The sequence below is a fragment of the Hafnia psychrotolerans genome (genome assembly GCF_014639435.1).
In the GTDB taxonomy this organism is placed as follows: Bacteria; Pseudomonadota; Gammaproteobacteria; order Enterobacterales; family Enterobacteriaceae; genus Ewingella; species Ewingella psychrotolerans.
The window spans coordinates 288,356-338,039 of sequence record NZ_BMFZ01000005.1 but is presented as its reverse complement, the minus strand read 5'-3'; the positions used below and the strand labels follow the sequence as shown (position 1 = coordinate 338,039).

At 45.5% G+C, this 49,684-nt stretch carries 37 protein-coding genes and 4 pseudogenes (1 of these 41 only partly in view); 9 read left to right on the top strand and 32 right to left on the bottom strand.

Annotated features, from left to right (window positions below; genetic code table 11):
* On the top strand, positions 1–107 hold a 107-nt coding region (locus IEV89_RS21760; RefSeq protein WP_229746458.1), incomplete at its 5' end, for an integrase core domain-containing protein.
* 73 nt (positions 108–180) lie between these two features.
* Here IEV89_RS21760 and IEV89_RS11875 read toward each other — a convergent pair.
* Positions 181–405: pseudogene (locus IEV89_RS11875) on the bottom strand (type I restriction-modification system subunit M N-terminal domain-containing protein); the annotation flags it as partial.
* Between the two features lie 320 nt (positions 406–725).
* On the opposite strand from IEV89_RS11875, the pseudogene IEV89_RS21755 reads away from it, so the two are divergent.
* Positions 726–794: pseudogene (locus IEV89_RS21755) on the top strand (metal-dependent hydrolase); the annotation flags it as partial.
* Positions 795–1,001: 207 nt separating this feature from the next.
* Entirely contained in the window at positions 1,002–1,916 is a 915-nt protein-coding gene (locus IEV89_RS11870) for a restriction endonuclease (RefSeq protein WP_188473714.1), read from the top strand.
* 27 nt (positions 1,917–1,943) lie between these two features.
* On the opposite strand, the pseudogene IEV89_RS11865 reads toward IEV89_RS11870, so the two are convergent.
* The 3 genes and pseudogenes from IEV89_RS11865 to IEV89_RS21960 form a co-directional block, all read right to left on the bottom strand.
* Positions 1,944–2,261, bottom strand: a pseudogene (locus tag IEV89_RS11865) (transposase); the annotation flags it as partial.
* A gap of 110 nt (positions 2,262–2,371) precedes the next feature.
* Positions 2,372–2,845 carry an Imm42 family immunity protein gene (locus IEV89_RS11860; RefSeq protein WP_188473713.1) on the bottom strand — a complete coding sequence of 158 codons (474 nt, stop codon included), beginning with the start codon at positions 2,843–2,845 and terminating at the stop codon, positions 2,372–2,374.
* Entirely contained in the window at positions 2,842–4,725 is a 1,884-nt protein-coding gene (locus IEV89_RS21960) for a VENN motif pre-toxin domain-containing protein (protein WP_188473735.1), read from the bottom strand. Before IEV89_RS21960 ends, IEV89_RS11860 begins: the two co-directional genes overlap by 4 nt.
* A 152-nt stretch (positions 4,726–4,877) precedes the next feature.
* On the opposite strand from IEV89_RS21960, the gene IEV89_RS11850 reads away from it, so the two are divergent.
* Positions 4,878–5,003 carry a SymE family type I addiction module toxin gene (locus IEV89_RS11850; protein WP_373283374.1) on the top strand — a complete coding sequence of 42 codons (126 nt, stop codon included), beginning with the start codon at positions 4,878–4,880 and terminating at the stop codon, positions 5,001–5,003.
* 90 nt (positions 5,004–5,093) lie between these two features.
* On the opposite strand, the gene IEV89_RS11845 is transcribed toward IEV89_RS11850, so the two are convergent.
* The 3 genes and pseudogenes from IEV89_RS11845 to IEV89_RS11840 form a co-directional block, all read right to left on the bottom strand.
* On the bottom strand, positions 5,094–5,405 hold the full coding sequence (locus tag IEV89_RS11845) for a MafI2 family immunity protein (protein WP_188473712.1): 312 nt from the start codon (positions 5,403–5,405) through the stop codon (positions 5,094–5,096).
* 10 nt (positions 5,406–5,415) lie between these two features.
* On the bottom strand, positions 5,416–6,015 hold the full coding sequence (locus tag IEV89_RS22035; RefSeq protein WP_373283375.1) for a polymorphic toxin type 50 domain-containing protein: 600 nt from the start codon (positions 6,013–6,015) through the stop codon (positions 5,416–5,418).
* Positions 5,992–7,983: pseudogene (locus IEV89_RS11840) on the bottom strand (hemagglutinin repeat-containing protein); the annotation flags it as partial. The gene IEV89_RS22035 and the pseudogene IEV89_RS11840, both read right to left, overlap by 24 nt.
* Before the next feature lie 131 nt (positions 7,984–8,114).
* Here IEV89_RS11840 and IEV89_RS21740 point away from each other — a divergent pair.
* A complete protein-coding gene (locus IEV89_RS21740) occupies positions 8,115–8,267 on the top strand; it encodes a SymE family type I addiction module toxin (protein WP_373283373.1) in 153 nt (50 codons plus the stop codon).
* Complete coding sequence (locus tag IEV89_RS22030; protein WP_373283376.1) at positions 8,201–8,413, top strand: SymE family type I addiction module toxin; 213 nt, start codon at positions 8,201–8,203, stop codon at positions 8,411–8,413. The genes IEV89_RS21740 and IEV89_RS22030 overlap by 67 nt, the downstream gene beginning before the upstream one ends.
* 45 nt (positions 8,414–8,458) lie before the next feature.
* Here IEV89_RS22030 and IEV89_RS11830 read toward each other — a convergent pair whose 3' ends face one another.
* From IEV89_RS11830 to IEV89_RS11805, 6 genes are read right to left on the bottom strand one after another with little or no spacing between them, the layout of a single operon-like run.
* A complete protein-coding gene (locus tag IEV89_RS11830) occupies positions 8,459–8,716 on the bottom strand; it encodes a hypothetical protein (protein WP_188473710.1) in 258 nt (85 codons plus the stop codon).
* A complete protein-coding gene (locus IEV89_RS11825) occupies positions 8,713–9,441 on the bottom strand; it encodes a hypothetical protein (protein ID WP_229746453.1) in 729 nt (242 codons plus the stop codon). The genes IEV89_RS11830 and IEV89_RS11825 overlap by 4 nt, the downstream gene beginning before the upstream one ends.
* Positions 9,442–9,468: 27 nt before the next feature.
* Positions 9,469–9,738: a hypothetical protein gene (locus IEV89_RS11820; protein WP_188473709.1), complete on the bottom strand. Its 270-nt coding sequence runs from the start codon at positions 9,736–9,738 to the stop codon at positions 9,469–9,471.
* The gene (locus IEV89_RS11815) at positions 9,725–18,904 is read right to left on the bottom strand and encodes a hemagglutinin repeat-containing protein (RefSeq protein ID WP_188473708.1); all 9,180 of its coding nucleotides are present in this window, start codon (positions 18,902–18,904) and stop codon (positions 9,725–9,727) included. Before IEV89_RS11815 ends, IEV89_RS11820 begins: the two co-directional genes overlap by 14 nt.
* Positions 18,901–19,446 (bottom strand): toxin-activating lysine-acyltransferase, encoded by a 546-nt coding sequence (locus IEV89_RS11810; protein ID WP_188473707.1) that lies wholly within the window; start codon positions 19,444–19,446, stop codon positions 18,901–18,903. Before IEV89_RS11810 ends, IEV89_RS11815 begins: the two co-directional genes overlap by 4 nt.
* A gap of 9 nt (positions 19,447–19,455) precedes the next feature.
* Positions 19,456–21,099: a ShlB/FhaC/HecB family hemolysin secretion/activation protein gene (locus tag IEV89_RS11805; RefSeq protein WP_229746456.1), complete on the bottom strand. Its 1,644-nt coding sequence runs from the start codon at positions 21,097–21,099 to the stop codon at positions 19,456–19,458.
* Positions 21,100–21,809: 710 nt separating this feature from the next.
* Between IEV89_RS11805 and IEV89_RS11800 the strand changes: the two genes are divergently transcribed.
* Both IEV89_RS11800 and IEV89_RS11795 read left to right on the top strand, forming a co-directional pair.
* Positions 21,810–22,550 carry a carbonic anhydrase gene (locus IEV89_RS11800; RefSeq protein WP_188473706.1) on the top strand — a complete coding sequence of 247 codons (741 nt, stop codon included), beginning with the start codon at positions 21,810–21,812 and terminating at the stop codon, positions 22,548–22,550.
* Between the two features lie 634 nt (positions 22,551–23,184).
* A complete protein-coding gene (locus tag IEV89_RS11795; protein WP_188473705.1) occupies positions 23,185–24,105 on the top strand; it encodes an alpha/beta hydrolase in 921 nt (306 codons plus the stop codon).
* A 92-nt stretch (positions 24,106–24,197) separates the two neighbouring features.
* Here IEV89_RS11795 and IEV89_RS11790 read toward each other — a convergent pair whose 3' ends face one another.
* The 18 genes from IEV89_RS11790 to IEV89_RS11705 all read right to left on the bottom strand — a co-directional run bounded on the left by IEV89_RS11790 (position 24,198) and on the right by IEV89_RS11705 (position 47,251).
* Positions 24,198–25,292, bottom strand: coding sequence for a GDP-mannose 4,6-dehydratase (locus tag IEV89_RS11790; protein WP_188473704.1), 1,095 nt, complete (start codon positions 25,290–25,292; stop codon positions 24,198–24,200).
* A gap of 138 nt (positions 25,293–25,430) precedes the next feature.
* Complete coding sequence (locus IEV89_RS11785; protein WP_188473703.1) at positions 25,431–26,585, bottom strand: glycosyltransferase family 4 protein; 1,155 nt, start codon at positions 26,583–26,585, stop codon at positions 25,431–25,433.
* Positions 26,586–26,607: 22 nt separating this feature from the next.
* Positions 26,608–27,987 carry a phosphomannomutase CpsG gene (gene cpsG, locus IEV89_RS11780; protein WP_188473702.1) on the bottom strand — a complete coding sequence of 460 codons (1,380 nt, stop codon included), beginning with the start codon at positions 27,985–27,987 and terminating at the stop codon, positions 26,608–26,610.
* A gap of 172 nt (positions 27,988–28,159) precedes the next feature.
* A complete protein-coding gene (locus tag IEV89_RS11775; RefSeq protein WP_188473701.1) occupies positions 28,160–29,251 on the bottom strand; it encodes an acyltransferase family protein in 1,092 nt (363 codons plus the stop codon).
* 356 nt (positions 29,252–29,607) lie between these two features.
* A complete protein-coding gene (locus IEV89_RS11770) occupies positions 29,608–31,023 on the bottom strand; it encodes a mannose-1-phosphate guanylyltransferase/mannose-6-phosphate isomerase (RefSeq protein ID WP_188473700.1) in 1,416 nt (471 codons plus the stop codon).
* A gap of 61 nt (positions 31,024–31,084) precedes the next feature.
* Positions 31,085–32,062 (bottom strand): polysaccharide pyruvyl transferase family protein, encoded by a 978-nt coding sequence (locus tag IEV89_RS11765; protein ID WP_188473699.1) that lies wholly within the window; start codon positions 32,060–32,062, stop codon positions 31,085–31,087.
* A gap of 16 nt (positions 32,063–32,078) precedes the next feature.
* Positions 32,079–33,611 carry an MATE family efflux transporter gene (locus tag IEV89_RS11760; RefSeq protein ID WP_188473698.1) on the bottom strand — a complete coding sequence of 511 codons (1,533 nt, stop codon included), beginning with the start codon at positions 33,609–33,611 and terminating at the stop codon, positions 32,079–32,081.
* Between the two features lie 45 nt (positions 33,612–33,656).
* Positions 33,657–34,814, bottom strand: a complete 1,158-nt coding sequence (locus IEV89_RS11755; RefSeq protein WP_188473697.1) for a glycosyltransferase — start codon at positions 34,812–34,814, stop codon at positions 33,657–33,659.
* Between the two features lie 37 nt (positions 34,815–34,851).
* On the bottom strand, positions 34,852–35,928 hold the full coding sequence (locus IEV89_RS11750; RefSeq protein WP_188473696.1) for a glycosyltransferase: 1,077 nt from the start codon (positions 35,926–35,928) through the stop codon (positions 34,852–34,854).
* A gap of 41 nt (positions 35,929–35,969) precedes the next feature.
* Positions 35,970–37,139: a glycosyltransferase family 4 protein gene (locus IEV89_RS11745; protein ID WP_188473695.1), complete on the bottom strand. Its 1,170-nt coding sequence runs from the start codon at positions 37,137–37,139 to the stop codon at positions 35,970–35,972.
* 19 nt (positions 37,140–37,158) lie between these two features.
* Positions 37,159–38,424 carry a cellulase family glycosylhydrolase gene (locus IEV89_RS11740; protein ID WP_188473694.1) on the bottom strand — a complete coding sequence of 422 codons (1,266 nt, stop codon included), beginning with the start codon at positions 38,422–38,424 and terminating at the stop codon, positions 37,159–37,161.
* 54 nt (positions 38,425–38,478) lie between these two features.
* Positions 38,479–39,672 (bottom strand): hypothetical protein, encoded by a 1,194-nt coding sequence (locus IEV89_RS11735; protein ID WP_188473693.1) that lies wholly within the window; start codon positions 39,670–39,672, stop codon positions 38,479–38,481.
* A gap of 50 nt (positions 39,673–39,722) precedes the next feature.
* The gene (locus tag IEV89_RS11730; protein ID WP_188473692.1) at positions 39,723–41,894 is read right to left on the bottom strand and encodes a polysaccharide biosynthesis tyrosine autokinase; all 2,172 of its coding nucleotides are present in this window, start codon (positions 41,892–41,894) and stop codon (positions 39,723–39,725) included.
* Positions 41,895–41,910: 16 nt separating this feature from the next.
* On the bottom strand, positions 41,911–42,345 hold the full coding sequence (locus IEV89_RS11725; RefSeq protein ID WP_188473691.1) for an arsenate reductase/protein-tyrosine-phosphatase family protein: 435 nt from the start codon (positions 42,343–42,345) through the stop codon (positions 41,911–41,913).
* 4 nt (positions 42,346–42,349) lie between these two features.
* Positions 42,350–43,483 carry a polysaccharide export protein gene (locus IEV89_RS11720; protein WP_188473690.1) on the bottom strand — a complete coding sequence of 378 codons (1,134 nt, stop codon included), beginning with the start codon at positions 43,481–43,483 and terminating at the stop codon, positions 42,350–42,352.
* Between the two features lie 475 nt (positions 43,484–43,958).
* Positions 43,959–45,356 carry an undecaprenyl-phosphate glucose phosphotransferase gene (gene wcaJ, locus IEV89_RS11715; RefSeq protein WP_188473689.1) on the bottom strand — a complete coding sequence of 466 codons (1,398 nt, stop codon included), beginning with the start codon at positions 45,354–45,356 and terminating at the stop codon, positions 43,959–43,961.
* 489 nt (positions 45,357–45,845) lie between these two features.
* Positions 45,846–46,532 carry an EAL domain-containing protein gene (locus IEV89_RS11710; RefSeq protein ID WP_188473688.1) on the bottom strand — a complete coding sequence of 229 codons (687 nt, stop codon included), beginning with the start codon at positions 46,530–46,532 and terminating at the stop codon, positions 45,846–45,848.
* Positions 46,533–46,606: 74 nt separating this feature from the next.
* On the bottom strand, positions 46,607–47,251 hold the full coding sequence (locus IEV89_RS11705) for a helix-turn-helix domain-containing protein (protein ID WP_229746452.1): 645 nt from the start codon (positions 47,249–47,251) through the stop codon (positions 46,607–46,609).
* Between the two features lie 1,448 nt (positions 47,252–48,699).
* Here IEV89_RS11705 and IEV89_RS11700 point away from each other — a divergent pair.
* The gene (locus tag IEV89_RS11700; RefSeq protein ID WP_188473687.1) at positions 48,700–49,461 is read left to right on the top strand and encodes an HNH endonuclease; all 762 of its coding nucleotides are present in this window, start codon (positions 48,700–48,702) and stop codon (positions 49,459–49,461) included.
* Positions 49,462–49,515: 54 nt separating this feature from the next.
* Here the strand turns inward: IEV89_RS11700 and alsS are convergent, their stop codons facing one another.
* A protein-coding gene (alsS, locus tag IEV89_RS11695) for an acetolactate synthase AlsS (RefSeq protein WP_188473686.1) crosses the window boundary here: on the bottom strand, positions 49,516–49,684 show its 3' end. The gene runs 1,508 nt beyond the window's last position; the window shows 169 of its 1,677 coding nt (coding positions 1,509–1,677); its start codon lies off the right edge, out of view; the stop codon is at positions 49,516–49,518.

Genomic DNA, 49,684 nt, shown 5'->3' with positions numbered 1-49,684 from the left:
GCGCAGAATATAACGAAGAACGTCCGCATAGCTCACTCGGTGATATGCCACCCGTTATCTATGCGAGGCAAAAACTGGCCGGAGATCCTCATTGGCGGTGGTACTAAAAACCGGAGGGACTACAAGACGGCTAAAGGCCGAGAGCGCATCTCGCACGTTAGATTCATCAAATTCGGATGTTGGATCAATCCATGTAGAAAACAGATTGTTGTAGGCAATAAAGTAGCCCAAGTTGTCTTGCACGTATTTAACGGTGTCGGCGTCTTCTTCATTGAGGGCTTTGATGCCTTCGGGGGTCATACCCTGTTTGGTGACAAACTGCACCAACTGGTCGCTTAGATACTTGTAGAAGATAAAGCCGAGTATGTAATCTTTGTATTCGTTGGCTTCAATTTTAGAACGCATCTGGTTGGCGGATTCCCAGATTTTTGCTGCAAGCTGCTGTTTATTCACTATCAGTCCTGTTAAAAGCAATTTTTTTCGAAAAGGGCTATTTTAGGGTTTTGATTGTACGTTTGATAAGAGCTCCTTGCTAGCGGCAAGGCCCTACGAGTCTGTATCAGTGAGTAGTCTGAGTTTCGATTCCTACCAAGACGGCTATCTTCATCTGAGACAGCTTCGATGTTGCTTCCCATAACGCGAGTATTTATCCATTGCGCTGGGATGTTGATTGATGTTTTGAATTAGGGGTCAAGCGGCTTGCATACATCAATTATTGGGATTCGATGGCTGAGCATAACCATAGTGAAAGCTTCTACCGGCTCAAAGGAGTGGTTATGCTGGACTGGGAGTAGACCAAGAAGCGATTGGACGGGATGGTGGGGTAATACTTTCCGATTTATGATGTGGAGATGAAGTTTTACCTTAATCAGTTAAATTGGTAAAAGTTGTGTACATGCTCATCGCGAGTTGGAAGTACACTTGGTTGCTAACCAACCCACTAATCTATAGCGGATTGGGTTAACAACCAATCTAATAAAAACATTATCAGGGATGTTTCTATGGCCGTTCCTACCTACGATAAATTCATTGAGCCAGTATTGCGCTTCCTGGCGGATAAAACTGATGGTGTGCCAGCTCGAGATGCACACGAAGCTGCCGCTGACGCACTTAATCTTGATGATAATCAGCGAACAGAAGTTATAGCCAGTGGTCAGTTAGTTTATAAAAATCGGGCGGGTTGGGCACATGACCGCCTGAAGCGAGCCGGTTTATCGCAAAGCTTATCCAGAGGAAAGTGGTGCTTGACTCAAGAAGGGGTTAATTGGGTACATGCCCATACCCTGCCACCCACAGACGAGGAAGTGAACCATCTGGCGTTTGATTTCATGAACGTGAAGCTAAAACAGCAGCCGGATGCTGTCGATCTTGATCCAAAACCAGCGGTACTGAACCAGGAGGAGCTGGCAAAAAGCAGCCCGGATGATCGTCTTGATCAGGCGTTAAAAGAGCTACGGGACGCGGTTGCTGGTGAGTTGTTGGAAAATCTGTTGCAAGTTTCCCCTGCACGTTTTGAGGTTATCGTCTTGGATGTTTTACATCGTCTGGGATATGGCGGGCACCGGGATGATCTTCAGCGCGTAGGTGGCACTGGAGATGGTGGTATCGACGGGATCATCTCGCTTGATAAATTGGGACTAGAAAAGGTTTACGTACAGGCTAAACGCTGGCAGAACACGGTTGGCCGCCCGGAGCTTCAGGCGTTTTATGGTGCGCTGGCGGGACAAAAGGCCAAACGTGGCGTGTTTATCACCACCTCTGGTTTTACTTCTCAGGCGCGAGATTTTTCCCATTCCGTTGAGGGCATGGTTTTGGTTGATGGCAAACGCCTGGTTCATTTGATGATTGAGAACGAAGTCGGTGTTTCCTCCCGTTTGGTTAAAGTTCCCAAGTTGGATATGGATTACTTTGAGTAATGAGCGCATCCGGTAATCCCCCCATTTTTAACAGCGCTGATAAGTAGGATAAGTTAAGCGCTGAATGTGTTGTATCGGGGTAAAGCCATTCAACGTCATATTGGGACGTTCATGATTATAAAACCACACCCACCAGGTGGCATATTCCCGTAACTCACTTAGTGAAGAAAATAAATGCTGCCCCAGCCAGTCATAGCGCACTGTCCGGTTATAACGTTCAATATAAGCATTCTGCTGAGGTTTCCCCGGTTGAATAAAATTAAGCCGGATATTTTGCTGTTGTGCCCAGGTTATCAACTTGCTGCCTGCGTATTCCGGTCCGTTGTCACAACGAATTGACACGGGTTATCACCAACGCCTAACCTGATCATCGTCAGGCGCAGAACGGCGGGGCTGAGTGCTTAAAAGTAAAATCCCTGCGACTTAGCCGGGATTCCTATTGCTAAACTCAAAAACTAATTTAGTCTTGTGATTATAATATCATCACTTTTATCCATAATTAAGTTATCAGCTAAAGGCAATTTTCTAATTAATTTCTCAACCGTACCTCGTGGAAAACGGTTCTCAGAAAAACTGTTTTCAAAATCTAATGAATAAATTAGACGCTCTTCGTTACCATCGAACCCTAGCCAAAAATTACAACCGTAATCATATAATTCCGCAACATCTAACGATATTAAATTTTCAGGCTCCCCCTCTGAAAAGTCCATTTTTTCGATAGGAATACTGCCAATATCGGCATTGTATTTTTTAAGTCCTGAATCCAGACTTTCTTTCAAAGACGATATTACAATATAAAGATCTATGGTAACCCCTTTACCAGGAATAAACAGGTCATTGATAATAAAATTAAAAACACCACTCGGGGAGCATAAAACATCTAGCTGCTCCAGCTGTATAGCAATTCGATAAGGATCACCAATGATCATTTAATTTTCCACCCTTCTTGCTTGCGTAACTGAGCTCTGGTCTTATTATCTAACTGCATTGGGTTTTTTGAGTCACTAGTACTTCCAGACCAATGGTAGATTCCTGTATTGTCAGGAAAGTAACGATGGATAGAACCGTCAGTACCAATACTATAACGAGCTTTATTTCCATCAATTGATACTGAATTACCAAATAACTCTAAAGAATTTTTTGGCTCAATACCTGCACTAGGCCTGAATCCTTGTGCACCAGGCGTATGTTTGGTATTTGATTCAACTGTTAACCCGTTACTCGCTACAGTAGGCTCCGGAATTGGTAATCTATTATCCCTTCCCTCAGCCAAATAAGCCAGATCATCCGGATTCTGCTCTGCAATTGGCGTTGTCGTGGTATTCCCACCCACATCCGGCGCACCATCAGTATTACCGGTATTGCTCGCGCCCTGTTCACCTGACTGATCCGGCGTAACCAGCGTGGTTCCCTTATTCTGCTCCTGAGCCGGGTTTTCAAGCTTATCACCCGTCAGATCTTTTTCTCCCGCAGGGAAGACTGTGATCAAACCTTGGTTGCCCTTCCACTCCTCATAAGCCGTTCTCTCTGATGGGGAAAGGTTGTCGATGAGAGCCTTATCACCCGACATTGCTGCCAACATAACATTGGTTTTTTGAGGTTCGGAAAGCTGCTCCATCGCAGAAGTGGCTACACCAGCCCCAACTAAAGCGCCCAGCCCTATTTTAATGACGTTATCACGGCAAACAGAGATTTCTGCACAAGCCGCCGCGCCGGTACGAACAATAGCAAGGTTATTATTTGTCGCCGCATTTTTCCCAGCCTGCGCTCCCGCAACAGCATCCGCCGTGCTGTCACCAACCAAACCGCCTGCAAGACCTGCCGCCAGTGTCGACAGCGCACTGAGGGTCTGGCGCTGATCTTCGCTCAGTTTATCCCGCTCAACTCCCGGATACATCTGCTGGGCAATATACTCGCCCATCACTGCACCCGATGCACCGGCCAGCGCGCCATTGCCGTTCACCTGCGCAACCACCGCACCCAATACCGCGTGGGCCATCAGATTGGCTTCGCTGTTAACCTTGCCCGTCACCGGGTCGGTGGTCATATTGTGGATCACTTCAGCCAGATACGGTGCACTGGCTCCCGCCAATGCTTTCGCCATGTCGCCACCCGCCAGCCCCTGAACCGCTGCCGTCGCGGCCTGCAATCCCTGCTGAATGGCGCTCCCCGTACCCCATTTCTGCTGCGCGGTTTTATAGCCTGCCGTTTCCGTCAGGGCTTTATTATAGGCCGCTCGCTCTTCCTTCGTCGCATCTTTACCCGGCTGCTGAACGCCATGTTTCTCAAGCTCTGCCTTGCCAGCTTTCGTCGCCTCAATTTTCCCCTGCGTCCTGGCGATATCCATCGCCTGACTGCCAATTTCCCCAATCAGCTGTGCCTCTTTCAGCCGGTTCTGCTCCTTCTCTTTATCAAAAATAGGGGAGAGGGTCTGGTTAGCGTGTTCGACGTCGCGGCTGAGGTCTGCAACATCCTGTTTCTGATTATCTTTATCGCGGATTGTTATCGTGCCTTCCGACACGGCGGCTTTGGTCGTGGAACTGTCACTTCCGCTGCCGTTGATACCTACCAGCAGACTGCTCGCCATGTTGCCCGCAAACTGATCGCCGATGTTGCCACCCGAGCTAATCCCCACGCTCTGGTGCTCAACTTCATATTCGGCGCTGTTTTTGATATTGCTGAACCCTAACGTGCCGGTGTCGAGCTTGTTCAGGCTGGCATCCGCCGTCGAGCCGATGCCGTAGAAAAGGCTAATGCCGATGGCATTTTGGTCGCTGGCGTTTTCATTCGCCAGCGTATTAGCCTGCATTGCCTGCACGACACTCAGGGAAAATACTGAGTTTTTATCTCAATGTTAAAGAGCAATGCTCACAAAATCAGCAGTATAAAGGGATCTTAAAACGTTGGTAAATCGTTGTTTTATCATTGTGATATCCGTCGTGGCACGTTCGATTAAATGCTTTGACTAGTTCAGAAGTAGCTCACGTCGGTTACCGCTTCAACGGTGGCAAGCCCAACCCCAGCCCGCAACTGACCATTAAAGGGAAGTGGCTGGAACAGTTGGGTTTAGTACCGGCCAGCCGGTGAGTATTACGGCTGAGAATGGCTGTCTGGTAATCAGGGCTGAGGTTTGCTGAGGCTATAAAGTAATAATCCCGGCCTTGGCCGGGGTTATTACTAGCTTTCTTTTCTCAGATAGATGAACCCACTCAATGGTTCTAGATCTTTGAATGGCCTTAAGTCAAAAAATATTTCTTCTTTCACATCTTTAATATCATCATTAGATGATGTATTAGCTAAGATATTAGTAATTACCTCATCTAAACTTTCATAGTCAGATTCGTCTGGTTCCTTATCAAGATAATACCTTAGTGTTAACAGGCGCTCTTCATTAAACCCGACTGCGATTGCTCTAATTGATTGATATACTTCACCAAGTAAAGCCTTCGTTGTCCATATGTATAGCCACTCTGGTATGTTTTTCATCATTTTATTTACCTTAATGTTGAACAGGATTAGCTGGAACAACATGCGCGCCATTTTTCCCGGAATGGATTATTCCATAACTCGTTGGCTGCCCCTCATAAGTGCCTATTGGTTTACCAAAATTAACTACCGGCTGATTTCGTGGAGTCATTCTTATTATTTGATATTCACCTGTATGTACCCCATTCAATAGCCCCTGAGGATCAACACCGTCCACTAATGGGGAACGGCCTGGTGTATAATTATTATGCTCAGGAATATGTTTTCCCTGCTGGCCTGGATGGATCTCCTTAGAAAGACCATCAGGCACTGGTAATCCTTTGGGTAGCATATTTCCTTTAGCAAAATTAGTCGTCTTCATCCCATATACCGCACCACCAATCGCCGCTGTGGTGTGAACGCCCGCCATAGTCGTATACAGCGTTGAAGCCGTTTCAAGACTGACGCCCCAGTTTGTAGCTATAGTCTGGATGTCTTTCGCTTTCTGCGCCTGTGCATCTGCGTTCGCATACTGCCACATCAGGCTATCAACTTTATCAGCGCCTTCTTTGTAAACGCTGGCCATTGTGCCGATGTACTGACCATCCAGAGTGGCGTCGTAGCTTTTACCCATTGCCGCCAGCTCCTGGCGCATACCCCGACAGTCCTCTGATGACAGATTCTTACATGCTGCATCAATGGCGGCATCGAAGGCTTTATCTTTCTCATTCAGGTCAGTGACCAGCTTCTCTGCCTGTGCTTTCTTATCGCCTTCCAGATACGGCAGCGCCCACTTCGCATCCTGACGTTGCTTATCATCCGGGGCGCTCAGGGCATTGTTCTCAACCGCATTCTTACCCGCCTGCGCCCCCGCAACAGCATCCGCCGAGCTGTCACTAACCATACCGCCCGCAAGACCTGCCGCCAGCGTCGACAGCGCACTGAGGGTCTGGCGCTGCTCTTCGCTCAGTTTATCCCGGTCAACTCCCGGATACATCTGCTGGGCAATAAATTCACCCATCGCCGCACCGGACGCACCTGCTAATGCACTGTTGCCGTTCACCTGCGCAACCACCGCACCCAATACCGCGTGCGCCATCAGATTGGCTTCGCTGTTAACCTTGCCCGTCACCGGGTCGGTGGTCATGTTGTGGATCACTTCAGCCAGATACGGCGCACTGGCTCCCGCCAATGCTTTCGCCATGTCGCCGCCCGCTAAGCCCTGAACCGCTGCCGTCGCGGCCTGTAATCCCTGCTGAATGGCGCTCCCCGTACCCCATTTCTGCTGCGCTGTTTTATAGCCTGCCGTTTCCGTCAGGGCTTTATCATAGGCCGCTCGCTCTTCCTTCGTCGCATCTTTACCCGGCTGCTGAACGCCGTGTTTCTCAAGCTCTGCCTTGCCAGCCTTCGTCGCCTCGATTTTCCCCTGCGTCCTGGCGATATCCATTGCCTGACTGCCAATTTCCCCTATCAGCTGCGCCTCTTTCAGCCGGTTCTGCTCTTTCTCTTTATCAAAAATAGGGGAGAGGGTCTGGTTGGCGTGCTCGACATCGCGGCTCAGCTCACCCACGTCTTGCTTCTGATTGTCCTTATCGCGGATAGTTATCGTGCCTTCACTCACCGCCGATTGGGTGGTCGAGCTGTCACTGCCGTTACCGTTGATCCCGACCAGCAGGCTACTCGCCATGTTGCCCGCAAACTGATCGCCGATGTTGCCCCCCGAGCTAATCCCCACGCTCTGGTGCTCAACTTCATATTCGGCGCTGTTTTTGATATTGCTGAACCCTAATGTACCGGTGTCGAGCTTGTTCAGGCTGGCATCCGCCGTCGAGCCGATAACCGCACCGTTTAGCTGGGTGTGCTCACCGACGGTGATATCAAAGCCGCCCTTACCCGCGAAGATACCCGTCTGTTCCTGCACGCTCTCGTACGTGCTGTGCATTTTGTCCCGGCTCAGATTCACCGAACCGCTGCCGCCGCTCATGCTCACACTGCCGCCTGCGCTGGCATTCTGCTGCTTCGAGTCGTAGTTGTCGGTATCCTGCTCGCTGGTCAGGGTCAGGTTACGCCCCACGTCCAGCGTGACTTTTTCGCCATTGACCTGTGCACCGGTCAGCGCCGTGTCGCGACCGCTGCTGATGGTCAGGTGATTTCCGGCATTGACGGTGGTCTCAACATGGCTGGTGCCGTTGCCGGTCTCAGAGCCTTTGCCTTTATTGATGCTGGCGTTCAGGGATAATCCATTGGCACCCTGGCCGAAGTTGATGCCCACGCCTACCGACGCACCGTGGCTTTCATTTTTGCCTTCAAGCGTCTGGCTGTTCAGCCCGGAGAAAAGATTCACGTCCCGCGCTGCACTCAGGCCCACATCTTTCCCGGCCTGCAACTGGCTGCCCTGAACGTTGAGGTCGGTGCCGGTGGCGTTTATCGTCAGGTTGTGACCTGCGGTCAACGTACTTCCCTGGCTCTGGTTTGCTGTCGACGTCTGGGTGGATTTGGAGGACTGACTGCCGTAGGAAAGGCTAATGCCGATGGCGTTTTGGTCGCTGGCGTTTTCATTCACCAGCATATTAGCCTGCGTTGCCTGCACGACACTCAGGGAAAATACTGAGTTTTTATCTCAATGTTAAAGAGCAATGCTCACAAAATCAGCAGTATAAAAGGATCTTGAAAAACTCGTAACTTCTTGTTTTATAATTGTGATATCCGTCGTGGCAGGTTCGATTAAGTGCTTTGACTAGTTCAGAAGTAGCTCACGTCGGTTACCGCCTCAACGGTGGCAAGCAGAACCCCAGCCCGCAACTGACCATTAAAGGGAAGTGGCTGGAACAGTTGGGTTTGAGACCGGCACACCAGTTGATGTCCGGGTGCTGCCGGACTGCCTGATACTGACGGTTAAACCGCCCTCAGCGGAGCCGGAGGTGATACAGGCCCTGCGCCAGCTCTGCCCTAAGCTCTCGGCCCGTAAGCAGCGTGAGCTGATGGACGTGATTCAGGTTATGGCGAAGCCGAAGAAGCGCGGCGCTGGCTGACTACGTAATCAGCAAAATCCCAGCCGATTGGCTGGGATTGTTGTGCTATCTGCTTCGGCTCTTTCTATAGCGCTGGTAATAAATCCACCAACAGCCTATTCCTGCAACGATACCACCGCCTAAACCACCTTTTAAACACTTCCAAATATCAATGTTTGATATTTGGAATGGCAGACCATAAAAAATTAGAAAAAATAGTTCTACACCTATTTGAAGCAGCAAAAAGCTTAAAAATATGGCTACTACAGAAGCTACGATGAGATAAGCCATTAAAGATAACCAATTACGTTTTTTGATCATCATTTTTTGCCACCTAGCTCATCTATTTTTTTACCTACTTGATCATTAGTAAATTCTGTTGCTCCTGAACCTATAACGTTACCAGTGATCCCTGGCAGCGGATCTAATGGCATAGGTTTCGATATTCCCATCCCCAGATCAACCCACTCCCAATTTTTCCATTTCGGATTCAACACTTTATCAAGCTGTCCCTGAGCCACTTTACCAACCCCATAACCCAGCCCAGATGCCAGACCACTCATTGTGCCACCTTTCAATGGATCATCACCTTTAAGATAACTGGATGTGGCACCACTGCCGGCATTCACTGCAATTGTGCCCCATAGCCCGGTTCCTGCCGTAAATGCCCCCGTCCAGTACCACAGAATGACATCATTAGGATTCACTTCGCCATTGATCATATAACCCACCCCGGCATTAGCTCCCGCGCCTATCAGACTTGTCGTTGCAGCAGCTTCCGGCAACAGCGGCCAAGCCATCGCGCTACCCGCCGCAACAACCATTGTCTGACATGATACTGGCGTACCTCCACTACAAGCTTCCTTAATGGTAGCCTGTTGTTCAGCCTGCCATTTCTCAATAGTTCCGGCCTTGTTTGCCTCCGCTGCTGCCAGTACATGTGCAAGGCTGTTATTCTCAACCGCAAACTGATTCCACGATCCTGCGGCACTAATATAACCGGTCATACCAGATGGCAGATTAAAGTGGTTGTTTTCAACAAACTCCAAATCTCACCCCCAATTGGGGTGAGGTTATCACTCAGGATCTGAAGGCGGGAGTTTTTTACGATTGCTCCTTTCACAAAGCTTCATTTTTAGCCACAACCCTATACCTAAAATAACACCAGGTACAGGTGCTCGTTCTATCGCATTAAATAACAAATAATACCAAGAGAAAATAAATCTATCTATTTTAAAAAAAACAATCACCACAGCTAAGACATCTGAAACCACAGAAATAAAAGCACAAAAAAGAATGCTAATAACGACTAAAAAAAACAAATAATAATCTTTAGTTAGTTTCATTTTCGGCCTTTTTTATAGTTTCTTTTACTTGACTTCCAACATATTCACTTGATAGTGAACCACCAACGGCTTCCATCACATTCTTGGTGCTTTCTTTTATTACTGGTTCAAGCATCCCTATTCCTTTGGATACCGAACTACCGGCTAAAGAACCCGCAGTAGCTCCCAACACTTCATTCACAGTATCTTTACCTTGGATACTGCTTCCTATTAAAGCTCCTCCTGCGTTAATAACTGCGGATGTACCAATCCCTTTCCCTGTAGTCAACGCTGATGTAATTCCCGCCATAACTGCGTCTACATAGCTGAAGGGATCTTTGCTACTAAGTTGAGAACCAGTATTTACCGTCGTGCCTATTGCAGCATTGACTGCCATACCTTCTTTTATTGTCAGGCCAAGAACATTGCCACTAAAGAGCAATATTGGATCACCGATACTTGCGTTGGACTTATGGTAGCCCCACGTTTTCATGATGGTCTGGGCTTTCTGCTGCGCCTCTGTCTGTGGCGCTGACTTCATATAATCCTGCCCAGTCAGCATTCCTGCGATCAGCTCTTTAGTCACTGCCTCACCATATTTAGCCTGCATGTCAGATGCATATATCTTCAAATAACTTACCAACTCGGTTCGCTCTGCTGTGGTCAACTTAGCTGGTTCTTTGTTGAACTTAGCAACCAGTGCATCGCTACGTTTATCGGCATTCTCAAGTTGTAAAAACTCTTTCGCAGTTTGCAGGGATTTATCGCCTTTTAAGACTTTCTCTGCCAAAGCATCACGTTTTTCCGTGGATGTACTGCTCAAGAAATTATTCTCAACCGCATTTTTCCCCGCCTGCGCCCCCGCAACAGCATCCGCCGAGCTGTCACCAACCACATCGCCCGCAAGACCTGCCGCCAGCATCGACAGCGCACTGAGGGTCTGGCGCTGATCTTCGCTCAGTTTATCCCGGTCAACTCCCGGATACATCTGCTGGGCAATAAATTCACCCATCGCCGCACCGGACGCACCTGCTAATGCACTGTTGCCGTTCACCTTCGCAACCACCGCACCCAATACCGCGTGCGCCATCAGATTGGCTTCGCTGTTAACCTTGCCCGTCACCGGGTCGGTGGTCATATTGTGGATCACTTCAGCCAGATACGGCGCACTGGCTCCCGCCAATGCTTTCGCCATGTCGCCGCCCGCTAAGCCCTGAACCGCTGCCGTCGCGGCCTGTAATCCCTGCTGGATGGCGCTCCCCGTACCCCATTTCTGCTGCGCTGTTTTATAGCCTGCCGTTTCCGTCAGGGCTTTATCATAGGCCGCTCGCTCTTCCTTCGTCGCATCCTTACCGGGCTGCTGAACGCCGTGTTTCTCAAGCTCTGCCTTGCCAGCTTTCGTCGCCTCGATTTTCCCCTGCGTCCTGGCGATATCCATCGCCTGACTGCCAATTTCCCCTATCAACTGCGCCTCTTTCAGCCGGTTCTGCTCCTTCTCTTTATCAAAAATAGGAGAGAGGGTCTGGTTGGCGTGTTCGACGTCGCGGCTCAGCTCACCCACGTCTTGCTTCTGATTGTCCTTATCGCGGATTGTTATCGTGCCTTCCGACACCGCCGATTGGGTGGTCGAGCTGTCACTGCCGTTACCGTTGATCCCGACCAGCAGACTGCTCGCCATGTTGCCCGCAAACTGATCGCCGATGTTGCCGCCCGAACTAACGCCCACGCTCTGGTGTTCAACTTCATATTCGGCGCTGTTTTTGATATTGCTGAACCCTAACGTGCCGGTGTCGAGCTTGTTCAGGCTGGCATCCGCCGTCGAGCCGATAACCGCACCGTTGAGCTGGGTGTGCTCACCGACGGTGATATCAAAGCCGCCCTTACCCGCGAAGATACCCGTCTGCTCCTGCACGCTCTCGTACGTGCTGTGCATTTTGTCCCGGCTCAGGTTAAGCGAACCGCTGCCGCCGCTCATGCTCACACTGCCACCCGCGCTGGCATTCTGCTGCTTCGAGTCGTAGTTGTCGGTATCCTGCTCGCTGGTCAGGGTCAGGTTGCGCCCCACGTCCAGCGTGACTTTTTCGCCATTGACCTGTGCACCGGTCAGCGTCGTGTCGCGGCCACTGCTGATGGTCAGGTGATTCCCGGCGTTGACGGTGGTCTCAACATGGCTGGTGCCGTTGCCGGTCTCAGAGCCTTTGCCTTTATTGACGCTGGCGTTGAGCGACAGGCCATTGGCACCCTGACCGAAGTTGATGCCCACGCCTACTGACGCACCGTGGCTTTCATTTTTGCCTTCAAGCGTCTGGCTGTTCAGCGCAGAGGAAAGTTTCACGTCCCGCGCTGCACCCAGGCCCACATTTTTCCCGGCCTGCAGCTGGCTGCCCTGAACGTTGAGGTCGGTGCCGGTGGCGTTTATCGTCAGGTTGTGACCTGCGGTCAACGTACTTCCCTGGCTCTGGTTCTGCGTGCTGGTCTGGGTGGATTTGGACGACTGGCTGCCGTAAGAGAGGTTGACACCTATCATGCTGCCTTCACTGCCGCCCGCTTCAGCCAGAGACGCCGCCTGCGCGGCCTGCACGCCGCTGAGCGCCGATTTCATTCCCTGCAGGGCGGCCAGACGACCACTGCTTTCCGTACTGGCATCGTTGGCGCTCGACACCGCCGTATTAATCGCACTGCCTACTGTACCGGACAGGGCCAGCGTCAGCCCGCTGGTCTTCTGTTCCACCGTATGCGTCTGGCTGCTCTGATTATCCGCCGCCAGAATGTTCACTTCTTTGCCGGTCAGGTTGATATTTTTCCCCGCCAGCACGTCGGAACCTTTCACGATCAGCCCGTTACCGGCCGTCAGGTTAACATTGCTCTGCGTACTGCCGACGGTGCTGCCGGTGCTGCTCAGGGTTTTGCCATCGTCGGTGGTTTTCAGGCTGTTGGTGCCGATACTGAAGCCAATGCCACCGGTGCCGGAAAGGCCCGATTTTTTCTCGCTGTAGAGGTGTGATTCTTGCTGCTCAGTGGTCGCGGCCTGAATGTTCAGGTTGTTGCCTGCGGCAAGGTTGACGTCTTGCGTACCGACCACGTTGCTGCCGGTGACGGTCAGGTCATGCCCGGCCTTCACGTTTACGCGGTCTCCACTCAGTTGGCTGCCGCTGGCGGTCTGGTTATTGAAGCTGTCTCGCACTTCGGTGGTGGTTTTCGAGCCCAGGCTGCTGCTGCCCGTGGCTTTATAATGCTGGTCGAAGGTCTCAGTATCGGTGCCGTGCTGAAGGTTGATGTCATTGCCTGCGGTCACGCTGAGCTGCTGGCTGGCAGAGATATTACCTGCCGTTACATTCACATTATTTCCGGCGACCATTTGTACGTCACCCGCGCCAATCACCTCACTGCCAACCTGTTGGCTGGTGGACTGGTGCAGCCAGTTATCGCCCCAGTTGAGGTTATTCGTGCTGCCGGTGGTGACCGTGTTTAGATTGAGGTCACGGGCTGCCACAACGGAAGTTATGCCTCCATCGCCGCTATTGATAACCTGCGCGCCCGTCAGGTTGACATCGCGACCGGCCTGCAAGGCGAGGGTGCCATCCGGTTGCTGAACGTAGAAACCGGCCACGCGGTCAATGGTGTTGCGGGCGAAGTCGCCACCGGCATTTTCTGCGCTGCGCGTGGTGGTGAGGGCGTTAATGTCACGACCAGCAAGCACGGACAGACTATCGTTGCCCGAGAATATGCCGCCCACGTTGTTGATGTCCGTGCGTGCCTGCACGGCCACATCATTACCCTGGATAAGCCCGCCCAGGTTATTGATATTGTTCGCCAGGATTTGGGTGTTTTGCTGTCCGGTGATCCGGCCGCTGTTGGTCAGATCGCCGCTCAGGTTCAGACTGACATTTTTACCGGCCAGCAGTGCGCCGCTGCCATCCACATCGCCCGCCTGAACCATGGCGTACACCTGCGGCACCAGCACCCGTTGCGTGCTGCCATCAGCAAGACGGACGGTTTGCGCGACCATCCAGATCATGTCGCCGGTCATATGACTCATCTGTTCGGCGGTAAGCGCCACGCCCAACGTCAGGTTATATTTTTGACCCAAGGTGATGCCTTCATTCATCAACGCTTTGTACTGTTCTTCATCACTCTGCACGTCATTAAGATAGCGCTGTCCCGTCAGGGCAATGACTTGTTCGCGGATAAGCCGCTGTTCGTAATAACCATCGCCCAGGCGTTTAAGCACGTTGTCAGCATTGTTGGTAAAGGCATCCATCATGTAATCGGAGCCCAGCCATTTTTTCTGGTCAGTAAAGCGCGGATCGGTTTCCACCAGATAGGGGCTGGTGCTTTCCGGATGTGTGCGGAACAGGCTGTTATCCGGCAGGCGGGTGTTTGGCCCAATGGCGCGAACGACGCTGCCCGAATTATCTGCTTTCACTTCGAACGTTTTACCGGCGGGCAGGGTCACCGCGCCTGGCATGACCGTGATTAAACTGCCTGCATTGGGCCCCGAATTGGGCAGAATATTCAGGCTGTCTGCTTTTTGAATACTGCCGCTGATGTCGCTGCTCTGGTAGTCAGAAACGGTCAGACCGCTGCCTTGCCTCTGGGTGTACTCTTGCACCGTGCTGGGTTTAAGGGTGATGGCCTGGATCACCGTGGGCGGTACGTAATCTCTGGTATCAACGTTTGAAGAGTCACCGCGTTTGTTTTGATGACGAGAATAGAATACCGCTTTACCGACATCATTCGTTTGACGGTTGGCATCCACTTCCACGTTATTGACGGTGGTCCCCTGAAGTGCCAGTGCGCCACCGGCAACAATCTGGCTCTTGTCGTTGAGAACATCATTGGCATTGATGCTGAGGTTGCCACCGGCAATGATCTTCGCCGGGTCTGTTTCTTTGACCCGGTCTTCCGTGATGGTCCGGGTGTAGGCGTAGTGGGTGAAGCGGTCACCGTCAGTGGTGTGACAGATAACCCCTTCAATACAAAGAGTATTGACCTCATCCTGATAGATGTAGATGGTGTAATCTTTGTCGTTATAGCGCACGCCATTGTTAAGGCGTGAGACCTCATACTCAGAAATATCTTCCTGAGAAACCCGTACATTCTCCAGTGAGAAGGAGTCATTGATATTGTTGATACTGGCAATGTTCAGCGCCATATCCCCCGCAGATTCGAGGGTCGCGCTGTGGTTGTTCAGCGTCGCGGCCTGACCGCTGGCCTGATAGTCATCATTAAGCGCGCCGCCAACGGCCATCAGACCGTCGCTGTAGATCAGTGCGTGATCGCGGTTATTGATGGTCGTCGCGCCGATATCCAGCCGCTGCCGTGCCGCAAGAGTAGCTGCCTGCCCATTCTCCGCCAGATTGTTCAGCGTGCCGGTGCCAATGGCCAGCGCGTCACCGTAGATGCGCCCGCTGCCGATATTACTGACGGTCTGTCCGTTGATGCGGGTGTAAAAACCGTCAATAAGTCCGTAGTTGGTGACCGTCTGCGCCGCATTCACCTGCGTGGTGCCTGCGTTAATTTCCGCCGCTGCACCATTGAAGAGGTTGTTTGCCGACAAGGTGAGGGCGCTGCCTGCCTGAATCAACGACGAGTTCGTCAGGTCGCCCTGTGTTGTCAGACTCAGATTGTTGTTGGCCTGAACGGTGCCGGTATTGAGGAAGTCCTGCGTCAGATTAAGCGTCAGGTCGCCCAGCGATAAGAGTTTACCGTCGCCGCTCATTGCGTCGCCAGACAGGCGGATAAGTTTGCCCGCCTCAATATCACCGGCGCTGTTAATAATTTGCTGAGCCTGTGCGTCCAGATTGTTTTGCGAACTGAACAGGCCGGTGCTGTTATTGAGTACGCCGCCGAGGTTCAGGTTCAGGCCGTCATCGGCCAGCATTTGACCGTTACTGTTGTCCAGAACGGTGGCATTGAGGGTCAGCGTGTTGCCCTGGATCCCCAGACCGGCGGCGCGGGTATTTTGATTGAGCACTTGTACTGCGTTGAGGGTGACATTGGCTGCACCGTGGATAAGCCCTGCACCGTTATCAATCACCGATTGCGCCGCGCTGAGGACCATATCCCCCAGTGACTGGATTTGCCCCTGACGGTTATTAATGTCGCTAGCCGTAAGACTCAGCGCACCTTTGCTGGCAACTTGCCCAAGCTGGCTGTTATCGAATACGCCTGTATTAATTAACATCGTATCGCCTGATGCCAGCAATCCCTGCTGGTTATTCAGGCTGGCACTGTCGAGGGTCAGTGTGTCCTGCGCGCTCAGCGTGCCGCCCAGATTGGTCAGCGCAAAATCCTGTGTATTCCACTGTAATTTTTGCCCGGACTGCAAGCTGCCCCATTGATTATCCAGCGCGTGGCTCATAGCAACGATATCGCCCAGTGCCATAATCTGCCCTTGCTGATTATTCACATTCTCTGCACTGAGGGTCATTTGCCCGTTGCCCATCATCGCGCCTTGCTGATTGTCCAGCGCACCAGCTTTTACGGTCAGATTGCCCTGGCTGGTGATGCCGCCCGTGCTGCCGCTGTGGTTGTTACTCAGGGTTGCCCCCTGCGTATCCATCAGCAGATTTTTGGCGCTCTGGATAAGCCCGCCATCGTTATTTTGCAGGCCCCGGTTGGTCAGCGTAAGGTTACCCAGCGTGGAGAGTTGACCGCCATTATTATTGAGCAAAGAGGTTTGCAGCGAGGTATCGCCGCCAGCCACAACTTTGCCACTTTGATTGTCGAATTCGCCGCTGTCTGCCGACAACGTCCTCGTGGCAATAATTTGCCCTGATGAGGTGTTATTGATGCGCTGGCCGTGGGTATTCAGCGTCAATGCTTCGCCGGACTGTAGCAAGCCGCCCTGATTGTTCAACGCACCGCTGCTGAGGGACAGTGCCTGACTGGCCAGCCATTTTCCCGCCTGATTATTGATATCACCGGTGGTAGCGGTCAGCGATTGCGCCGCGATTTGCCCGTTGTGGTTATCGACATCCCCGGTCGCGAGGTTCATGCTGCCCGCGCTGATAATGCCGCCCTGATCGCCGCTGTCAGCATTGAGCAGGGCCTTGCCCCGGCTGTTAAGATCTAACGCTGAGCCTGACTGAATCAGGCCGCCGCTGTTATCAACCGCGCCGCTCAGTGAGGTTAAATTCCCACCTGCAGCGATAATGCCTGCGCTGTTGTTCAGTGCACCGCCGAGTGTCAACTGCAGGTTATTTTGGTCAGATGCAATCAGCCGTCCTTGCTGGTTATTCAGCTGCGCGGCACTAAGTGACAATGCGCCTTTTGAGGTGACAGCACCGCCCAGATTATCGAACAGGCCGGTGACCTTCAGGCTCATTGGCCCGTTACCGGTTTGCGTCATCTGACCTGAGTGGTGTGAAACCGTAGCGGCATTCAGCGTAATCCCCGCAGCCTGTGTCACCGCATTATCAAGATTGAGCGCCGAACCACTCAGGCTTAATGCACCGTTGCTGACCACTGTGCCTTGTGTGCCATCCATCTGACCCGTGGTAATCGTAAGCTGCCCGTCTCCGGCATGTAAAATGGTCCCCTGCTGGTTATCCAGCGTGGCGCTGTTGAGGGTCAGATTTTTGCTGTTACTGGCGAGTGTGCCTTCGCGGTTATTAATGCCTACGGCATGTGTGAGCTGCAGGTCTTGTTGCCCGAGTTGCTGCGCCGTGCCTTTTTGGTTCGAAAGTCGGTTCGCAGTCAGGTTAAGTTGGTCGGCGGCGATCTTGCCGCCGTCGTTGTTGAGCGTTCCCCGTGTGCTGGCCGTCAGTTGATGCGTGGCGGAAAGACTGGCGTTTGCGGTACTGATATCACCGTCGCTGGCCTGCAACGACAGGTTGTCGGCATAAGTCTGGCTGCCGCTGACATCGAGGGTCGTGGCACTGGCGGTCAGCTTGTCGCCTGCCATATTCTGCCCGTTGGCCTTTAATTCGCCGCGGCTGGTCAGCGTTAAATTCCCTGCGGATGTCAGCTTACCGTCGCCGGTGATACCGGCCGCGAGTACGCTCTGCGCGCCGCTGTTAATACCGGCAGCCGCAATGCGGGTGTCAATCCCTGCGGCAATAATGCCGGTGTTACTGAGGCTGGCCTGACTCGTGATATCCGTATTGTTTGCCGCATAAACTTTCCCCTGGTTATTCATCGCCGCCGATGACGCCAGTTGAACATTTTGCGACGCATTAATGGTGCCGCTGTTGGTCAGCGTACCGTCGGCATTGACGACAACGTCACCGGCCGACGCGCCCAGCGCCCCGGCGTTATGCACACCGACGCCGGATTCCGTCCCCATCAGGCGAATTTTGTTGGCGTACATGCCGCCAAGCTGAGAAACGTCAACGGCCAGCTGTGGGCGGACGCTGCCGTCATCCGCTTTTTTATCAATGCGCTGGTGCGTAGCATCGACCTGATTACGCCCGGTCGTCACGTTCAGTTCCTTCGCCCAGATACCGGCGTTCACTTTGACGGCGCGTGAAATCAGGTCAGTACTGTCCTGCTGGCTACTGTCGAGCCCGTTGCCCTGAATAACAATTTCGCCACGGTCAACGTTGTATCCCGTCAGCTGACCATTACTCATCTGCACCTGACCGGTGGTCAGCGTGGCGCGGTTCGCGTTAATAAAGCCGCAGCCGTTACAGGTGATACCCGAGGGGTTGGCAATCACCACCTGCGCCTTTCGCCCGGCGACTTCAATAAAGCCGTTCAGTTGGCTGGGGTCGCGTGCATTCACCTCATTGAGAATGACCTTTGCTTCGCCCTTTGCCAGCCACGGGTTGCCGTTAACCATTCCGGCAATTTGCGTTTGGGCGTTGGCGTGTGAGTTATTGAGCACCACGCCTTTTTTATCCACATCGAACTGGCTGTAGACATTGCGCGACACACCGGCCGCGCTGGGGGTCTGGATATTGACCTGCGGCGTGCCGTTGGCGCTGTTAATAATGGTAGGTTGCTGGCCGCCCGGCGCACTGCCATCGGCGACGACACCCGCCTGCACCGGCTGGACCGCACCCAGTGCCAGCAGTAAGGCAAAACTCACGCCATGAACCTTACCAATCAGTTGGCTGAGGGTATGACCTGTCCCGGATGAAGACGACGACGCGCCAGCCCGGCCTGCACCGGCAATATCCGCCACGACCATCAGCAGGCCGCGCGCTTTGTTGAAAACAATACGGTAGAGATTCTTATTCATGACAGCGTCCTTACTGGCATTTCGATAACTGGGACAGACAGCGGATGTGCAGCACGCCAGGCTCTGGCCTGTTGATGACTGACACGGTCGCCTTTGAAATTGATGACCCGCTGGCCTTTTTCAGCACCACGGTGATAGAGCGCCCGGAAGCAGCGTTCGGGAAAAAGGGTACTGCAAACCAGGCGACGCATGGCCATCGTGTCGCCAAAAGGCGCGATCCAGTCACGGATCCACATACGTTCGCCGCTGGCCCAGTCACGATCCTGCACGCTGATCGCCGGTTGTGTCAGGTAGCTCTGCTCGGCGATGTCGTCCAGCCACATCCAGCTGAGGAAAAACAGTGGCGTCGCGTCGCGGCTGACTAAGGCATATTGCTGCCTTTTAATAATGGGCAGAAGCACCGTCGGCAGCGCATGCAGAGGCAAGTCGCGATGTTGAGCCGAGTGCATCCATAACCAGACGGCTGCACCGAAAACTTCAGCTTCACTCATCTCCCCACCAATGATCATGGGTGAATGAACGTCATAAGGCCCTATTTGCATCCCTGCCTCTCAATACTGCCAGTTAAGGTTAAAGCCCAGCGAAACCGGATTGGTTTTGAAACCCTCAGGTTTGGAGAATGGCACGGCGGCAAACAGGTCATAGCCTGTTTTAAATGCTGAACCACGAATGCCGATAGCGCCCCCGGCCAGATGGTTACCCACCAGATATTGCGTGCCATTGCCGCCGACTTCGCCGTAGTCAACGCCCAGATAGAGTTCCTGCGCCGGAATCGGCGTGGCCCAGGCGATATCATTGCGCACGAACCAGCCGCGGTCGGCATTCAGCGTGCGTTCGCCATCAAAACCGCGCACCGTCCAGCGGTTGCCGATAGCAAACTGATCCTGCGGCGTCAGCGGTGTATTACTGAACTGACGCTGGTATTGCACGTTGTAATGGAATTTTTGATTAGCCAGCGTGAAGGGGATATTGAGCTGAGACGAAATTTGTACGATTTTGCTCAGTGCCGTGGCGTCGCCGAAATTTTCTTCAGGCGCAGGCATCGCACCGAACCAGCGGGTGCCGCGCTGGTAACTGATGCCCGCATCCAACGTGGCCTGAGCAATATAGTGGCGATGCTGCAGACCCACGCGCCATGCCGAGGTGCGGCGACGCTGTACCTCGACTTCCGTATCATCGATGTAGTTTTTCGACTCGCGGGCCAGCACATCGTAACTCAGGGTGGTTTTCTGGCTGCCGCTGCGATGCAGAACGCGGCTGACCTGGAAATTGACGCTGCTGCTTTTACCGCTGTAGCGGTAATCACTGTTCAGACCAGCCACTGTTTGGTGGTAGTTATAGCTGTTGGCCGTGAGGCCAAACATCCAGTATTCGAAAGGTACGGAATAGTGACCCGTGATGTTATCCGAGCCTTTTCCGCCTTTACTCTCCAGGCTGCTGCTGCCGGAGAGATAGAACAAGTCGCTGAGCGAGAAGGGATTATCCAGTGACAGCGTCAGGCCGCCCTGATAGCGCCCGGTGCTGCGGGTGCCGGAATCATCCAGCGAAGCGCCCACCCGCCACATGCGTTGCTGTTGCCAGTGCAAGGCAATATGACTTTCCCCCGGCTGGCTGCCGGGCAAGATTTCCATGTTGGCTTGCACCGTTGGCAACCGCTGTAAATTCTCCAACCCCTGTTCGATGTCGCGCAGATCTAACAGCTTGCCTTCATGGGCGGGAAACGCGCTGTACAACGTGATGTAGTGACCGCTGTCCGGCGTCAGTTTTACCTGCCGGACATGACCCGGCACCACGACCAGTTTAAGTTCGCCACTGTTGAGATCCTGCTGCGGAGCCAGCACGCGGGTAGTGATGTAGCCGTGATCCACCAGGCGGTTTTGCAACGTGCTCATCAGCAGGTTAATGCCTTTCCCGCCCAGACAGTGGCCCAGCGCCTGATTGCTGATCCGCTGCAATGGCAACCAGTACGGCAAAGTGTCAGTGCCGGAAAGTGTGACCTGAGAAATAGTAAAGCACGGGGTTTCCTGCGGGAAAATGATGCGGCCAAAACTATCAGAAGGCGGTGAAAGGCGAACGTCAGGTGCGTTGGGGGTCAAGCGTTGCTCTAATGCCCGCTGTTGCTCCTGCTGATGAATAAGCTGCCGGTCACCGGCGGTCAGGGCTCGTTCAGGGTTATTCCCCGCAACATTCGGCACCGCTGAGTTAATCAGCGGGGGCGGAACCTCCGGGGCGGCAAACAAAGGCAATGACCATAATGCCAGCAGGGCAAAACATGGGCGGAAACGCGCTAGATTAGCATGGTAAATCACTACATATCCTTATGTATGGAAAGCAAAAACATCCCTTTTATGTCTTAATTATTTTCATAAACTTACATTTTCCGTACAAAATTTCAATGAAATGGTCAGGGACTATACAAAAAATTTTAGAATTGAGATGGGTCGGTAATCCCCCTTCGTGTGGATTGCTCTACAGCTTAGTTTGTAACCTAATCAGAGGTGGGGTCTCCTTCCGATCGGGGGGCCATGAGTCGGCCAATTAAAGAAGCGTAATAGTTAATTTCAACAGGAAAAAACCATCGCTGATACTGCTTATCCCGCGAGCCAGACTGACCTTAGATATCCTGTGCCTGAACGACACTTTAAGCCCAGACCGGTCATACGCATTATTCCGGTACCACCCAAAAAAATGCCGGGTCTGCCGGGCACTGATAGCGCCTGTATGACCATAATCCGTACATTAAACAAAATGGCTGACAGCAAGATCGGTTATCTACATCAGATATATTCAACAACGCCTCGCGGTGATGGGGAGTCAACACTATTATTAGGTTGAAGCTGTGATTTCTCTAACTGTAGTATTGAAATAACATCTTTTAAATCAATTTCATATAACGGAGAATGTTATGAATGATAACCAACCAACTCAACCCTCACGTCGGACAATCTTGAAACAAACACTTGCTGTTTCGGCCCTTTCGGTCACCGGACTGGCGGCCTTATCGGTGCCGTCCATCTCTTTTGCCGCATCACTTAGCAAAGAAGAACGTGATGCTATGACACCGGATGCGGTCATTGAACATTTTAAACAAGGTAACCTGCGTTTCCGAGAAAATCGCCCGGTGAAACATGATTATCTGGCGCAGAAACGCAACAGCCTCGTGGGCCAGTATCCTGCTGCGGTGATCCTAAGCTGCATCGACTCACGTGCGCCTGCGGAAATTGTGCTGGATACCGGGATCGGTGAAACCTTTAATTCCCGTATTGCGGGTAATATCAGTAATCGCGATATTTTAGGCAGCATGGAATTCGCCTGTGCTCTTGCCGGCGCAAAAGTGGTGCTGGTTATGGGGCATACCCGCTGTGGTGCGGTACGTGGCGCTATTGATAATGCTGAGCTGGGTAACCTGACGGGCTTGCTGGATGAAATTAAACCTGCGGTTGGAAAAACTGAGTACAGCGGGGAGCGTAAAGGGAGCAATTACGATTTTGTTGATGCAGTGGCCAGGACAAATGTCGAACTGACCATCGAAAATATCCGTAAAAACAGTCCAGTACTAAAGCAGCTGGAAGACCAGAAGAAAATTAAAATAGTGGGCAGTATGTATCACCTTGCTGGCGGAACGGTTGAGTTTTTCGAGGCATAACGGCAAGGGGCCGGATTCGAAAACAAGGCGTTTCGCATTCCATTAAGCGACCATTAAATTTTTTCTCGGATGCTAATCTCTGTTTTGGGTGCACTCAAGGAAGACACGGCAATGAAACACTCTCCCTGTCTTATTTATAAGTGTTGAAACCAAACTTACGAGACAGCAATAAACAAGTATATAGAGTCAAAAAAGATATTTTTTCATTTGTAGTGATTGTGAGCTGGCGATAATGAAATGCGAGCCACTACACATAGTATGGCGCGTTAAGACGAAAGGGGTCACTTCGCCTGGTGAACGGGCTTCCTCTTGATTGAGGGGAAGCCCGTTAGAGCGAGGGTTCCTAGGTGGACCCTGCGCAGATCGGTGAGGCTATGGCCATGAACCGGGCATTAAACAAAATAACGCATCCAGGCATGCCAGAAGGGATACGGATTGTCTGAGAAAATGACTAACAGGACGATCTGTTATCTACATCCCATGTATTCAACCACGCCCAATATGACCTATTGAGGTGTCTTTTTTATGCCTGCTCTCTGAGTTTTCTGCTATTTCCGTACCTGGCGCATTTTGCTAATCTCAACACTCGATAGTCTTCACGCCTCTAAAAACATTCGCTGAAGGAAACGATCTTATGGCATTGGAATCCGCCATCGCCGAACTTGTTAACGCGTTTATCGCCGCAGGTCGTCCGTCATCGCGCAGTCAGACCTATGAAGCGCGCCGTGCCGGATATATTGCCAGCACCGTGCTGGCGGGCGATATCGAGCGACGGGTGAACGTTGAAGATATTGTCATCGAGGGTATTTCATTGCGGGTCGTCTCGCCTTTGAATGCGGAAGGGATATTGCCTGCGGTGATCTATTATCATGGTGGCTGCTTTGTCAGCGGTGGTTTTGCGACGCATGATAATCAGCTTCGGCAGCTCGCTTTTTTGAGTGGTTGCAGGGTCATTGCGGTGCAATACCGTTTAGCTCCGGAACAGACTTATCCGGCTGCTCATGACGACGCTGAGCTTGCCGCAAAACTTATCGGGTCACATGCCGAAGCGCTTGGCGTTGACCGTCGCCGTATCACATTAGCGGGCGATAGCGCCGGTGGACATATTGCTCTGATAACGGCTCTGCGCTTACGTGATGCCAGGCAATGGTTGCCTCAGCAGCTGGTCCTGATTTATCCGATGCTTGATGCCACGGCCTCATTCGACAGCCATAGACATAACGGTGCGGATTACGTGCTGACCAGCGATACGCTGCTCAGCGGTTTCGACGCCTATTTTCCTCAGACTGACTTCAGGCACCCAGAAGCCAGCCCGCTATGGCGAGATGACTTCTCAGGATTGCCGCCGGTTCATATTATCACCGCCGAATACGATCCATTGTGTGACGAAGGTGAAGCGCTGTTTGCCCGCCTGACGGAGCAGGGCGTCAATTGCAGCGCTCAGCGTTATCTCGGTGTGATCCACGGTTTCTTCCAACTGGGGGGGATCAGCCAGACGGCGCGTAATGCGATGCGTGATATCGCCGGACGTGTCAGTGGATTGGGCATGCCATGATGATGTTCACTTGTTCGAGGCTGTTATTGGCCTGAACGCACGGTTCAGGCCGTACATGAACCCAATCGGCAAAAGCCTTAAGATCAGCCCTCTTATCCATACACTTTTTGTCGCGCGAGTTCCTTCGCGGAGGCTAAATCAGCTTGCACCATCTCGATCACCAGGTCTTGTAACGATGTTTCTGGTACCCAGCCCAATTTATTGCGTGCTTTGGTTGGGTTCGCAGGCACTTTGCATTTTTCCGTAGGGCGCATATAGCGAGGATCAACGGCCACCACCACATCCCCGACTTTTAACGCTGCGGCAATCGGACTGATGATCGCGGCAATCACCCCTTTTTCATCCACGCCCTTGCCGACAAAACGAAGCTTTATTCCCAACTCCAGTGCGGCAAACGTCACAAACTGCCGCACGGTATACTGTACGCCAGTGGCAATAACGTAATCCTCAGGTTTATGCTGTTGCAACATGGACCACTGCATTTTGACGTAATCTCGGGCATGCCCCCAATCGCGCTGCGCATTCAGGTTACCTAAAAGAAGGCATTGCTCTAGGCCCTGAGTAATATTCGCCAATCCCATAGAGATTTTTCGGGTCACAAAATGTTCGCTGCGGCGCGGCGATTCATGGTTAAAAAGGATGCCGTTGCAGGCATACATACCAAAAGTGTTACGGTAATTAACGACCGTCCAAAAATCGGAGACCAGCGCAACGTTTTCCAGCGGACAGAGGTTAGACATCACCATTTCACTGATGGTCATACCGTTAACCAAGCTGCAAAGTTTTGAAGGGGAAGCATGGTAGTAACGGGTTTTATGTTCTAAACCCTGAGAACGGATGGCGTCCAGCATTCTCAGGGCGCTGATGCCGTCCGCCGCTAAAGAATGATGCGAGCGTATACACTCAGCATTGGCATGACTAACCCTTCCCAGATTATAAATTTCGTCTGGGCGAAGCATCGCTAATAAATCATTCAGGCTAGAAGCATCAGACAAGTTTTCATCATGAATATGCAAATTGGGGGATTTTATACAGAACTCATTATAGAAGAATTCCTCCTGCCCATTCGCGACTAAAGGAATATGTCGATTAATACCGTGGACTGTATAGCCTTTCTTTAATAATAGTTCAGACAAATAAGAACCATCTTGTCCAGCCATACTGATAATAAGTGCAACTTTAGACATATATGACCCTTAATTACAATTGATAAACGCATCGCAACAGATGCACGATTAGAATTGTAAGGTTATTCAGAATAACTAAGTACAACCCAGAGGTAAGATGTGAAATAGAACAATGCCATCATGTTTTCGAGTGGTAGCTTAATAAGCTATTTTTTTACTTTCAGTAAAATCATTCCATTTTACTTTGATATATTCGTCCAACTCACGATGAAAACGTTCAGCAGAAAATCTCAACGCGTTATCGCGACAGTCATTCGGATCAATAGACTCTCTAACCAGCTCAAATTGTTGGACAGCCTCTAATAGTGATGCAACGCTCTGTTCCTGGAAGAATATTCCCGTAGAGTGAGACTCACCGTAGGGCCTTATCGTTTCGAGCGCGCCGCCTTTACCAAAAGCAATCACTGGCGTACCACAAGCCTGTGCTTCTACCGGCGTAATGCCAAAGTCCTCTTCAGCGGCAAAGACAAAGGCCTTGGCGCGCTGCATGTGACTCTGCATGACGTCATCAGGTTGATACCCAAGGATCTCAATATTACTGCCTGCTTTCGCTTTGATTTTGGCCATGTCAGAACCATCGCCGATCACAATCAGTTTTTTATCCGGCATCTGACTAAAAGCTTCAACGATCAGGTCGATACGTTTGTAAGGCACCATACGAGAAGCGGTGAAATAAAAATCCTCTTTCTCTTCTTGCAAGGTAAACCGTTCGACATCCACAGGCGGGTAAATAACATCAGCATCTCGCCCATAAACTTTTTTTATTCTGCGGGCAATGAATTGTGAATTTGCAATGAAATGGTCGACCCCGTTAGCCGTCCGGTAATCCCACATTCTGATTTTGTGTAAGAACCATCTTGCCAGTTTACCTTTTAAACCTTTATTTAAGCCTGATTCGCGAAGATACTGATGCTGAAAATCCCATGCGTAACGTATAGGAGAGTGAACATAGCTGATATGAAGCTGATCCGGACCGGTCAGCACACCTTTAGCCACGGCATGACTGCTGGAAAGTACGATGTCATGCTTTATCACATCAAGTTGTTCAATCGCCAGCGGCATTAACGGCAGATAACTTTGGTATTTTGTTTTTGCAAAAGGTAACCGCTGAATAAAAGAGGTGGTTGATTTTTTTCCATTGAATGATTTTCTTGAATCATCGGATAAAAAATCCACCACAGAATAAATCTCAGATTCTGGGTATATATTGATAAATTCGGCGATAACTTTCTCAGCACCTGCAAACGTCACTAACCAGTCAGCGACAATCCCAACACTCACACCGTGTGACATAATGAACACCCCATGATTTTTATTATTCCTGGCACAGAATCGACAGGATTCTTTGAGTTTGCTCTTGCATTAATTTTACATCAGCTCGAGACTCTACATTCAAGCGTACAACAGGTTCGGTATTTGAACTGCGCAGGTTGAAACGCCACTCTTTGAACTCAAGGCTAATGCCGTCGGTATGATCAACGTGCAGCGCATCGGTTTCATATCTCGATAATACCCGGCCAATAGCCTCTTTTGGCTGAGGAATAATACTGTTAATTTCTCCCGATGCCGGATAAGCCGTGATCCGGTCATTAATCATGCTTCTCAATGATTGACCTTTGACAAGCAGTAATTCAGCAACCAGCAGCCAAGGGATCATACCGCTGTCGCAGTAATAAAAATCGCGGAAATAATGGTGGGCACTCATTTCACCGCCGTACACGGCATTTTCCAGCCGCATACGCTCTTTAATAAAGGCATGCCCTGTTTTAGACATGACCGGTACTCCGCCAGCCTGACTGACAATATCGATAGTATTCCAGCTTAAACGGGGGTCATGGATAATTCTGGAACCCGGGTTTTTTTCAAGAAAAGCCTCTGCCAGCAACCCAACAATATAGTAACCTTCAATGAAATTACCCATGTCATCGAAAAGAAAACACCGGTCAAAATCACCATCAAAGGCAATGCCCATATCAGCCTTGTGTTTGATGATGGCATCAGTTGTATCCTGGCGACATTCCGGTAATAACGGATTCGGGATACCATTAGGGAAATGACCATCAGGCTGATGATGGACTTTGATGAACTCTACGGGGAGGCCTGCCTGGTTAAACCGTTTTTCAATGGCATCAACAACATGACCTGCCGCACCATTACCAGAGTTAAATACTAATTTTAAAGGACGCGTAAAGTTTTCAACGTCTATAAAACTGAGTAGCTTATCAATGTAAGCCTCCAGAACGGATGCTTTCTCATAAGTCCCACGTTTTGCTTCATCAATGACGTCAAAGTTGTTCGCTTCAGCAAGACGTTGTATTTCGAACAGGCCGGTATCGCCGCTAATGGGTTTTGATTCCTCACGAACCAGCTTCATGCCGTTGTAGTTCATCGGATTATGGCTGGCAGTAACTTCAATGCCTCCATCAAGACAGAGATAAGAGGTGGCAAAATAAATCTCTTCGGTCCCGGTAAGACCAATATCAACCACGTCCGTCCCCGAGTCTTGTAAACCCCAGGCCAATGCCAGTTTCAATGCTTCACTGGTTAAACGGACATCACCACCTAATACCATTTTTGTAGGCTTTAAATATTCGCCATAGGCACGGCCAATTCTATAAGCAATATCTTCATTTAATTCCGTGCCCAACTCACCTCTGATATCATATGCTTTAAAACACGTTAATTTCCCAGACATGTTTCCTCCCCAAATTAACAATGACTATAATGGTCTTTAATATGATTGATGCTGTCTTTTCGCCAGTGCTCGCAGTGGAATACGCACCGTGCTTTCCAGGTAATACTCTGAGCCGAGAAGAATAAAAATCGGCTGCTGTCGCTATCACGGATAGCATGTAAACCTTGTCATTTTAGATGAAGCTATTCTTCCTCGATGGGATGAATTTTCTGTTAATAACAAACTGTATCTTTCTTTCTATAAAGTAATAACTTAAAACCCCAATAACAACTGAGGTGAAAATTGTTACAACACCGGCAATGAATAAAATTGGCAGAGAGAAGTTAAATGTTTTACATACAACACCATATCCCATGACAACGAAACCATGGCTTAGGTACAATGAATATGAAGCATCACCTAATACGCTAAATGCTTTATAGTTTGAACCTTTGGCGAAAAATAATAGAAATAAACCGACTGATAATAACCCCATGGCTATTTCCTTATATTCTTGCGCAACGCCACTGAACACAAGGAGATAAAAACAAACAATACAAGCGATGACGGATAGGTAGATGGGGAGATTTTTAGAATAAAACTCTAGTATTACACTTTGCCATTTATATATGGCCATCCCTAACACAAAAAAGTAAAAAATCTTAGAGGACATGAAAAAATCCAACGCAGGAAGCGTTGTGGCTGAATTGTTTCCAAGAAAAATAACAAAGCTAAATGTCAAAGCTAAGATGAATATAGCCTGGGTCTTTTTTACGTTCAGGAAAATTAGCGCGGTAAATAATAAGTAGTAGAACACCTCATATATTAACGTCCATCCCTGGCCAAGAACAGGGTTGATTTTATTTGGAGTGCTATCAGAATATGGAAAAAGAAAATATGATGCAACTATCTTATTTAAAGAGTAATCATGTTGTTTCAGTGCTAATCCAGAAAGCCAAACAATGATTAGCAATGTTAGCCATATCCAATATGCAGGATAGATTCTCAATGCTCTTTTCTTTAAAAATAACCAGGACTCTTCTTTATTCCAGCTTTTATTGAAAGTGGTAAAGGACATAATATAGCCACTAACAATAAAGAAAATATAGACACCCACTGTTCCTATTCCCTGGATATTGCTAAGTATGTCACCCGTTAACCCCGGGAGATGGTGATATATATTAAACTGTGTGATGGTGTGGTCGAAAACCACGAACAGTGCAGCCGTCGCTCTTAACGCTTGAATGCTATAATTTTTATTGGTGCTATCCCGACTATTATTCATTCTAACCTCGATATAACAACTGTACACGAGAATATAAGGAAGGAAATATCTCGCTTATTTTAAAAAAATAAAGAATAGCCACGAATTGTATAAGTGGTAATTATATTGAAATTATAACAATAGGGTGGTCATTGGTGTATAAGAGCCATCGTTAGTCATTAAAAGCATCAAAAGATAAAGGATTAATCGTCAGCGGGACATAGGTCAAATAAATATTAAAAAAAGCGCCCCATATTAGTAGGGCTCACTAATCAAACCATTATTATGCTGGTATTAATTTTATTCGGGAAACGTGATATTATTTATACACCAATAGAACGTGTTAATTGACTTTAGTCATCTATAGGCACCCATCATCAATGACCATAGTGATCTTTCAGCCTAATAATGTCATCTTCGGCCAAATAAGAACCAGACCCAATTTCCAGTAACTCCAAAGGGATTTTTCCTGGGTTCGCAAGCATATGGACAGCACCGATAGGTATAAATGTTGATTGATTTTCAGTGAGAAGGAAGGTGTTATTTTCCAATGTCACTTCAGCCGTACCCGATAGCACAACCCAATGCTCAGCTCTGTGCAGATGTTTCTGTAATGAAAACTTGCCCCCAGGTTTTACCGTAACTCGGTTCACATGATAACGAGGCGTTTCTACCACTTTATCTTGATGCCCCCAGGGACGATATGATTCGCGATGTAACTTATATTCACGACGCTGGTTGTTTTTAAGATATTCTACGACTTTTTTAACATCTTGAACTTTTGATTTATCGATGACCAGAACAGCATCTTTAGTATTAACTATGACTAAATTATCGACACCAATAGCGGCTACTAATTTTTCATCGGTATTGATATAGCAATTATTCGTACTATGTGTAAAAACATCACCAGTGATGCAATTACTTTCTGTATCTTTTGGGTTAACTTCCCATAGAGATGACCATGAGCCAACATCGTTCCAACCTGCATCAAGAGCAATGACAACTCCTTCAGCTGTTTTTTCCATCACAGCATAGTCAATCGACTCGTCAGGGCAAGCGAGGAAAGCCTCTTTATCAACGCGTATAAAGTCCTGGCAAGCGTCTTTTTCAATATTAGAGAAAGCATTCTGACAGGCATCGAGTATATCAGGGCGATATTTCGCTAATTCATCTAAGTATGTTTTGGCTCTAAAGATGAACATGCCGCTATTCCAATAATACTCACCGCTTGAGATATAATTGTTAGCGGTTTCAAAATCCGGCTTCTCAACAAATCGGTGCACATCAAACGCCATTTTATTTTCACCCAGTGGCTCCCCACGCTGAATGTAGCCATAACCGGTTTCTGGTCCGGTAGCCACAATGCCAAAAGTGACGAGTTTTCCTTGGTCGGCATAAGGAATGGCATTCGTGATGGCCTGATGAAATGCATTTTTATCTGCGATAACATGATCTGCTGCCAGGACGAGTAACAGTGGATTCTCACCATGAGTTGTTGCGCTAAGTGCTGCTAAAGCAATCGCTGGTGCAGTATTTCTTCCAACCGGTTCTAGAATGATATTGCCTGCAGCTAAATCTAGCTGACGCAATTGCTCTGCGGCTAAAAAACGATGTTGTTCATTACAAATGAGAATAGGTGGAACGATCTTTAGGCCATCAAGACGAGAGATCGTTTCCTGGAGCATAGATTTATCGCCATTCAGGCGTAAATATTGCTTTGGGTAGAGTTCTCTCGACATTGGCCATAACCGACTACCGGTTCCGCCGGCCATCACTACAGGAATAATCATAAGTTCACTCAATGTATATATGCATTAATAATAAAATTTTACACATAAGATAGTTATCTAATTAAAGTGTAAAATCTTGGCATTTTTTGATCAGATCGTTAGCAAAAGGGACATGCAAATCTTTATTTTTAAGAACTGTTCTAATGTTGATTTTTTCGCCGGAAAAAGAGAAGTTGCACTTTGAGTTACCTGAACTATCAACATCGATACGATTGAAAAAATCGAATAAGCCATCGAAACGGCAGTTGTCGACTTTGGTTTTAAAGCCACCATTGACAAAAATAACAGGAGTCCCCATAGCTAAGCAGGGTAACGCAGTGTGAATTCTTGATGTAACCACAAATCGTGCGGACGATAATCGTTTTAAATATTTATCAGCCATTTCAAATCCAACATCTGCATTAATATACGGAACCATTTGGTCAATATATACTGCTCTATTCAAGACATCCTCATCAAAATATTTTTGCAAAACATCACGTTTAACAGACAACTCTTTAATTCTACCATTAAGAATACGTTTCCCTAATCGTAGTGGTTGTTTGAGAAGCTGCTTCATAGATAAAGAATCATGCATAATATCAGCAAAAATCACCTCGTCGCTGATATTTTTTCTTTTATAAGTGTGGCCAAGAGTAAGTGTCATGCATCCTGAGTAATAAGCATCAACACCTTTTGCACGAAGTAAATCTCTTGTGTGATTATCCCTACACCCAATAGGCTGGTGTTTTTTGAAATGTTCAATAACTTCCGGTCTGAAAATACGGTCTATTATTGAAGAGTTTAAATGAACAGATACATATAATGGAGTGATTTTATTTGATGGCGGGAAGTTTTCTGGGTTTGCCATATACCATGCATTCATAATCATCTTAATACTTTCATCATTATATAAATGCATGCCCTCGCGAGTTACATGATGATTTACTTCTGGGAGAAATTGTTTTGCTGCAGTACTTTGAACATAATCTCCCAGATTTAAAAGGTTCTGCTCTTTAAATTTCCCACCTTCATATACAATAACACCATATTTGTTCATTTTTCACCTTAATAATTTAACTAAAGAATTTTTTATATAAAAAATTGGTTTTCTGTTTGCAAAATGTCTTTTCATCATTAGAAAGCACAATTATGTAGAAAAGAAAAATAATAGTAAAACTTGATATCAGTAATAATACAAACAGTCCCACAAAACTTTCAGGTAAAAACATGTTTGCGTAGTAAATTGAAACAAATGACAATAATGAAACAAAAATCAATCGTGAAAGAATGTTAAAAACATATTCTTTCACGTTAAAGCTAATTAAGTATCCTAACATATTTAATCGATATGCTAATAAAAACACAGTACTACTAACCCGGGCCATCACCACGACATACAATGGACAATGGCTGTAAACAAGTAAAAATGCGAGAGCTAAGTTGAGGAGTATAATTACACTGATTGTGATTTGATAACGTTTTAACTTACCCACAGCATATATGGCAGTAACAAAGGGTCCAGAGATACAATCGATGAGAACATACAGGGTAACCACACGCACGAGTGATACTAAATATTCTGGTACGGTACCAAGCCAAACAGAGAGAATAAACTGTGTGTCAGCAAACAGAGGAACAACCGCCAACAAAACTAAAGCAAATGATAGCTTGCTTGACTGACCAATTAATTTTTTTAGATACTCTAAATCACCCGCAGCATATGATTTAATGATTTGTGGGTTAAATGCCGTCTGAAAGTTCCCTGTAACTCGGTTAATAGCGGCTAAAACCTGGTCTGATAAACCGAGAGAAGCATTAGCAATGACACCAAAGAAGATATTTACTAAAATTGCGATCCCTTGAGATAAAGCAACAACGCTCATGGAACCCATTAATGTCCAACTTGAAAAAGAAAACATTTCCTTTAAAATTTTCTTTTCTATTTTTAAATTTAATTTGCAAATATCAAATTTTTTAACGCAAAATGTAAAATAGCAAAGAAAAATAAATAAATAGCCACATAAAACCAGAACGCCGTAAGCTTTTAATTTGTCACTAAAGTCAAAGTAGGTTAATAAAAAAACAATAAACCAGCGTTGAAATGCGTCCAGAATACCAATTTTTGCATAAACCTCCATTCGCTCACAGGCTATTATTGAAGCAATATAGGGGGTTTGTATGATCTGTACCATCAATGCCAAAAGTGAAAATTGGAAAACCCAACTTACATCCTGGATTCTATCTGGCGGTATACTTAAATGAGTATTCACAAACCAAAGGCCAATTGTCTCACCAGCCAAAAATATAAATAGTGCAATGGCGACATGAACGAGGATGCTGGTATTAAATGCTTTGTTAGTCCAGGAAATATCATTCTTACCCAGACCCATGGAAAGAAAACGTTGGGTTGCCAGTGTGGTGACATTCTGAATAAATCCGAAAAGAACGATCACGCCAGCGATAATACTATAAACACCGAGATCTTCCACACCTAAGGCGTGAAGTAGAATTCGTGATGTATATAAAGAAACGACCATTATCATGATCATTCTTGAGTAAAGCATCAATGTATTTTTTGCTATTCTCTTATTGTTAGCGTTAGACAATTTCACTTACCTTTATATCTTGCGATAATGTAGTTAACAGGTCAATTATTCAATCAGCTCTAACATTTTTCGTGTTCTTTCGTGATAGGTAAATTGCTTCGCCAGTTCCAATCTCTTCTCTAGTGGAATGCCGTTGCCTAATAAAATATTATCGACATCGGCGATAAAATCATCGTTAGTGAGGCTTATGCTCACGTACTCTTTAAAGTCTTGTATCGCTTTCAGATTGACAGAGACTACGTTTTTTCCAGCGGCAAGATATTCAAAAAACTTCATAGGGAACATACTGTCTGTATATGAGTTAATCATATTAGGTAGCAAAGCCACATCAAAATACTTCAAGTATACAGGTAGCTCATTATAACTTTTAGGTCCAATAAGATGTATGTTTTTATGATTTTTCAATAAGGATACATCAGTCTCTGGATCTCCCTCACCGACTAATCCGATAAGCACAATCTGATAATCTGGTCTACTGGTAGCAATATAACTCAGAAGCTTAAAATTAACCTTATAACTACTTATTGCACCAATGAATCCCAAAATAGGTCCTTGGATATCTTTAATATCTGATGGCCGAGGAAAATCCTCAGTTAGACTTCGATTAAAATGATTAAAATCTGCAACATTTGAATGATAGTATGTGTTCGAGTTTATTTTTTTACGACTTTCATATAAATTGGGCGAGGTAACGAAAACTATATCTGCGTCTTTAATTAATTCACTTTCTGCTTCCTCTAAAATAGTAACCGGCATTCCTGGCTGTGCTTTTATTTCATCGACGCAGTGATAAATTAGAGTGTTATAGTCGCTGACATCGACTAAGCGTTTCGTTAAAGGATTATATGTCCACATCACTTTATCTTTAAATTTAAGATAACGAGTCCAGAAGTTAATCATGCCTTTTAAATATAATTTATTAAAAGTTCTAATTATCTTATATTTGTTCCACGGAAGTGTAACAGGAGACCATACCCAAAGATTATCTCTTTTCTTCTTTGGGGCGGCAAATAGTTTAGATACTCGTTTGAAAACGCGTGACATGTCTTTTTTATTAAAGGACGGCGCTCTTAAACCAAGTGAGTCAATATAAAAAACCTTATAACCAAGACGAGATAATTCTACCGCCACATGTTGCTTATTAGTCCAAAACGGATTATCCCAGTCAGCTGTAGAGAGTAATACAATGTCTTTATTTTTCATTATAGAATCCTATTCATTAAGTTTCTTTAAATAACTCTCAAGATAATTCATTCAGTACTTTGCAAAAATCAGTTGTAAATATGTCCTCATTCCGGGAAAGAAGACGCTCAAGATTTTCATTGTATATAGCTTTGGTGGCGTCTTTTCGTAGTTTTGATATTATTTTATTAGCCAGTGAATCTGTATTATGCGGTGAAAAAACATCATTCTTTGAGATGTAGTTCTTAAAACCAATAATGTCGGAAGCAATAATATCTTTATCTAATATAGCTGCTTCTAACAATACTAAAGGAACACCTTCAAATAGAGAGGGGAGAACGACTAAGTCACATTCATACATAATGCTTAATAAATCACTTCTATTACCCAGCATGAAAATGTTATGGCTGAGGTCGAGATTTTTAATTTCATTATTAATTAGGCTATCATCTGGTCCATCACCGACAATATAACATAATATATTTTGAGATGTTTTTTCACTAACAACTTTCAACGCTCTTACTAAGTCTAATTGTCCTTTCTGCTTGTTAAGCAAGCGTCCAGGGAGTATTAATTTGTAATAGCTTTTGTCATAAAATAATGGTGGAACATCTTCGACTTTAACTAATGGCTTTCGTTGGGCAAAGTTTTCTACAACCTTGATTGTCGCGCTGCAATTTTCTCTCAACTCAATCGCCACTTCATTACTTATTGTTATAAATGAGTCTGGTAAACGATATAATGGTGAGCACAATAGATCCTTTATTGTTCCACTCAACTTACCTGATCCCATTTCAATATGACTATGTACCATGGGGATGTAAGAAATAATATTCATTCTTGCAAGTTTTCCAGCAAGGACGCCGATATTACCAGACTCTATTCGTCCCTGAGATACACATATTATTGGATATTGACGTCTCTTTTCTTTCAAATATTGAGATAAAGAATATATCCTGCTCCAGCGAAACCATATAAACAGTGATGAAAATTTTTGATCAAAGTTATCTATTAACTTAATTTCACTAAAATGACCGTTGCTTTTGGAGAATTTTATCGCAGCGTCATTAGTGCTGTTAACAATGAGAATGCATTTTGTTTGATGTGACCGTGCACACGCTGCTGTTAAAAACATTCTTTCCTGGCCACTGAATATTCTAGATTCACAATAGAAGATCATCGGCAGTCCTTCGATGTTATGATGCTTTTATATAGCTCATCGTATTTACGCGTAGAAACTGCTATATCAAAGTTTTCTAGCACATACTTTTCAGCATTATCGCGTATTTCATTATGAGGCATATTGTTAAGTGCTTCACTAAGGCTCTTTTCCAGTTCCGGTACTGTTACAGACTTACATAAGAAACCCGTATTCTTATCGAAAATTTTATCTGGAATACCACCTACTGGCATGGCGACAATGAGTGCACCATGTGTCATCGCCTCTAGTGTTGTAAGACTGCTTCCTTCATATCTTGACGGTTGGACAAAAATACTACTATTAGCAATAGCAGACTGTACCTCTTCATCCGATGCTCCCATGTGTACTTTCAACGGGATATTATTTTTGTTGCTGTACTCAATGATTTTATCTTTCATTTTACCATTACCATAATGATCCCATGAAAAATGTGCATCAATTTTGTTTTTGGATTTTAATTTCCCCAAGGCTGCTGCAAGTAAGTCATAGCCTTTGTTATGCTCCATTCGGCCCACGCTCACAATACAAAGGCCTTTAGTCTCATTTCTTTTTTTAGCTTTCTTTTTTAATTGTTGAATATCAATTGTATTCGGAACTACATAGATTTTTTCTGGAGGGATTTTTAAATTATCTTCAACATTTTTTATCAAAATAGTATCTGTTGCTATTACAAAATCAGCGAGATGAGATTTTCTTAATAATGACCTGGTAAATAAACGATTAGCCAGTCGTAAAATAGAACCAGAACCAAACTCCTCCATTCCATGAGGATTAACAACCGTTGCTTTATTATCAAGTAAATTCTTTTTTAAAAAGGATAATGTTCCTGCTGATGCGCCATGAAAGTGAATGATATCTATATCGTCTTCCATGATTTTTATTTTATTAGCTACATGTTTACACCATTGATAGTAGGCCAGCCCCATTGTCATGAGTATTTTATATTTATCCCAATAAGGCCAGCGAACATCAATGAAATTGATAAATGAGGGTATGTTCCCTTTCACTTTATTACCTGGTGCAATCAGATGGATTTTATATCCTTTCTCATACATTTCATATATATGTTGATTGGCGGCTTTCTCCATCCCACCAACACCAATGCCAAATGAAATAGATCGTACAACGACTAATATATTTTTCATATTATTCTCTAAAGGAGTTTTATTTCAAAAAGACATCACCACTTAGGTTGTTTTTATCATAAATAACCGGCGTGGAACTATTGTTTTTCTTCATTAGATTTAGAGACTTTAAACGCCCATTTTGTTCCAACTGATTTTCATTCCAGTTTATCTTATAGTTTTTATTACTTGCAGTGTCTTTCAGCGAAACTGTCACTTGCCGGTTGTTATTATTCTTATGGACCGACACACCATCGATAATCATGTTTTTTAATGTATTATGCATATTAGTAAATGCTAAAGCTGCCTGCTTAGGATTAAAACTATTATCATAAAATCCAAAATTATGTTCTTGATTGTCTGAATCTGTTCCATCGTCGCGTAAGTCGTACCACCAGACACCTTTAATATAGGATTTTGATTTGGCCAGGATTGTGTATTTTACAATAAAGTCTGCAGCTTGTTCCTGGCTCACTCCACCTAAGCCTGCATGCGTTGGTACGCCCACTTCTGTAATATAAATTGGGATGTCTTTATTATTTTTAGGCTTGATACTATTATAGAAATCATCAATTTTTTGTATATTGAACTCTGGGTTTCTCAATGATTTATCAGCATTAAGGAAGGAGTAAGGATGGATTGAAATTCCGTCGATATAATTAAGGATCCCTTCATCTATCAGTTGATTGAACCATACTGTATCCGAAATATTCAAGCGCCTGCCATTTGGGCTGATGGGGTTCAGTGAGCCAGCAAGGACTTTAGCTGTTGGATCAACGGATTTTATCGCAATACTTGTTGCTTTAACTAATTGTAGGTATACCTCAGAAGGAGGAATATCACCTTTCCCTTTCATTCCTGTGCCAACAGTCCATTCATTCCATACTTCATAGTATGGAACCTTACCTTTATAGCGTGCGGCTACCCATTTAGCATAGTCGGCAAATGCTTTAATATCTTGAGCACTAGTAGGGTATCCACCATTGTTGTAATTTTTATTGCCATAGTCCAGTATAACTAATGGCGAAATATTATGGCTTTCTGCGGTTTTAATTAATGCATCATTAATTTCTAGCTTCTTCGGAATTGAATAATGATTTTTTATAACTTCTATATCATTCCAGGTAAGATCCTGTCTGAATGAATCAAACCCTGATTGCTTAATTAAACCAAGAATGCTCTCAGCAGACTTGCTATATTTATTTGCATGTATCCCTATTCCTTGTATCTGGTCAGCAGCACTTACGTTCATACACATTAATGCTGACAAAAAACATGGGAAAAAGGATATTTTCATTTTGAACATTTTCAGTTACCTCTGCATACAGGGTGTCATTTTACACTTCCTTGTACTGAAGTATTAGGTGAGTTTCAAGCTTATTTTTTTGGAAAAAACAACACCAATGATCACTCCACCATACACCGAGTAGAATGATGCCTCGAAGAGGTTTGACGTTATACCACCGGTTAGAATGACTAAAGCCACAATGAAAAATTGTTTACTATCTTTGGATGATTCAAACTTAAAATATAGAAATTTTATCATCCCGTAAAATGCCAATATCACACTTGCTATGCCAAATATGATATATAAGTACACGAACATATTATCTGCCGAATTTGCCTCGGCGGGTGTGAAGTAATATGTTGGAACACCAATTGAACCAAATCCTTTACCTATGAAATATTGTGTTGAATTCTCAAGTAATAACATGGCGTTTGGCCATGTTTGATAAATTCGAATTAGCATGGTATTGGTCAGCATACCCGTTGATACATTATTGATATTGAACATGCAATAATACGAAAACAGGCTTAGCAGTAGAAAAGTTATTTTTACTGTATATCTCGTAATCAAAGATGTACAGAATGCCAACACAAAGACAAAGCCGAGAGTAGCCATTGTTGTTTTAGTTGTTGTTAAGTAAATGAGATAACCTGACAACGCAAACAATACAGCAAAACTAATAAGACGCCTTTTGCTTATTAAATAAAATCCAAGAAACGTACAGGTTATGATAACTAATGTGGCGGAACTCACCGAAGTACCCGTAAAACCAGGATTTCTTATCATGCCATCGGATATCCAATCGCGCGAAACCACTTTGGTCACGCCGCCAATTTCTTGTTCTGCACCAATCCATGCCGCACCAAATTGGTTTACATAAAATATTCCTGCTGCACAACTCAAAAAATAGAAAAAGTTGAACCTGGCATTATTAAAAAAAATACGTTCATACAGTACTGATGAGTAGAAAAATGCAAATAAAAACGGAACAAAAATGTACAGCCCAAAAACAGATCCAATAAGTGAATTATTAATAATACCTATTGCTACATATAGTAATAAGGAAACTAACAGTAGGACTATTTTCTTTCCCCTTAAAACATCCGTGTATATTCTATATCCCAGCAAAACAACCATCATCGCTATTGGCAGAAAGCGGACATAAGGGAGGTATAATGTTAATGGGCCGGTAAAAGCTTTGACAAATATAAAGATATGAAATGTATACCACGCAATATCATCTACATTTATTCTTAATTTTTTCATATATTCTTTAGCCGGCTTAAATGACAATGTTTTGATGGTTAGATTAATCGTTAATTCTTGTCAGCATATGAATACCCATAGCCATTATATCCATATCCGTATCGACTACTCGCTCTTCTAACGATACCATTCAACACACAGCCTTTAACTTCAACATTGCTTTGCTCCAGTTTTCTTATGCTAATATCTATTTCTTTCGCAGTGTTTTCTTCAAAACGAGCAACAAGCAACGTAGTACCTGAATAAGACCCAATAATAACTGCATCTGTAACGGCTAATACAGGAGGCGTATCAATAACAATAAGGTCATAGTTATCATTTGCCCAGGTCACTAATGCTTGCATTCGTGGATGCATTAGAAGCTCGGCAGGATTCGGAGGAATTGCTCCTCTTGATATAAAATCAAAGCCTGACTCTTTTATTGCTTTAACTATGTTAGGCAGTCCTTCACGACCAGATAAGTAATCCGAGAGACCACCCTCTACGGGGACGCCTAAAACTCTATGAACGTAGCCTTTACGCATATCCGCATCTATATATAATACTTTTTTCCCTGAATTTGCGATAGTGGCTGACAAGTTAGAGCTAATGAACGTTTTACCCGCCTTAGGGCTTGCCCCCGAAATCATTAACACCTTGTTTTTTGCTTCCATCATCGCGAAGTGTAAGCTGGTTCTTAAACCTCTTATTGCCTCTATCGAAATATCAGCGGGGTTCGTTAAGAACAGTAAACTGTTTTTTGCGTCAACGGTATGCCTTCTACTCCCTAATTGCCGGGCTTTGTTATTATTTTTATTTAGCCATTCTGATATTGGAACGTTAGCGTAGACATTAACCCCCAGATTTTCTAACTCTTCAGAAGACTCAATGCCATGTCGCAATGAGATTTTTAGAATAATTGCTCCTATTGCAATAAAACCACCAATAAACATCCCTATAAGGATGCCAAGTAACTTCCTTGGTTGAACAGGTTTAGGATCGGTAATCGCCTGGTCAATAATCCTTACATTACCGATAGCACTCGATTTAGAGATGCTGAGTTCTTGCTGGCGATTAAGCAACTGCATGTATACCGCTCTTCCTGATTCAACATCCCTGCTTAACTTCAGGATTCCTTGCTGTGTCGATGGCATTGACGAGACTTGTTTATTAAGTTTCGCTTGCTCATTCTCTAATGTCGCTCTTTTCTCGAGTAGTGCTTTATAAGTCGGATGCTCTTTTGTATATAACTGTGAGATCTCTGCTTCTTTGAATGTTAATTCATTGAGCTGATTGTCGACATTGACTATTTGGTCTAATACAGACTTAGCCTCTAATGACAGATCAACCGAATTTTTCTGTTTTCTATAATCATTTAATTTGTCTTCGGCAGTATCAAGTTCCTGCCTAACCTCTGGCAACTGTCGATTTAAAAATTCGAGACTTTTTGCATCTTGCGCCGCCTGGCGTTCAATATTTTGATTCAAATAATTCGTACTGATTTTATCTAATATTTTAGTGATTAGTGCTGGATTCTCACCTATTAATGTGAGACTTAACATCCCGGAGTCTTTCCCTTGTTCATTGACTGCAAATGCTTTCGATAAATTGTTAATGGCATCTAGTCTTGATAACTCTTTAACCTCAAACTCAGTACCCGCATCTGCATTTATCTTAGTGACTAATAATGATATATAGGGTTTCTTTAAAATGACCCCAACATGCCCATCATATTTAAAACCTTCGCCTTCAACGGTGAAGGTATTTTTATCAATGATGGTGACGACGACTGTATTTGAACCGATCACATCACTTGACAACTTCATATCAGAGATTGCCAAGGTTCCTTCGCTTTGACCGGTAAGTCTTGACCAGCCTTTGCCAAACAATGGGAAATAGCTCTGCTTTACAACATGTCGTAGGTCAAGTTGATCAACCGTTTTACCCAAAATCATTCGAGACTGTAATAGCGATATTTCAGGCGCTGACTGTGGAGCGGTATCAGGGAGAACCTGACTCAAACTACTTAATATGCTGTTTCCTTGTTTTTGCTCAACCTGAACTAGCGAACTCGCTTGATAAATTGGCGTTGAGAAAAAAACATAAATTATTGCAATAAGCGTTGTAAACGACACTATTGCGATAATCATTTTCCAATGATCAACGAGTTCCCCAATGAGACGGCCGACATTGATCTCGTCTGAATCATTGAAAACAGTATTTTTGGTTACGCCAGATCCCATGTTTTTATCCTGATAATCATTTGTTCAATTTGCCAATCCAACTTTGACATGCGAGGTCAATAGTCCCGTACACAGACTCAAACGCTTCATAACTCTTGCGATAAGGGTCAGATATCTCTTTTTGTCCTAACCAATAACCCAAAAGCATGGTTTTCCCCCTTGCTTCGGGCGCTATTTTTGAGATTTGCTCAATATGATCTTTTTCCATCACAAGAATAAGGTCATATTTCCTCGCTAAGGATGCACTAAACTGCTGTCCTACATGCCCTTCCAGCGATAGACCATTCTGCTCAGAGATTAAGCATGCAGTATCATCTGCCGCATGTCCGACTAATGCGCTGACACCGGCAGAATCTATTTTTTTTACTGGCAGATGATTTCGTAACAGTCTTTCAGCAATCGGGGATCTGCATATGTTTCCAGTACAAACAACGAGAATGGAATTAAACATTTTCTCACCAGTTCCTGATATAGCGAACGTTTTCTGTCATATCATGCAGACCTGTGATGGTCGGCACCAGTTGTGAAATAACGCGATTCCAACGAACAACAGGGGCTGTGGTGACATAGACAATATCGTACGGTTGCAGTTGGAATTCAGTACTCAGCACCATCGCGGAGGCATCTTGTGCATTTAACTGATAGATATTGGCAATCTTGCCGGTTTTATCATTTTTCAACTGACGCACGACAAAGATACCGCTGGCATCGCTCATCGCCTGCGAAATACCTTCTGCATGGCCCAATGCTTCAGCCAGCGTCATACCACTGCGATCCATCTTCAGCGTCGCCTGCTTGCCGACTTCACCCATTACAAATACTTTCAGGTCATCATTACGCGGAATAAACAGAATATCCCCGGGATAGAGCAATTTATTCTGTGTCAGGTCGCCCCTTTGCATTAGGGCATATAATGAGATTTTGGAATCCTGGCCGTTGTGGGTCAGTACGACGTTACGCCAGTCGGCATCAGGAGCCAGGCCACCCGCGGCATTGATCGCATCCATCACAGTCAATGGAATATTGGTAATCGCCTGCTGGCCAGATTTCGCCACTTCACCCGTAATGTAGGTTTTTTGTGAGCGGAATGCCGCGATGCTGACATCGACCTGCGGGCTTTCAATATAGGTAGTTAGCCGGCGGCTGATATCTTTACGGATCTCGCTCAATGTTTTACCTGCAACCGCGACCTTGCCGATATAGGGATAGAATATAGTGCCATCTGCATTGACCCAGTTACCTGTATCGCTGGCGCTGCGATATTGCCCTGCCGGCGTCGTCAATTCCGGGTGTTCCCACACTGTCACCATGAGCACGTCACCCACACCAACACGGTATTCATAGCGGCTGAGGAGAGCATCTAACTGCGGATTGGAACGGGCGTTAACCGGTACCGGACGCAGCTTGTCGATCAAACCTGGTGTCATCGGTAATACGTTAACCATTTTATCCAGATCAAAATCACTGTCCTGCGCTTTGATGATGTCTTTACCTGAAGTGCTAAGATCCTGTCCAGGTAGCACGTTACAGCCACTTAATAGCCCTAATGCAACGGCAATCACCGAAAATTTCAAATATTTTTTCGTCATAAGTTCATATCATCAATGAAGAAGAGAGTAATCTGTCAGTGTTAGTGTCAGTGAATGGTGTTAATAAACAGAAGTGGTCACTTTGAAAAAAAACGGGGCAATAAAACCCGGTAGACAACCTCAGTTTTGGTAAAAAAGAAGAGCACATTAAGAGTTATCAAAAACGCCTGAACAATTTTATCCGTTTGAAATAAATATTATTCATTCCACTTATTTTATTGGAGAGACGCCAATAAAGGAGTCATACATTCAAAACTATTTCACTCTGAGTTCTCACCATTGCAAGACTCCTTTTAACCCAAGGAGTCTATGTACGAAGCGAAGGGTTACACCTGATGCTTAAGGCATCCTGTATTAATTTCTCATTGTATTTGAAGGGTTTTTTAGCGCCATAATGCCTGGATAAAAAATGTAATAGGGTTGACGATATTTCAACTTAACCCGTAATAAAGGGACCTAAAGAGTCTGTATAAGATTAATATGCCGTCTTACTGACAAAGCCTTTGAAGAAGGTTAAGAATATAATCTCAAGATCCAACCAAATGCTCCAGCCACGAATATATAACAGGTCAAAGTCTACACGTTTTTGCATCTTGTCGAGTGTGTCAGTCTCACCCCGGAAGCCATTAATTTGAGCCAATCCGGTAATGCCGGGTTTGACTTTATGGCGGAGCATATAGCCTTCGATCAGAGAACGATATTGTTCATTATGAGCGACCGCATGTGGTCTGGGACCGACAACTGACATCTGACCGAAGAGTACGTTAAAAAATTGCGGTAACTCATCGAGAGAGGTGTTTCGCAGGAATTTCCCTAGCTTAGTGACCCGGGGATCATTTTGCTTTGCCTGTACCACTAATCCACCATTTTCCATGACCGTCATCGTACGGAATTTCCATACTATAATAGGCTTACCGTCCATGCCATAGCGAACCTGGCGGAAAATAGCCGGTCCCGGGGAGGTCAGTTTAATCGCACAAGCAATTATCATGAGTGGAACGGAAATCAACAGAAGGATAATAGAGGAAACCGCGATATCTTCGATACGTTTGAACACCATGTTAATACCGTTTAATGGTGTGTCAAACAGTGGCACAACAGGTATTCCATTGATTTCTTCAGTGCGTGACTGGAGGATGTTGAATGTAAATACATCAGGAATCAGCAGTACAGAACAGGTCGTATCCGTGAGTTTCCGCACAATATTTTTTATTTTTAACTCATCCTTCATACTCATCGCAATATAGATGCGATCCAGTTTTCCGCCGCGGGCATCTTCAATAAGTTGGTCGAAATCTCCAGCGTAATTAATACCGGTGATACCCTCTAAAGGCTTTTCATCGTAAATGCCGGTCACAACGAAACCCATCCATGGTTCGTCAATAAAACTACTGATGAGGTTAATGCCTGCGGGCATTGTACCGACGACTGCAACCCGTCGAACATTGTATCCCATCTTGCGTAAAAGACCGGATCCGACCCGAATACCAATACGACATAGAAAGAATCCAGCTAAAACGGCAAAATACCACTCAATGAAAATCTTGAAACCTAAATAAAAATCACTTAAGACTGAAATTAATCCCAGAGTGACAATCAAGCTTAGTGTCCAGTTCTTAGAGATGAGAACCAACTCAGCAGACATTTTCACTCCACGCCAAGAGCGATAAAAATCTGTAATTCCGCCAATCATTTGGAATGCACCCAGAACGACCAACGCTGTCAGTACATGTTTATAGTTAAATGTCAGTTTATTACATAAAATCACTATATACAGGCTGAAGAATATTATTGAGATATCAGAAAACCGCTGAACCATTGAAATCAATGACGCATTGGCATTAGAGCGTGTGCGATTGTGTGGAGTTTTCATTCTGGTTTCACTCTTATTAGGGTTTTGTTGAATAAATCAGATTTAGATAAAATATTCCCCTTCAGTCACCGCTCTTAGTCAATGCAGTAATTCCTCTGTAAAAGCGCCGTCTTTATAGGTGGGATTTTCATGTGCTCTTCATCATTAACAATAACAACCATGCTTCGTAAAACTAAAAAATATGATTTTTATTATGGTTAATAGTAGGGGGGTGAAAATATGAGGCTGGCATGATTTTAACAATACGTTAAAACCACATCGCCTATATGCTTCGCACCTTAGTAAGAGTCTTAGTAAGAGTGTTGAATTGCCATTTTTTTCGGTTGCTTCAGATATTTTAGCTACGCTACCGCCCCTGGTTTACGGCTACCAATTTGCCAAAATAGTTGCTCAATAATCAGGGCGATAAAAAGACCTCGCCATAATATTCTGACGATTATTCTTTATCTTTATAAAAGCATAAAAAATTTCATTCTATCTATTGCTCAATCAGGAAAAATATTGAATTATTTTTTCCTGGTTATAAGACCACCATAATGCCCCTTGCATTGCCTGAATATCGCTACCCTTTAAGTATTCAATGTGGCTATAGTGTTCAACGCCACAAATGATAACGCCATTACAATAGGGCCTCAGGTATTCAATAATTTTACGGAATGATAAGGTTCCCTGGTGTTGCCAGAAAAAACTCTCACTTATTTTTATATACTCAAATTTTTCATTCATCACCAGAGAAAGACTGGTGCTTCCTTCCCCAAAACGGTCTAGCCATAAGGTGCAGTATTTTGTCAGAGCATGAAGAACAGCACGTTCTTCCTCAATTTCAAACTCCTTGAAATGCTCATCCAGCGTCAGTCTTATGTAACTATGCTGTTGTAATACCTTTCGTATTGCTGTGTTACTAATGATATGAAGTGCAATGTCATAATCGATAACGATTGATAGCAAAAAAGAGTGATTAATAAAAACATCTTCATTGACACAAGCGATAGTGACCTGGTCAAAGAATGCTTTTATTCTGTCTTCTTCCGGTACAGCATCCCGATGCTCTTTAGTATTAAATTGATGTTCGTTCTTCTCTCTTTTTTTCACCAATTCAAAACCAAGCATTCCACCTGATACTGTGACTATGGGCTCGAAGACATATCCGGAGTTACTTCTTTTCACCGATCGCATTCCTTACTCCATGGATATAAGCTTAACGATATGTACTCAAAAACATGTACTCAAAAACCAGCAACACGTGCTTGTTATATTGATTTTTGTAAAACGGCTCTGTTTCCCACAACATGTTTATGAAAGAAAAACAAACCCGAACTGCTTTTGGCGTCGACGCCAATCTTTCTCAGTGAATTACATTTATGTACACTGATGGTCTTCACACTTAGCTTTAATATATTAGAAATATTTTTAACTGAAAGACCCGACATCATCATAACTAAGATTTTTTCTTCCATTTTTGTAATCTTATAATTAAATACATCCTCGTCACTCATTAGGTTCTTGAGCTGTATAAATTTCTCTACTGCGCTGGAAATCTCTGGTAAATACCTCTTCTTTTTAAGAAACTTGAACTCTTTCTTAAAAAGAAGATCTAGCATCAACATATCGACCTCAGAAGAAAAAATAAGAACTCTCTCTGGTTCTAATATGCTGTTGTGTTCATTTAAAAACTCATAGCACTTGTGAAAACCGTCTCCAGAAGGATCGATAATTAGATAATCTCTTGTACACAAGTTCACCTTGTCATCAGAGCCAATGAACATGACTTCGGTAACGTAAGGCAGTTTCCTGGATACAATCTCCTTTAACGCAAGCCTAGTAAACTGGCACTCACTCCAGATTATTAACCGAGGCATTTTTCCGCCTAATAGCATGGGTTTAAAGACGCTCAAAGACTTCTCGATGAGAGCGTGAAGAATAACTCATTTTTTTAGTGCGATATAAAGACAAGCATATTAACTATGCTGATTTCATATTTACTCCACTCCGTTTAATGTATGTAGAATAATACGAGGGCGAAACTCTTCCAATCGTTTATCTCACTCGCAATTACATCTAACAATAGGTTTTATCGATCGATTTACACTTTTCTATCAATATATTCACACTTTTTACTAGGCTTAATCCTAATAAAATTCCTATTTTTCGGTGGAACTGTGAGCTATGTAACGCTTTAGCTTCAATGTCGCAGTGAAATCTAGGCGCATTCTTAACTTGAATGGCTCTCATTCCAGTTTTTTATCTACTTGGTTTATTATTCTTTTTATTTAATTTATTTTTGTTTTTTATGCTGTTTTGGGTGGAATTTTGGTTTTTTTTTTTTGCGCAACCTAAACGAAAAAGAACCAAAACAGGGGAATTTCTTAAAATTGGGTTGAGAGGTTAAAAATATTAGCTTTTTTAATTAACTTGTGATTTTTATTGTCACTTTTCATTTTGAATCATCATCTAAGCTAATTACTAATCAAGATCTTCTGTGTGATTATCACTATATTTCAACCCATTGATTGTTTTTAATGGCATTTTTCATCTCATAATTACTAAGTCTATTCTTAATTTGGAAAGATCTATTCAGGAATAAAATTATTGTTCTTAATACATTATCGAATAAGTTGACGTCTTAGCGACCGTCAGGAGTTGAGTACTATCTTATTTGTGTTAAGTCGTAGATGTTACAGAATGTGGCGGAGAAGGGCAGCGAGACATAGCGCGGTACAGATGACGTGTTGACTCGCAATACGCTGCTCAGCAGGTTTGAAACCTATTTACCTTAAGCTAAATTCAGCCGGTTTTTTGCTTCGGAGCTATCGCGACACAATGGTTGAGGATGCGAATGCGAGTGCCCGGCAGTGAGTTACAGTCTCTTCAAGTTCAAGCGGGGTAGTGGTTCAAAAGTATGGTTTGAGGGCGTGGCTGTGATACAGAGCCACAGCATTGAATCTACACATCCTCAACTGAATAAGTCTTGCAATGGCTATTCGTTTGTCTGTTGGCTCATCACGATGGTCTTATGCTAAGCGGTACGCCTTTTCATCACCCCAAGGTGACCACTGAGCATAGTGATGCGAATATAATACCATGAGATGTGGTGAATTCATGTGTTGAACATGATGGCTTGTCACTTATAGATCGCCACGCGTATCGCTAGAGCGGGAAAATAGCCTTGCGGAGTGATAAAGCTATTTATCATGCTCGACGTGTAATCCGGTTACTGGATTGAAAAGGATTAATGGGAACGTGATGTTTTACTATTTATAAACTGCATTTTGCGTTCTGTTTTTACACCGGCATAGTGAGTAGAATCGATAACTCGAACTCATACTTACTGGATAATAAGCACATGGCTGGTGTGAACCGTTGGACTCGTGATCAACTTATCGTCGCTTTCACTCTTTATAGTCAAATTCCTTTTGGAAGGCTGCATTCAAAGAATTCCGATATTATTCACTATGCCAATCTCATTGGCCGTACGCCCTCTGCATTAGCTATGAAGTTGGTTAATTTTGCCAGCCTTGACCCCTTTATCATTGAATCGGGCCGTACGGGTTTGAAAGGTGTGTCTAATGCTGACCGCGCTTTATGGCAAGAAATGACGGAAGACACCGCAGCATTCGGCGCACAATGCGAGCAAGCGATGGAAAAACTTGAACCGTCTGCAGTGCAAATACAAGACAGTGAAGTTCATGATTTTAGTGGCAGAGAAAGAACGACAATTGTTAAGGCTCGAGTCGATCAGCAACTGTTCCGCAAACACGTTCTAGCAGCCTACGAATATCGCTGCTGCCTGACCGAACTGGAAGAACCCGCTTTATTGGTTGCAAGCCATATTCGTCCGTGGAGTCATGCTGTTGAGCACCGTTTAAACCCTAGCAACGGGCTATGTCTTTCCAGTCTGCATGACAAAGCTTTTGATCGCGGTTTGATCTCGTTTAATGACCATCTAGAGATGCTGCTTTCGCCGCAAATTAAGAAACTTAAAAGCACCATTTACATTGAAAATTTTGCCAATTATGAAGGAAAGAAGCTTCGGTTACCGCGCCGTTATCCGCCCGATATAAGCCAGTTAAAATATCATCGGAATAAAATCTTTCTCGCGGAATAATCAAAAGGGCGCCATTCACCATCCTCGCGCCCTTCAATGATTTATGTTACTCCCCTAAAACATCTCCCCCATATTCAACTGTCCCATTAATAACGCGTTATCGCTGTAATCCACCGGGACGGCGACCACGGAGGGACCTTGTACGTCCATAGCGGCGCGTAGGGTACTTTCCAGTGTGTCGGACGAGGTGACGGCGAAACCTTTGGCACCGAAGGATTCGGCG

Bases quoted from the DNA above. Each gene is read 5' to 3' on its own strand.
- IEV89_RS11740 (WP_188473694.1), bottom strand. From the start codon at position 38,424: ATGTTCAAAATGAAAATATCCTTTTTCCCATGTTTTTTGTCAGCATTA.
- IEV89_RS11790 (WP_188473704.1), bottom strand. From the start codon at position 25,292: ATGTCTAAAGTTGCACTTATTATCAGTATGGCTGGACAAGATGGTTCT.
- wcaJ (WP_188473689.1), bottom strand. From the start codon at position 45,356: ATGAAAACTCCACACAATCGCACACGCTCTAATGCCAATGCGTCATTG.
- IEV89_RS11735 (WP_188473693.1), bottom strand. From the start codon at position 39,672: ATGAAAAAATTAAGAATAAATGTAGATGATATTGCGTGGTATACATTT.
- IEV89_RS11770 (WP_188473700.1), bottom strand. From the start codon at position 31,023: ATGATTATTCCTGTAGTGATGGCCGGCGGAACCGGTAGTCGGTTATGG.
- IEV89_RS11745 (WP_188473695.1), bottom strand. From the start codon at position 37,139: ATGAAAAATATATTAGTCGTTGTACGATCTATTTCATTTGGCATTGGT.
- IEV89_RS11710 (WP_188473688.1), bottom strand. From the start codon at position 46,532: ATGCGATCGGTGAAAAGAAGTAACTCCGGATATGTCTTCGAGCCCATA.
- IEV89_RS11755 (WP_188473697.1), bottom strand. From the start codon at position 34,814: ATGAAAAATAAAGACATTGTATTACTCTCTACAGCTGACTGGGATAAT.
- IEV89_RS11785 (WP_188473703.1), bottom strand. From the start codon at position 26,585: ATGTCACACGGTGTGAGTGTTGGGATTGTCGCTGACTGGTTAGTGACG.
- IEV89_RS21960 (WP_188473735.1), bottom strand. From the start codon at position 4,725: ATGCAGGCTAATACGCTGGCGAATGAAAACGCCAGCGACCAAAATGCC.
- IEV89_RS11700 (WP_188473687.1), top strand. From the start codon at position 48,700: ATGGCTGGTGTGAACCGTTGGACTCGTGATCAACTTATCGTCGCTTTC.
- IEV89_RS11775 (WP_188473701.1), bottom strand. From the start codon at position 29,251: ATGAATAATAGTCGGGATAGCACCAATAAAAATTATAGCATTCAAGCG.
- IEV89_RS11815 (WP_188473708.1), bottom strand. From the start codon at position 18,904: ATGAATAAGAATCTCTACCGTATTGTTTTCAACAAAGCGCGCGGCCTG.
- IEV89_RS11820 (WP_188473709.1), bottom strand. From the start codon at position 9,738: ATGAAACTAACTAAAGATTATTATTTGTTTTTTTTAGTCGTTATTAGC.
- IEV89_RS11870 (WP_188473714.1), top strand. From the start codon at position 1,002: ATGGCCGTTCCTACCTACGATAAATTCATTGAGCCAGTATTGCGCTTC.
- IEV89_RS11750 (WP_188473696.1), bottom strand. From the start codon at position 35,928: ATGTTTTTAACAGCAGCGTGTGCACGGTCACATCAAACAAAATGCATT.
- IEV89_RS22035 (WP_373283375.1), bottom strand. From the start codon at position 6,015: ATGGGTAAAAGCTACGACGCCACTCTGGATGGTCAGTACATCGGCACA.
- IEV89_RS11830 (WP_188473710.1), bottom strand. From the start codon at position 8,716: ATGATGATCAAAAAACGTAATTGGTTATCTTTAATGGCTTATCTCATC.
- IEV89_RS11810 (WP_188473707.1), bottom strand. From the start codon at position 19,446: ATGCAAATAGGGCCTTATGACGTTCATTCACCCATGATCATTGGTGGG.
- IEV89_RS11845 (WP_188473712.1), bottom strand. From the start codon at position 5,405: ATGATGAAAAACATACCAGAGTGGCTATACATATGGACAACGAAGGCT.
- IEV89_RS11860 (WP_188473713.1), bottom strand. From the start codon at position 2,845: ATGATCATTGGTGATCCTTATCGAATTGCTATACAGCTGGAGCAGCTA.
- IEV89_RS11795 (WP_188473705.1), top strand. From the start codon at position 23,185: ATGGCATTGGAATCCGCCATCGCCGAACTTGTTAACGCGTTTATCGCC.
- IEV89_RS11725 (WP_188473691.1), bottom strand. From the start codon at position 42,345: ATGTTTAATTCCATTCTCGTTGTTTGTACTGGAAACATATGCAGATCC.
- cpsG (WP_188473702.1), bottom strand. From the start codon at position 27,987: ATGTCTGGGAAATTAACGTGTTTTAAAGCATATGATATCAGAGGTGAG.
- IEV89_RS11730 (WP_188473692.1), bottom strand. From the start codon at position 41,894: ATGGGATCTGGCGTAACCAAAAATACTGTTTTCAATGATTCAGACGAG.
- IEV89_RS11765 (WP_188473699.1), bottom strand. From the start codon at position 32,062: ATGAACAAATATGGTGTTATTGTATATGAAGGTGGGAAATTTAAAGAG.
- IEV89_RS11800 (WP_188473706.1), top strand. From the start codon at position 21,810: ATGAATGATAACCAACCAACTCAACCCTCACGTCGGACAATCTTGAAA.
- IEV89_RS11720 (WP_188473690.1), bottom strand. From the start codon at position 43,483: ATGACGAAAAAATATTTGAAATTTTCGGTGATTGCCGTTGCATTAGGG.